The 54,725-nt window shown below is 66.5% G+C and carries 55 protein-coding genes and 1 riboswitch (1 of these 56 running past the window's edge); of the genes, 31 read left to right on the plus strand and 24 right to left on the minus strand.

From position 1 onward, the window contains the following. The first annotated feature begins 10 nt into the window (after positions 1–10). On the plus strand, positions 11–1,648 hold the full coding sequence (gene groL, locus JNJ68_RS06575; protein WP_294980677.1) for a chaperonin GroEL: 1,638 nt from the start codon (positions 11–13) through the stop codon (positions 1,646–1,648). Between the two features lie 106 nt (positions 1,649–1,754). After that, on the plus strand, positions 1,755–3,032 hold the full coding sequence (locus tag JNJ68_RS06580; RefSeq protein ID WP_294980449.1) for a glycosyltransferase: 1,278 nt from the start codon (positions 1,755–1,757) through the stop codon (positions 3,030–3,032). On the opposite strand, the gene JNJ68_RS06585 is transcribed toward JNJ68_RS06580, so the two are convergent. From JNJ68_RS06585 to JNJ68_RS06600, 4 genes are read right to left on the minus strand one after another with little or no spacing between them, the layout of a single operon-like run. Beyond that, positions 3,029–3,511: a GNAT family N-acetyltransferase gene (locus JNJ68_RS06585; protein WP_294980450.1), complete on the minus strand. Its 483-nt coding sequence runs from the start codon at positions 3,509–3,511 to the stop codon at positions 3,029–3,031. The two genes, JNJ68_RS06580 and JNJ68_RS06585, sit on opposite strands and share 4 nt — an antisense overlap. Then, positions 3,498–3,998: a GreA/GreB family elongation factor gene (locus tag JNJ68_RS06590; protein ID WP_294980453.1), complete on the minus strand. Its 501-nt coding sequence runs from the start codon at positions 3,996–3,998 to the stop codon at positions 3,498–3,500. The genes JNJ68_RS06585 and JNJ68_RS06590 overlap by 14 nt, the downstream gene beginning before the upstream one ends. Next, complete coding sequence (locus tag JNJ68_RS06595) at positions 3,995–4,450, minus strand: NUDIX domain-containing protein (RefSeq protein WP_294980455.1); 456 nt, start codon at positions 4,448–4,450, stop codon at positions 3,995–3,997. Before JNJ68_RS06595 ends, JNJ68_RS06590 begins: the two co-directional genes overlap by 4 nt. 40 nt (positions 4,451–4,490) lie before the next feature. Beyond that, a complete protein-coding gene (locus JNJ68_RS06600) occupies positions 4,491–5,381 on the minus strand; it encodes a DMT family transporter (protein WP_294980458.1) in 891 nt (296 codons plus the stop codon). A gap of 63 nt (positions 5,382–5,444) precedes the next feature. Further along, positions 5,445–5,573: riboswitch (FMN riboswitch) on the minus strand. A gap of 166 nt (positions 5,574–5,739) precedes the next feature. On the opposite strand from JNJ68_RS06600, the gene JNJ68_RS06605 reads away from it, so the two are divergent. After that, the gene (locus JNJ68_RS06605; RefSeq protein WP_294980460.1) at positions 5,740–6,492 is read left to right on the plus strand and encodes an alpha/beta fold hydrolase; all 753 of its coding nucleotides are present in this window, start codon (positions 5,740–5,742) and stop codon (positions 6,490–6,492) included. Here JNJ68_RS06605 and JNJ68_RS06610 read toward each other — a convergent pair. The 5 genes from JNJ68_RS06610 to JNJ68_RS06630 all read right to left on the minus strand — a co-directional run bounded on the left by JNJ68_RS06610 (position 6,404) and on the right by JNJ68_RS06630 (position 9,643). After that, a complete protein-coding gene (locus JNJ68_RS06610) occupies positions 6,404–6,904 on the minus strand; it encodes a low affinity iron permease family protein (protein ID WP_294980463.1) in 501 nt (166 codons plus the stop codon). The genes JNJ68_RS06605 and JNJ68_RS06610 overlap by 89 nt on opposite strands. 162 nt (positions 6,905–7,066) lie before the next feature. After that, complete coding sequence (locus JNJ68_RS06615) at positions 7,067–8,131, minus strand: 5-(carboxyamino)imidazole ribonucleotide synthase (protein WP_294980466.1); 1,065 nt, start codon at positions 8,129–8,131, stop codon at positions 7,067–7,069. After that, positions 8,124–8,603 (minus strand): 5-(carboxyamino)imidazole ribonucleotide mutase, encoded by a 480-nt coding sequence (gene purE / locus JNJ68_RS06620; RefSeq protein ID WP_294980469.1) that lies wholly within the window; start codon positions 8,601–8,603, stop codon positions 8,124–8,126. The genes JNJ68_RS06615 and purE overlap by 8 nt, the downstream gene beginning before the upstream one ends. Positions 8,604–8,689: 86 nt before the next feature. Next, the gene (locus tag JNJ68_RS06625; protein WP_294980472.1) at positions 8,690–9,292 is read right to left on the minus strand and encodes an OmpW family outer membrane protein; all 603 of its coding nucleotides are present in this window, start codon (positions 9,290–9,292) and stop codon (positions 8,690–8,692) included. A 132-nt stretch (positions 9,293–9,424) separates the two neighbouring features. Further along, positions 9,425–9,643 (minus strand): DUF465 domain-containing protein, encoded by a 219-nt coding sequence (locus JNJ68_RS06630; protein WP_294980475.1) that lies wholly within the window; start codon positions 9,641–9,643, stop codon positions 9,425–9,427. Between the two features lie 211 nt (positions 9,644–9,854). On the opposite strand from JNJ68_RS06630, the gene JNJ68_RS06635 reads away from it, so the two are divergent. The 3 genes from JNJ68_RS06635 to JNJ68_RS06645 all read left to right on the plus strand — a co-directional run bounded on the left by JNJ68_RS06635 (position 9,855) and on the right by JNJ68_RS06645 (position 11,085). Continuing rightward, positions 9,855–10,295, plus strand: a complete 441-nt coding sequence (locus tag JNJ68_RS06635) for an Hsp20 family protein (protein ID WP_294980477.1) — start codon at positions 9,855–9,857, stop codon at positions 10,293–10,295. Further along, positions 10,292–10,519, plus strand: a complete 228-nt coding sequence (locus tag JNJ68_RS06640; protein WP_294980479.1) for a DUF1150 family protein — start codon at positions 10,292–10,294, stop codon at positions 10,517–10,519. Before JNJ68_RS06635 ends, JNJ68_RS06640 begins: the two co-directional genes overlap by 4 nt. Before the next feature lie 92 nt (positions 10,520–10,611). Continuing rightward, a complete protein-coding gene (locus JNJ68_RS06645) occupies positions 10,612–11,085 on the plus strand; it encodes a cytochrome b (protein ID WP_294980481.1) in 474 nt (157 codons plus the stop codon). 52 nt (positions 11,086–11,137) lie between these two features. Here the strand turns inward: JNJ68_RS06645 and JNJ68_RS06650 are convergent, their stop codons facing one another. Then, positions 11,138–12,844 (minus strand): bifunctional sulfate adenylyltransferase/adenylylsulfate kinase, encoded by a 1,707-nt coding sequence (locus tag JNJ68_RS06650; protein WP_294980483.1) that lies wholly within the window; start codon positions 12,842–12,844, stop codon positions 11,138–11,140. A gap of 268 nt (positions 12,845–13,112) precedes the next feature. Between JNJ68_RS06650 and JNJ68_RS06655 the strand changes: the two genes are divergently transcribed. Then, positions 13,113–13,499: a GFA family protein gene (locus JNJ68_RS06655; RefSeq protein ID WP_294980486.1), complete on the plus strand. Its 387-nt coding sequence runs from the start codon at positions 13,113–13,115 to the stop codon at positions 13,497–13,499. Positions 13,500–13,506: 7 nt separating this feature from the next. Here the strand turns inward: JNJ68_RS06655 and JNJ68_RS06660 are convergent, their stop codons facing one another. From JNJ68_RS06660 to JNJ68_RS06685, 6 genes are read right to left on the minus strand one after another with little or no spacing between them, the layout of a single operon-like run. Next, the gene (locus JNJ68_RS06660; RefSeq protein WP_294980488.1) at positions 13,507–13,992 is read right to left on the minus strand and encodes an RNA pyrophosphohydrolase; all 486 of its coding nucleotides are present in this window, start codon (positions 13,990–13,992) and stop codon (positions 13,507–13,509) included. Continuing rightward, entirely contained in the window at positions 13,989–15,338 is a 1,350-nt protein-coding gene (locus JNJ68_RS06665; RefSeq protein ID WP_294980491.1) for a S41 family peptidase, read from the minus strand. The genes JNJ68_RS06660 and JNJ68_RS06665 overlap by 4 nt, the downstream gene beginning before the upstream one ends. 5 nt (positions 15,339–15,343) lie before the next feature. Next, positions 15,344–16,459 (minus strand): peptidoglycan DD-metalloendopeptidase family protein, encoded by a 1,116-nt coding sequence (locus tag JNJ68_RS06670; protein WP_294980494.1) that lies wholly within the window; start codon positions 16,457–16,459, stop codon positions 15,344–15,346. Further along, positions 16,456–17,976, minus strand: a complete 1,521-nt coding sequence (gene gpmI, locus JNJ68_RS06675; protein WP_294980497.1) for a 2,3-bisphosphoglycerate-independent phosphoglycerate mutase — start codon at positions 17,974–17,976, stop codon at positions 16,456–16,458. The genes JNJ68_RS06670 and gpmI overlap by 4 nt, the downstream gene beginning before the upstream one ends. 60 nt (positions 17,977–18,036) lie before the next feature. Next, positions 18,037–18,924 carry a DMT family transporter gene (locus JNJ68_RS06680; protein ID WP_294980500.1) on the minus strand — a complete coding sequence of 296 codons (888 nt, stop codon included), beginning with the start codon at positions 18,922–18,924 and terminating at the stop codon, positions 18,037–18,039. Beyond that, positions 18,921–19,790, minus strand: a complete 870-nt coding sequence (locus tag JNJ68_RS06685) for a DMT family transporter (protein ID WP_294980503.1) — start codon at positions 19,788–19,790, stop codon at positions 18,921–18,923. Before JNJ68_RS06685 ends, JNJ68_RS06680 begins: the two co-directional genes overlap by 4 nt. Positions 19,791–19,929: 139 nt before the next feature. Between JNJ68_RS06685 and JNJ68_RS06690 the strand changes: the two genes are divergently transcribed. The 9 genes from JNJ68_RS06690 to JNJ68_RS06730 all read left to right on the plus strand — a co-directional run bounded on the left by JNJ68_RS06690 (position 19,930) and on the right by JNJ68_RS06730 (position 28,683). Then, positions 19,930–21,276 carry a mechanosensitive ion channel domain-containing protein gene (locus JNJ68_RS06690; RefSeq protein WP_294980506.1) on the plus strand — a complete coding sequence of 449 codons (1,347 nt, stop codon included), beginning with the start codon at positions 19,930–19,932 and terminating at the stop codon, positions 21,274–21,276. A 213-nt stretch (positions 21,277–21,489) separates the two neighbouring features. Further along, the gene (gene leuC, locus JNJ68_RS06695) at positions 21,490–22,908 is read left to right on the plus strand and encodes a 3-isopropylmalate dehydratase large subunit (protein WP_294980509.1); all 1,419 of its coding nucleotides are present in this window, start codon (positions 21,490–21,492) and stop codon (positions 22,906–22,908) included. A gap of 3 nt (positions 22,909–22,911) precedes the next feature. After that, entirely contained in the window at positions 22,912–24,249 is a 1,338-nt protein-coding gene (locus tag JNJ68_RS06700) for a glycosyltransferase family 4 protein (protein WP_294980512.1), read from the plus strand. Between the two features lie 14 nt (positions 24,250–24,263). Further along, positions 24,264–24,869 carry a 3-isopropylmalate dehydratase small subunit gene (gene leuD / locus JNJ68_RS06705; RefSeq protein WP_294980514.1) on the plus strand — a complete coding sequence of 202 codons (606 nt, stop codon included), beginning with the start codon at positions 24,264–24,266 and terminating at the stop codon, positions 24,867–24,869. Between the two features lie 318 nt (positions 24,870–25,187). Then, positions 25,188–25,649, plus strand: a complete 462-nt coding sequence (locus JNJ68_RS06710) for a RidA family protein (protein ID WP_294980516.1) — start codon at positions 25,188–25,190, stop codon at positions 25,647–25,649. Between the two features lie 10 nt (positions 25,650–25,659). After that, positions 25,660–26,433 carry a glycerophosphodiester phosphodiesterase family protein gene (locus tag JNJ68_RS06715; RefSeq protein WP_294980519.1) on the plus strand — a complete coding sequence of 258 codons (774 nt, stop codon included), beginning with the start codon at positions 25,660–25,662 and terminating at the stop codon, positions 26,431–26,433. Positions 26,434–26,479: 46 nt separating this feature from the next. Further along, positions 26,480–27,637, plus strand: a complete 1,158-nt coding sequence (locus tag JNJ68_RS06720) for a GNAT family N-acetyltransferase (RefSeq protein ID WP_294980521.1) — start codon at positions 26,480–26,482, stop codon at positions 27,635–27,637. 72 nt (positions 27,638–27,709) lie between these two features. Next, complete coding sequence (locus JNJ68_RS06725) at positions 27,710–28,321, plus strand: glutathione S-transferase family protein (protein WP_294980523.1); 612 nt, start codon at positions 27,710–27,712, stop codon at positions 28,319–28,321. Further along, positions 28,318–28,683 carry a 4a-hydroxytetrahydrobiopterin dehydratase gene (locus JNJ68_RS06730; protein WP_294980525.1) on the plus strand — a complete coding sequence of 122 codons (366 nt, stop codon included), beginning with the start codon at positions 28,318–28,320 and terminating at the stop codon, positions 28,681–28,683. Before JNJ68_RS06725 ends, JNJ68_RS06730 begins: the two co-directional genes overlap by 4 nt. A 19-nt stretch (positions 28,684–28,702) precedes the next feature. Here the strand turns inward: JNJ68_RS06730 and JNJ68_RS06735 are convergent, their stop codons facing one another. Beyond that, positions 28,703–29,329, minus strand: a complete 627-nt coding sequence (locus JNJ68_RS06735) for an HAD family phosphatase (RefSeq protein WP_294980527.1) — start codon at positions 29,327–29,329, stop codon at positions 28,703–28,705. Between the two features lie 28 nt (positions 29,330–29,357). Continuing rightward, entirely contained in the window at positions 29,358–31,313 is a 1,956-nt protein-coding gene (locus JNJ68_RS06740; RefSeq protein WP_363165523.1) for a bifunctional 2',3'-cyclic-nucleotide 2'-phosphodiesterase/3'-nucleotidase, read from the minus strand. A gap of 222 nt (positions 31,314–31,535) precedes the next feature. On the opposite strand from JNJ68_RS06740, the gene nudC reads away from it, so the two are divergent. Both nudC and JNJ68_RS06750 read left to right on the plus strand, forming a co-directional pair. After that, on the plus strand, positions 31,536–32,483 hold the full coding sequence (nudC, locus tag JNJ68_RS06745) for an NAD(+) diphosphatase (RefSeq protein ID WP_294980529.1): 948 nt from the start codon (positions 31,536–31,538) through the stop codon (positions 32,481–32,483). Between the two features lie 56 nt (positions 32,484–32,539). Further along, the gene (locus tag JNJ68_RS06750; RefSeq protein ID WP_294980531.1) at positions 32,540–33,007 is read left to right on the plus strand and encodes an SRPBCC family protein; all 468 of its coding nucleotides are present in this window, start codon (positions 32,540–32,542) and stop codon (positions 33,005–33,007) included. On the opposite strand, the gene JNJ68_RS06755 is transcribed toward JNJ68_RS06750, so the two are convergent. Further along, positions 32,998–33,843, minus strand: a complete 846-nt coding sequence (locus tag JNJ68_RS06755) for a prephenate dehydratase (RefSeq protein WP_294980532.1) — start codon at positions 33,841–33,843, stop codon at positions 32,998–33,000. The two genes, JNJ68_RS06750 and JNJ68_RS06755, sit on opposite strands and share 10 nt — an antisense overlap. A 121-nt stretch (positions 33,844–33,964) precedes the next feature. Here JNJ68_RS06755 and JNJ68_RS06760 point away from each other — a divergent pair, with 121 nt between their 5' ends. From JNJ68_RS06760 to JNJ68_RS06785, 6 genes are all read left to right on the plus strand, one after another. After that, entirely contained in the window at positions 33,965–34,495 is a 531-nt protein-coding gene (locus tag JNJ68_RS06760; protein ID WP_294980535.1) for a cytochrome c family protein, read from the plus strand. Between the two features lie 149 nt (positions 34,496–34,644). Next, positions 34,645–36,561: an extracellular solute-binding protein gene (locus tag JNJ68_RS06765; RefSeq protein ID WP_294980538.1), complete on the plus strand. Its 1,917-nt coding sequence runs from the start codon at positions 34,645–34,647 to the stop codon at positions 36,559–36,561. Between the two features lie 19 nt (positions 36,562–36,580). Next, on the plus strand, positions 36,581–37,723 hold the full coding sequence (locus JNJ68_RS06770; protein WP_294980541.1) for a microcin C ABC transporter permease YejB: 1,143 nt from the start codon (positions 36,581–36,583) through the stop codon (positions 37,721–37,723). Continuing rightward, the gene (locus tag JNJ68_RS06775) at positions 37,723–38,832 is read left to right on the plus strand and encodes an ABC transporter permease (RefSeq protein ID WP_294980543.1); all 1,110 of its coding nucleotides are present in this window, start codon (positions 37,723–37,725) and stop codon (positions 38,830–38,832) included. Before JNJ68_RS06770 ends, JNJ68_RS06775 begins: the two co-directional genes overlap by 1 nt. Positions 38,833–38,842: 10 nt before the next feature. Next, the gene (locus JNJ68_RS06780; RefSeq protein WP_294980545.1) at positions 38,843–40,426 is read left to right on the plus strand and encodes an ABC transporter ATP-binding protein; all 1,584 of its coding nucleotides are present in this window, start codon (positions 38,843–38,845) and stop codon (positions 40,424–40,426) included. A gap of 3 nt (positions 40,427–40,429) precedes the next feature. Next, on the plus strand, positions 40,430–41,653 hold the full coding sequence (locus JNJ68_RS06785; RefSeq protein WP_294980548.1) for a glycosyltransferase: 1,224 nt from the start codon (positions 40,430–40,432) through the stop codon (positions 41,651–41,653). A 12-nt stretch (positions 41,654–41,665) separates the two neighbouring features. Here the strand turns inward: JNJ68_RS06785 and hemN are convergent, their stop codons facing one another. Continuing rightward, on the minus strand, positions 41,666–43,021 hold the full coding sequence (gene hemN / locus JNJ68_RS06790) for an oxygen-independent coproporphyrinogen III oxidase (RefSeq protein WP_294980552.1): 1,356 nt from the start codon (positions 43,019–43,021) through the stop codon (positions 41,666–41,668). Positions 43,022–43,084: 63 nt separating this feature from the next. Between hemN and fnrL the strand changes: the two genes are divergently transcribed. The 6 genes from fnrL (at position 43,085) to JNJ68_RS06820 (ending at position 49,788) form a co-directional block, all read left to right on the plus strand. Next, entirely contained in the window at positions 43,085–43,822 is a 738-nt protein-coding gene (gene fnrL / locus JNJ68_RS06795) for a transcriptional regulator FnrL (protein ID WP_294980553.1), read from the plus strand. An 83-nt stretch (positions 43,823–43,905) separates the two neighbouring features. Continuing rightward, positions 43,906–44,907 carry a LacI family DNA-binding transcriptional regulator gene (locus JNJ68_RS06800; protein WP_294980555.1) on the plus strand — a complete coding sequence of 334 codons (1,002 nt, stop codon included), beginning with the start codon at positions 43,906–43,908 and terminating at the stop codon, positions 44,905–44,907. A gap of 220 nt (positions 44,908–45,127) precedes the next feature. Next, positions 45,128–46,135 carry a sterol desaturase family protein gene (locus JNJ68_RS06805; RefSeq protein ID WP_294980558.1) on the plus strand — a complete coding sequence of 336 codons (1,008 nt, stop codon included), beginning with the start codon at positions 45,128–45,130 and terminating at the stop codon, positions 46,133–46,135. A 102-nt stretch (positions 46,136–46,237) separates the two neighbouring features. Next, complete coding sequence (locus JNJ68_RS06810; protein WP_294980560.1) at positions 46,238–47,761, plus strand: sugar ABC transporter ATP-binding protein; 1,524 nt, start codon at positions 46,238–46,240, stop codon at positions 47,759–47,761. A gap of 12 nt (positions 47,762–47,773) precedes the next feature. Further along, positions 47,774–48,778 carry an ABC transporter permease gene (locus JNJ68_RS06815; protein ID WP_294980562.1) on the plus strand — a complete coding sequence of 335 codons (1,005 nt, stop codon included), beginning with the start codon at positions 47,774–47,776 and terminating at the stop codon, positions 48,776–48,778. An 80-nt stretch (positions 48,779–48,858) separates the two neighbouring features. After that, positions 48,859–49,788, plus strand: a complete 930-nt coding sequence (locus JNJ68_RS06820) for an ABC transporter substrate-binding protein (RefSeq protein ID WP_294980564.1) — start codon at positions 48,859–48,861, stop codon at positions 49,786–49,788. 46 nt (positions 49,789–49,834) lie between these two features. Here the strand turns inward: JNJ68_RS06820 and JNJ68_RS06825 are convergent, their stop codons facing one another. The 4 genes from JNJ68_RS06825 to JNJ68_RS06840 form a co-directional block, all read right to left on the minus strand. Beyond that, positions 49,835–50,785 carry a GlxA family transcriptional regulator gene (locus JNJ68_RS06825; protein ID WP_294980567.1) on the minus strand — a complete coding sequence of 317 codons (951 nt, stop codon included), beginning with the start codon at positions 50,783–50,785 and terminating at the stop codon, positions 49,835–49,837. A 65-nt stretch (positions 50,786–50,850) separates the two neighbouring features. Next, entirely contained in the window at positions 50,851–51,840 is a 990-nt protein-coding gene (proX, locus tag JNJ68_RS06830; protein WP_294980570.1) for a glycine betaine/L-proline ABC transporter substrate-binding protein ProX, read from the minus strand. Between the two features lie 21 nt (positions 51,841–51,861). Next, positions 51,862–52,800 (minus strand): ABC transporter permease subunit, encoded by a 939-nt coding sequence (locus tag JNJ68_RS06835; protein ID WP_294980573.1) that lies wholly within the window; start codon positions 52,798–52,800, stop codon positions 51,862–51,864. After that, positions 52,800–53,870, minus strand: coding sequence for a glycine betaine/L-proline ABC transporter ATP-binding protein (locus JNJ68_RS06840; RefSeq protein WP_294980577.1), 1,071 nt, complete (start codon positions 53,868–53,870; stop codon positions 52,800–52,802). Before JNJ68_RS06840 ends, JNJ68_RS06835 begins: the two co-directional genes overlap by 1 nt. A gap of 136 nt (positions 53,871–54,006) precedes the next feature. Between JNJ68_RS06840 and JNJ68_RS06845 the strand changes: the two genes are divergently transcribed. After that, positions 54,007–54,725 carry the 5' portion of a GntR family transcriptional regulator gene (locus JNJ68_RS06845; RefSeq protein ID WP_294980580.1) on the plus strand. Its footprint extends 4 nt past the window's final position, so the window shows 719 of its 723 coding nt (coding positions 1–719); the start codon lies at positions 54,007–54,009; the stop codon falls past the right edge of the window.

Here is a 54,725-nt window from a genome sequence, read left to right on the forward strand (position 1 = left end):
GTTTACGACAATGGCTGCGAAAGAAATCCGTTTCAGTGAAGACGCGCGCGCGCGCATGCTGCGCGGCGTCAACATCCTGGCCAACGCCGTCAAGGCGACGCTGGGCCCGAAGGGCCGCAACGTGGTGCTCGAGAAGAGCTATGGCGCGCCGACGATCACCAAGGACGGCGTGTCCGTCGCCAAGGAGATCGAGCTGGCCGACAAGTTCGAGAACATGGGCGCGCAGATGGTGAAGGAAGTCGCTTCCCGCACCAACGACGAAGCCGGTGACGGCACCACCACCGCGACCGTGCTGGCGCAAGCCATCATCAAGGAAGGCATGAAATCGGTCGCCGCCGGCCTGAACCCGATGGACCTGAAGCGCGGCATCGACCTCGCGACCACCAATGTCGTGGCGGCGATCAAGGCGATGGCCCGTCCGGTGAAGGACAGCGCCGAAGTTGCGCAGGTCGGCACCATCTCGGCCAACGGCGAGGCCGAAATCGGCCGCCAGATCGCGGAAGCGATGCAGAAGGTCGGCAACGAGGGCGTGATCACCGTCGAAGAGAACAAGGGCCTTGAGACGGAAACCACCGTCGTCGAAGGCATGCAGTTCGACCGCGGCTACCTGTCGCCCTACTTCGTCACCAACGCCGACAAGATGATTGCCGAGCTGGAAGACGCCTACATCCTGCTGCACGAGAAGAAACTGTCGTCGCTGCAGCCGATGGTTCCGCTGCTGGAGGCTGTCATCCAGTCGCAGCGTCCGCTGATCATCGTGGCCGAAGACGTGGAAGGCGAAGCGCTTGCCACCCTCGTCGTCAACAAGCTGCGTGGCGGCCTGAAGATCGCTGCCGTCAAGGCCCCCGGCTTCGGCGACCGTCGCAAGGCCATGCTGCAGGACATCGCGATCCTGACCGGCGGCCAGGTGATCTCTGACGACCTCGGCATGAAGCTGGAAAACGTCGGGCTGGACATGCTGGGCCGCGCCAAGAAGGTCATCATCAAGAAGGATGACACCACCGTCATCGACGGCGCTGGCGACAAGGCGGAAATCGAAGCCCGCGTCGGCCAGATCCGGGCGCAGATCGAGGAAACCACCTCGGACTACGACCGCGAGAAGCTGCAGGAGCGTGTGGCCAAGCTTGCGGGCGGCGTTGCCGTCATCCGCGTTGGCGGCATGACCGAAGTCGAAGTGAAAGAGCGCAAGGACCGCGTTGACGACGCCCTGAACGCGACCCGCGCGGCCGTGCAGGAAGGCGTGATCGTCGGTGGCGGCGTGGCGCTGGTTCAGGCGGCCAAGGGTCTCGACAAGGTCAAGGGCGCGAACAGCGACCAGGAAGCCGGGATCGCGATCGTCAAGCGCGCGCTGGAAGCTCCGCTGCGCCAGATCGCCGAGAATGCCGGTGTCGACGGCGCCGTCGTCGCGGGCAAGATCCGCGAATCGAAGGATGCGACCTTCGGCTTCAACGCGCAGACCGAAGAATATGGCGACATGTTCAAGTTCGGCGTGATCGACCCGGCCAAGGTGGCGCGCACCGCGCTGGAAGATGCGGCCTCGGTCGCCTCGCTGCTGATCACCACCGAAGCGATGATCGCCGACCGTCCCGAGCCGAAAGCGGCCCCGGCGATGCCGGGCGGCGGCGGCATGGGCGGGATGGACTTCTGATCCGACGCTTCAGTCACCGGAAAGGGCGCCTTCGGGCGCCCTTTTTCTTTGCGCGCATCGGGGCGGGCAGGTAGCGTTCGACCCGTATCTGGCAAATGGATGAAACATGCAGGATGGAAGCGCCGGTCCGGTGCCGGACGCGGCAGAGCCGGGGCTGCCTGGGTTTGACGCCTGTGCGGCGGCTCTGGCCGATTGCCGCTATCTTCTGGTCATGCCGGTGCCGTGGCACCAGGCGCGGGACGGATCGGTCTGGCTGGATGAGTTGTGGCATCGCGACCTGATGCGCCACCTTGACTATCTGGGCGACCTGACGGTGCTCGCCCCCCGCCTGCCGCTGGGCGACAGGGCGGGCATGGTTCAGGTTCAGGCTGGACCCGGCCTGAAGTTTCGCGCGCTGCCCTGGGGGCAGAGCACGGCTGCGGGCCTCCTCAGCGCGCCCGCGACCTGGCTGGCCTCGCTGCGGGCGGTGCGCGGCGCGGACATCGTGCACAGCGGCGTGGCGGGCTGGCCCTTCCCTCCGGGACTCTTCGTCAATCCCCTGGCCGTGCTGCTGCGCAAGCCGATGGTGATCGTGGTGGAAAGCGCGTTCTGGCGGCTGTCGGGTCCCGGCCCGCACAGCCGCAAGGCAAGGCTGCGGGCGGGGGTGGTGGAACGCTTCGCCCGCTGGTCGGTACGGAAGGCGGCACTGGCGGTCTTCACCCATGAGGGCTATCGCAGCAGCCTGGGCCGGGGCAGCGAGGCGCAGTCGATCGTGACTCCGGCCAGCTGGATCGACGCGGAGGATGTGCTGAAACCGACGGTGGCCGAGGCGGCCTGGGCGGCGAAGCCCGCGCAGGTGCGGGTGCTGCTTGCGGCGCGGCTGACCGAGGGCAAGGGTGTGGCCGTGCTGCTGGACGCCCTGTCGGGTGCAGCGGCGCAGGGCTTGCCGGTGGCGGTGGACGTGATCGGCGATGGCCCGCTGCGCCCCGCCGTGGCCAAGGCTGCGGCCCAGCTCGGCCCCGACCGCCTGAACCTTCTGGACCCGGTGCCCTATGGCCCGCCGTTCCTGGGCCTTCTCGGGCGCTATCACGCGGCGCTGGTGCCCTCGATCACCGACGAACAGCCGCGCATCCTGTTCGATGCCGCTGCCCGGGCGGTGCCGGTCCTGGCCTCGGACACCGAGGGCCATCGCGGCCTGGTCGAGCCGGGCGTCAATGGCTGGCTGTTCGCGCCGGGCGATCCGGCGGCGCTGCTGGCCGCCTTGCAGCGCGCCGCCGGGGCACCAGAGGCGTTGCGGCAGATGGGCCTGACCGCGCGGACCTGGGCCGAGGGGCGGACGCATCAGGCGATGCATCTGGCGCGGGCGCGGCGGCTGGCAAAGCTGTGGCGCGCAGTGCGAGGCTAGAGGGGCTTGACCAGCCGTTCGATCCAGTGCCCGGTCTCGGCGTCCTGGCGACGGATGCCGGTGGGACGGAAGCCTTCACGCTCCCAGAACGCCCGTCCGCGAAGGTTTGCGTCCAGCACGGCAAGGTAGAGACGCGGGGCATGGCGCCCCCGCGCCAGCTTTTCGAGATGGGCGAGAAAGCTCCGGCCATGGCCCCGCCCCTGGGCCCAGGGACCAAGGATCATCAGGCCGAGATAGGCATCGTTCCTTTCCGGGAATCCGTAGGACAACTCCGCCACGCCCGAGAGCCGGTGATCGACGAACAGGCCCAGCCGGTCGCTTTCGGCGGGGTTGCAGTTCGGCGGGGCGTCGGTGAAGAAATCCGAGGCCTGGTTCTCGGGGTCGCAACGCCCCTTGGCCAGCAGCCAGTAATCCGGCGCCTCGCGGTAGAATTGCGCGACGAGGGCAGTCTCGGACGGGAACAACTCACGGATCCGCATGGGCGATCCTGACGATCTCCAGGTCGAGGCTGCCGGCGGGGCGCTTCCATGTCACCACATCGCCGACCTGCGCGCCCATGAGCGCGCGCGCCAGCGGCGAGTTCGGGGCGATGCGGTGGCGGGTGGCGTCGGCCTCGTCCTCGCCGGTGATCTCGTAGGTGGTCTGCCGCCCGTCCTCGTCGGCTACGGTGACTGACAAGCCGAAGGCAACTTCGGTCAGGTCGTGGCCTGCCGGGTCGATCACCACGGCGGCCTTGAGCCGGGCCTCCAGCCAGCGCAGGTCGCGTTCGGCTGCGGCTTCAGGCAGCTTGTCCAGCCGGTCAGGGCGGGCCTTCAGCGCGGCGAGGTCGGCCTGGCGTCCAGCGATCCGGTCGTGCAGCGCGGCCAGCCCCCGCGGGGTGACGATGTTCGGGCCGGGGGGCACCGGAAGCTCGGGCAGGTCGGGGCGGTCGTTCCCGGCATCTTCGTTGACGAAAGCGCGGCTCATTTCAGGATCACTTCCAAGGGGTCGTAATGGGCAGCCCCGGCCCCCCAGGCGGCGTCGGGCAGGCTGTCGGGCTTGAAGCGGATCTGACCGGCAGCAAGCTCCACGCGCGAGAAGAAACGGCGCTCGGTGACGACGCCCTCGGGGTCGGTCCAGCTGTTGTCCAGGTCCCCGTCCTCAAGCGTGCAGCGGAAGAAGAGGTCGATCTGGTGGAAGCCGGTCTCGGGGTCGTGGAATTCGTTGACCAGCACCGGCGGGCCGACCGCGACGGTCAGGCCGGTTTCCTCATGCACCTCGCGGGCGAGGTTCTGCGGCAGCGACTGCCCGGCCTCGCAACCGCCGCCGGGGGCGCACCAGAGGCCGAGCCGCGCGCCGGGGTAGGCGTTGACGAGGAGAAGCCGATCCTCATGCAGGATCAGCGCGCGAGTGGCGAGGCGGGGTTTCATGCGAGCCATGCGAAAGGCTTGCGTGGCGCGGGGCGGTTTGTCCAGTGGCTCAGGCGGCGAGAGGTTTCGCCGCCGCCCCCGACCGTTCCGACCAGAGAAGCCAGCTTGAGGCCGCAAGGATCATCGCCACGCCCAGCCAGAGCTGTCCCTCGGGCAGGTAGCCGAAGATGGCCCAGCCGACCACGACGTTCGAGATCAGCTTGATGTCGTCGAAGGGCTGGACGAAGGCCGCATCCGCCGCAGCATAGGCCAGCGTCAGCAGGTGCTGCGCGAGGAAGACCAGCGCGCCACCCGCCAGCAGCCAGACCAGCACCCAGCCAGCGGGCCATTCGAACCCGGCATGCAGCGAGATCGCGCCGTTGATCGGGGTCAGCAGCACCAGCAACCAGAGCGTCACCGTCTCGGGCCGTTCGGTCATCGTCAGGCGCTTGGTCATCAGCGAGGCGGCGGCCCAGAGGATCGCGGCGCCCACGGGGTAGAGCGCCGTCAGGGTGAACCCGGTTTCCCAGGGGCGCAAGAGCACCATCGCGCCGGCAAAGCCCAGGGCAGCGGCGCCCCAGCGGGTGAGGTCGACCCGCTCGCCCAGGAACAGCGCCGCGCCGAGGAGGACGAAGAAGGGCGAGGTCATCACCAGCGCGATCACCTGCCAGATCGGCGTACCGTGTGACAGCGCCATGACGAAGGCCTGCACGCCAAGGGCCGAGACGAGCACCCGGATCAGATGCAGCCCGGGACGGGCGGTCTTCAGCCCGGCCAGTCCGTGCCGGCGCAGGAAGGGCAGGGCCAGGACCAGCGCGATGGCATATTGCCAGAAACTGTCGGATTGCGGGCGAAAGCCAAGCTGGCTGGTGATGATCTGCGTCAGCGCATTGGCCAGCGCGAAGCAGAGACCCGCGCCGACCATGAAGGCCGCACCGCGGAGAGGGAACGACCGACTCATGGCGTCTCCTTTCACGACCCGATCAGTCAGGGGAAAACGCGCCCGCCCGCCGGGGCGGGTGGGGATCGCTCTCTTCCATCCGGCCTGTCACCGTCGGCCCCGGAGTTCCACCGGATCTGCTGACCCCCGTTGCCGGGGCGCTCGCGGGCTGTCACCGCCGGTGGGGACTTGCACCCCGCCCTGAGAACACCGGAAAAGCCCGGCCAGACAGGGCTAGCAGGGTGCGGCCGGTGGGGCAAGCACCGCTGGCGCAGGCGGGACGTGCGACAGCGCAGCCCTGCATGACGCTGCGTCGGCTTTGGCCGACGGGTGGAAATCCGGGCTTGATCGCCGCGCCCGCGCGCAGGACAGTCGGGCCATGTGGCTGACCGGACCCCTTGCCCGCTTCCTGCCCGCCGCCCCCGCGACCGAGGAAGGCGCAGGCGTGGCAGATGCCGTGATCCTGCTGCATGGCCTTGCGCGCACCGATGCCTCGTTGGCGCCCATGGCCTTGGCGCTGAAGGCGGCGGGGTTCCGGGTGTTGAACTGGTCCTACCCCTCGACCAAGGCGGCGCCCGAGGCTCTGGCCGAGGAGGTGGGGCAGGCGGTCTCGAGGGCCGGTCCGGGGCGGGTGCATTTCGTGACGCATTCGATGGGTGGCATCCTGTTGCGCGACTGGCTGGCGCGGCACCGCCCGGCACAGATGGGCCGCGTGGTGATGCTCGCTCCGCCGAACCACGGGTCGGAGCTGGTGGACAAGCTGGGCGACAATCCGGTCTTCCACATGGTCAACGGCAAGGCGGGCAAGACGCTGGGCACCGGGCCCGACAGCTGGCCGAACAGCCTGCCGCCTGCGGACTATCCGCTGGGGGTCATCGCTGGCACGCGGTCGCTCAATCCAGTCTGGAACGCCATGCTGCCGGGGCCGAACGACGGCAAGGTGACGGTGGAAAGCACCAAGCTTGACGGCATGGCCGAGCATCTGGTGCTGCCCGTCACCCATACCTTCATGATGGTCAACCCGGTGGTGATCCGGCAGGTTCTCAGCTTCCTGCGCGAGGGACGCTTCGACCCTTCGCTGACGCTGACTTCCGTTGTGAAAGAGACTTTTCAGGCGGTGCAGTCCGGCTGACGACCTCGGGCGTGCCGGTGTCGGACTTGCCCTTGTCCAGCTGGGCGCGACCGATGGCGGCCAGCTCTTCATACTGGCGGACGAAGGCGGCAAGCTCCTTTTCCTCCAGCTCCTCCAGGTCGAGCAGCGACAGATGCGCGCCCTTGGTGGCGCGGATCAGCTCGTCCAGCTTCAGCTGCATGGCGACGGTGTCGCGGTTCTGGGTGTTCTGGATCAGGAAGACCATCAGGAAGGTGATGATGGTGGTGCCGGTGTTGATCACCAGCTGCCAGGTGTCGGAGAAGGCGAAGACCGGGCCGGATACCATCCAGACGACGATGGTTGCGACAGCAAGCAGGAAGGTGATCGGTCGTCCCGACAGCTGGGCGATCCAGCGGGCGGTGCGGGTGTAGACAGAGGATTTGTCGGTCATGGCGGTCCTCGGGCAGGGCGGCAGCCCGAGCATAACGCAGATTGCGGGGATCGGTGCCCTGATCTGGGTCAGACCGGGCCGGGCTCGTCGGGAACTTCGTTCCCCCCGTGCCCCTAGCGACGAGAAGACGAAGTCGCACGACACGAAGTCGCACGACAAGGATCAGGCCCGGATCACCCGGTTGACATGCCCCATCTTGCGGCCCGGTCGCGGGCTCCCCTTGCCGTAGAGATGCACCGCCGTATCACGGGCCTTAAGCAGCTCCGGCACCTTCAGCACATCGTCGCCGATCAGGTTCTCCATCACCACATCGGCATAGCGGTTGCCATCGCCCAGTGGCAGCCCTGCGACCGCGCGGATGTGCTGCTCGAACTGGTCCACCGTGCAGCCAGCTTGCGTCCAGTGGCCGGAGTTGTGGACGCGTGGCGCGATCTCGTTCACCAGCAGGCCCTTCGCCGTGACGAACAGCTCCACCCCCATCACGCCCACATAGTCGAGTGCATTCAGGATGCGGGCGGCGATCAGCACCGCATCGGCACGCTGGCCGGGCGACAGGCGGGCGGGAACCGTGGTCGTGCGCAGGATGCCGTCGCGGTGGATGTTCTCGCCGGGGTCGAAACAGGCGACCGAGCCGTCAAGGCCGCGGGCGGCGATGACGCTGACCTCGCGGTCGAAGGTGACGAAGCCTTCCAGCACCGAAGGCGCGTTGTTCATCGCGGCCCAGGCGGCGGGAATTTCGGCCTCGCCGTCCAGCTTCACCTGCCCCTTGCCGTCATAGCCCAGCCGCGTGGTCTTCAGGATCGCGGGCAGGCCAAGCCTGTCGGCAGCGGCCCGGAGATCGGCTTCGGAATTGACGGCGGCCCAGGGGGCGGTCTGCAAGCCGAGGTCGTTCAGGAAGCCCTTCTCGCTGATCCGGTCCTGGCTGACCGCCAGCGCCCGGCGGTTCGGGCGGATTGGCTTCAACGATTCCAGCAGGTCAAGCGCCGAGGTGGGCACGTTCTCGAATTCATAGGTGATGACGTCGACGCTGGCGGCAAAGGCGCGCAGCGCCGACTCGTCCTCATAGGGCGCGGTGGTGACGCTATGGGCCACGTCACCCGCCGGGGCAGCGCCGGGTTCATAGATGTGGCAGCGATAGCCGAGGCGGCTGGCCGCGACTGACAGCATCCGGCCCAGTTGCCCGCCACCAAGGATGCCGATCACCGCGCCCTGCGGAAGCTCAGTCATCCTGCGGCTCCTCGGGGATCGAGGCCGACAGGGCATCGCGCCAGGCGTCCAGCCGCCTGGCAACGCCTTCGTCCGACACCGCAAGGATCGCCGCCGCCATCAGTCCGGCATTTGCCGCCCCGCCGATGGCCATCGTGGCGACCGGATAGCCCTTGGGCATCTGCAGGATCGAGTAGAGCGAATCGACGCCGGCGAGCGCCCTGGTCTGCACCGGCACGCCGATCACCGGCACCCGGGTCTTCGACGCCATCATGCCCGGCAGATGGGCCGCGCCCCCTGCTCCCGCGATGATCACCTTCAGGCCGCGGGACACGGCGGTCTTGCCATAGTCCCACAGCCGGTCCGGCGTGCGGTGGGCGCTGACGATCTTCGTCTCATAGGCCACCCCAAGCTCGTCCAGGATTTCGGCGGCTGCCTTCATCGTCGGCCAGTCGCTTTGCGACCCCATGATGATGCCGACCGAAACGCCCATGCCAATGGCCCCCGCTGCCTGTCAGGGGCGCGCATATACCGCCCTGCCGGATACGGCAAGGCGGCACGTGTCCTGGGTCGGGACGGTCAGAACTTCATCACATAGGAGACCCCGGCCACCAGCGGGTCGATCTCGACCGTGCCGATGGGGGCGCCGTCGAGCGTCACGTCGGAATCGATGTCGACATAGCGCAACTCCATCCGCAGCGCGCCCTTGTCGCTGATTGCATAGTCTGCACCGAGGGTGGCTGCGAGGCCCCAGCTGTCCTTGATCTTCAAATCACCCAGGGCCGAGGATTCCTCGAAGAAGGCGGTGTAGTTCAGCCCGACGCCGACGAAGGGGGTAAATTTGCCGCCCGTCGGGATGTGGTAGTTCAGCGAGACGGTCGGCGGCAGTTGCTTGGTCGTGCCCGCGAAGGCGCCGCCCAGGTAGATGTCATGCTTGAAGGGCAGGGCGCCCAGAACCTCGACCCCCAGGTTGTCGCGGATGAAGTATTCGAAGGTGATCGACGGCCGGACGTTGTTGCCCACATCCGCCGCCGCCCCGGCGAGGGTGCCGTTGCCGTCCTTGGGCATGACGCTGGCCAGTCCGAAGCCAAGGGTCATGTCCCCGGCCGATTGCGCCAGGGCGGGAAAAGCCAGCGCGGCCGAGGCGAGGAGGGTGAACACGGAAATCTTGATTCTGGTCATCTTGCGACTCACTGCTTGTTGCCAAGCCAGTTTCTGCCGCGCAGCGATGGAAAAGATTGAGGTGGATCAAATGGCTGCGATCTGGCCTGCGGCATTGCGCCGCGAAGCAGCATGATGTCGCAGGCGCAGATGTCAGGCGATGATGTCGGGGATCAGCATGTCCTCGATCTTCACGATCTGGTCCTTCAGCGCCAGCTTCTGCTTCTTCAGCCGCCGAAGGGTCAGCGCGTCGGGGCGACCGGTTTGCTCAAGCGCATGGATGGCCTGGTCAAGGTCGCGGTGTTCGCGGCGCAGGACTTCGAGCCTGATGCCAAGCATCTCGACATGGTTGAGTTCGGTCGGGGCGTTCATGATGGGACGAATCGGTTCCTGCCTTTCCGCAAGAATATAGGAAAGCGACCCTCATGGGGGAAGGTTTCTGCGCGAAATCGCGGCAAACGGCTGCGGATCCCTCAGCTGCCGGACCTTGCGGGGCCGGGCGCCGGGCCCCATATTCACCCCACGCGGTGCCCAAGTGCGGGGCCGCAAAGACCGAACCGTCGCTTATGCCAAGGACTGTCCGATGACGAAACTGAGCTTTGGGGCCCATCCCTATCTTCTGGGGTTCGAGCAGCTGGAACGGCTGGTCGAACGCACCGCGAAATCCGGGGCCGAGGGCTATCCTCCGTTCAACATCGAGGCGGTGGCGGACAACGCCTACCGGATCACGCTGGCCGTCGCGGGCTTCCGCGAGGAGGACCTGTCGATCACGGTCGAGGACCGGCAGCTGGTGGTCAGGGGCCGTCAGGCCGAGGATTCGGGGGACCGGGTGTTCCTGCATCGCGGCATCGCGGCCCGGGCCTTCCAGCGCAGCTTCGTGCTGGCCGACGGAGTCGAGGTGGCCGGGGCCACGATGGAACATGGGCTTCTCCACGTCGACCTGCGCCGCCATGTGCCGGAGACCGTGGTGCAGACGATCCGGATCGGTCGCAAGGATGCCAGCCAGAAAGGGGGCAACAAATGAACACGCCATTCAACGGCCTGCCGCAAGGGGCCGACCGCATCGTCTATGTCCGCGAGATCGCGGTGGGCGACCTGCCGGACGAGGTACGCGAGCAGGTGGGCGATGCGCAGGTGATCTGGTCTGTGCATGGGGCCGATGGCCGCCAGCTGGCGCTGGTCGCCGACCGCAAGCTCGCCTTCCATCTTGCGCGGGAACACGACTTCACGCCCGTAAGCGTGCACTGATTTCCAGCGGCGTCAGCCGTTCGCGGCTGGCCTTGTGCGACGGAACCGCTAGGCTTCGGCGTACTGGGTTTGTTGCGTCAATGGAGGTCGCGTTGAAAACCACTACCGGATACTCGGGCATTCAGATTTCGTTGCACTGGCTGGTCGCCATCCTGATCGTCGTCGCCTGGTTCACCGGCGAGGGCGGGAAAGAGGCGATGGAGGTGGTGGAGAAGGGCGGCACGGCAGGTTTCGTCCCGCATGTGGCGATCGGTCTGGCGATCCTGGCCCTGGTCGTGACCCGGCTGCTGATCCGGCTGGGCCGCGGAACACCCGCCGCGCCAGGAGAGCCGGGCAGCCTGGTGGTGCTGGCCTCGGACTGGGGACACCGGCTGATCTATCTCCTGATGCTCGCGGTGCCGCTGGGCGGGGTGTGCACCTACTTCCTCGGGCTGGACGTCGGCGATCTTCATGAGCTTGGGGCGAATGTGCTGATGATCGTGGTGCTGGGCCATGCGCTGATGGCGATCTATCACCAGTATGTGCTGAAGGACGGTGTCCTGAGCCGGATGATGCGGGCGGAGTGAACGACGAAGGCCGCGCCCTGAAGCGCGGCCTTTCTTTTCCAGGGCGCCGACATCAGGCCCGGATCAGCCCCATCTGCTCCAGCTTCAAGAGCACCTGATGCGCGCAATGGTCGACATCGACATTCTCGGTGTCCACCATCAGTTCGGCCTTGGTCGGGGCCTCGTAGGGGTCGGAGATCCCGGTGAATTCCTTGATCTTGCCCTCGCGTGCCAGCTTGTACAGACCCTTGCGGTCGCGGCGTTCGCATTCCTCGATCGAGGTCGCGACATGCACCTCGACGAAGGCGCCGAAGGCCTCGACCATCTCGCGCACCGCGCGGCGGGTGGCGGTATAGGGCGCGATGGGGGCGCAGATCGCGATGCCGCCGTTCTTGGTGATCTCGCTCGCGACATAGCCGATGCGCTTGATGTTCAGGTCGCGGTGTTCCTTCGAGAAGCCCAGTTCCGACGACAGGTGCTTGCGCACCACGTCGCCGTCCAGCAGCGTGACCGGACGCCCGCCCATCTCCATCAGCTTGACCATCAGCGCGTTGGCGATGGTGGACTTGCCGCTGCCCGAAAGCCCGGTGAAGAACACCGTGAAGCCCTGTTTCGACCGCGCGGGGCTGGTCTTGCGCAACTCGTTCACCACTTCCGGGAACGAGAACCACTCCGGGATGTCCAGCCCCTCGCGGAGACGGCGGCGCAGTTCGGTGCCGGAAATGTCCAGGACGGTGGAACCCTCGGGGATTTCGTTTGCCGGGAAATACTGGGCCTTTTCCTGCACATAGACCATGTGCTTGAAATCGACCATCTGGACGCCGATCTCGGCCGCATGCTTGCCGAACAACTCCTGCGCGGCATAGGGGTCGTAGAAATCCTTGCCCTGACTGTTCTTCCCCGGCCCGGCGTGGTCGCGCCCGACGATCATGTGGGTGCAGCCGTGGTTCTTGCGGATCAGCCCGTGCCAGACCGCCTCGCGCGGGCCGGCCATGCGCATCGCAAGGTTCAGGAGGGAAAGCGCCGTGGTCTGCGCCGGATACTTGTCCAGCACCGCCTCATAGCAGCGGACGCGGGTGAAGTGGTCCACGTCGCCCGGCTTGGTCATGCCGACGACCGGATGGATCAGGAGGTTCGCCTCGGCCTCGCGGGCGGCACGGAAGGTCAGCTCCTGATGCGCGCGGTGCAAGGGGTTGCGGGTCTGGAAGGCCACGATCTTGCGCCAGCCCAGCTTGCGGAACAGGGCGCGCAACTCGTTCGGGGTGTCGCGGCGGGCCTTGAAGTCGTAATGCACCGGCTGCTGGATGCCGGTGATCGGGCCGCCCAGATAAACCGGACCGGCCACGTTGTGCAGGTAGTTGACTGCCGGATGGGCAATGTCGTCGGCGCCGAAGACGCCCGCCGCCTCCACCGCCTTGTTCGGCACCCATTTGTCGGTGATCGACAGGATGGCGAGGATCACGCCCTCCTGATCCCGCAGCGCGATGTCCTGGCCCGGCTCGACCTTCCCGGCAAAGGCTTCCGACACGTCCAGCGTGATCGGCATCGGCCAGAGCGAACCATCCGCCAGCCGCATGTCGGCGACGACGCCATCGTAATCCGCCTGCCCCATGAAGCCCTTCAGCGGGTTGAAGCCGCCGTTCATCAGGAGTTCCAGGTCGCAGATCTGGCGCGGGGTCAGGTCCCAGGACGGCAGCTGCGCGGCCTCGACCTTCAGCTTCTGGGCCGAGTCGGAAGAGACATAAAGCTCGGGGATCGGGGCGTGGTTCGGAAGCGACATGGGGATAACCTTTCAGCGCGGACAAGGCCGCATTTGCGCGGGTCCGTATCCCGACCGGGGGGGCGGATTCAAGCGGATGCGGGGCATTTGCCGCAGATAAGGCGGAAATGTCGCGCGGTTTCACCCGCGCGGACCGGCGTTCTGCATTGCAGCGCGATTGGCGGAGGGAATTCCGGCCAGCCCACGTCCGGCCGGTCAGGGCGGGAAGCCATTCCGCTTGCCAATCCGGCGCCCTGGGCTCCAAATGCGCCGGAACCGGGAGGGACCGATGATCGCACCTTTCACCGGCCGCTGCCTGTGCGGCGCCGTGACTTACCGCTGCGAGGCCTTGCCGCTCTGGCAGGGTCATTGCCATTGCGAAAGCTGCCGCCGGGCGACCGCCTCGCCCCTCACCTCGTTCCTCGGCGTGCGCAACGGGACCTGGTCATGGACCGGAGAGACGCCTGCCGCCTACAATTCCTCGCCCGGCACCTGGCGCGACTTCTGCCCGCATTGCGGGACGCAGATGGCCTATCGCAGCGCCCGCTGGCCGGAGGAGATGCATTTCTACGCGGCAACGCTGGACGATCCCGTCGCCTACCAGCCCACGGCACATTTCCATTCGGACGAAAGGCTGCCCTGGATGCACCTGTCAGACGGCTTGCCGCTCAAGTGACCCTTCGTCAGGCCAGATAGGCGCGGAAGCTGCGGATGACTTCCTCGTAGACCGCGCGCTTGAAGGGGACGATGCTTGCCACCATCTCGTCGGCGAGGATCCAGCGCCAGGTGGAAAACTCCGGATGCTCCGTGGCGATCTTCACGTCGGCGTCCTGCCCCTTGAAGCGGAACAGGAACCACTTCTGCCGCTGGCCCCGGTATTTCCCGCCCCAGACGCGGCCCAGCAACTCGGGCGGCAGGTCGTATGTCACCCAGCCGTGGGTCTTGCCGACGAACTCCACCTTGTCGCGGGTGACGCCGGTTTCCTCCCACAGCTCGCGATAGGCGGCCTCGCGCGGTTTCTCGCCCTCGTCGATGCCGCCCTGCGGCATCTGCCAGGCGGGCGAGGGATTGTCGATCCGCTGGCCCGCGAAGACCATGCCGCGGGCGTCGATCAGCACGACGCCCACGCAGGGCCGGTACGTCAGGGTTTCGGGGTCGATCAGGCTCACTTCTCTTCCGGTGCGATGGCGGTGAGGCCCTTGATGATGTCGACGGCATAGGCGAGCTGGTAGTCCTCGTCGCGCAGCTTGGCCGATTCCTCGGCGTGCTGCTGCTCTTCCAGATACAGCCGCTTTTCCTCGTCCGTCATCGAATCGTTGGTGATCGCCCCGCGCAGGTCGGCTTCGGAGCGCTCGCGCATCGCCGCCGATTTCTCGGTTTCGGACGCGTTCGGATCGACCGGCGCGACCTCGGGTTGCTGCACCACGATGTCGGGCGAGATGCCAAGCGCCTGGATCGACCGGCCCGAGGGCGTGTAGTAGCGCGCCGTCGTCAGCCGCATCGCCCCGTCGCCGCGCAAGGGGATCAGCGTCTGGACCGAGCCCTTGCCGAAGCTTTTCGTCCCGACCACGATGGCGCGGCGATGGTCCTGCAAGGCCCCCGCCACGATTTCCGAGGCCGAGGCCGAGCCGCCGTTGATCAGAAGCACGATGGGCTTGCCGCCGATCAGGTCGCCCGGCTGGGCGTTGTAGCGCTCGCCGCTGCCCGCCGCCCGGCCCCGGGTCGACACGATCTCGCCCTTGTCGAGGAAGGCATCCGACACGCTGATCGCCTCGTTCAGAAGGCCGCCGGGGTTGTTGCGCAGGTCGATGACCACGCCTTCCAGGTTGTCGATCCCGCCCAGTTCCTTGAGGCCCTTGTCCAGTTCTTCCTTCACGCCGCTGGTGGTCTGGTCGTTGAACGTGGTGATCCGCAGCACGACGGTCTTGCCCACCACGCGGCCTTTCACGGCGGTCAGCTTGATCGTGTCGCGGATGATCGACACGTCGAAAGGCTCTGCCGTGCCTTGGCGGACCACGGTGATGATGATCTCAGACCCGATCGGGCCGCGCATCTTTTCCACCGCCTCGTCCAGCATCAGGCCCGAGACCGGCTCGCCGTCGACATGGGTGATGAAGTCGCCCGCCTGGATGCCCGCCTTGGCGGCCGGGGTGCCGTCCATCGGCGAGATGACCTTGATGAAGCCTTCCTCTTGCGTGACCTCGATCCCGAGACCGCCAAATTCGCCCCGGGTCTGGACCTGCATGTCCTCGAAGTCCTTGGCCGAGAGATAGCTGGAATGGGGGTCGAGCGAGGTGAGCATGCCGTTGATCGCGGCCGTCACCAGCTTGTCGGTCGGGACCTCCTCGACATACTGGCTGCGGACCCGCTCGAAGATGTCGCCGAACAGGTCGAGCTGTTCATAGACCGAGCTGCCGGTCACGGCTTCCTGCGCGACGAGGGGACCGGCGATCTGCGTGGTCGCGATGACCCCGGCGACGGTTCCGGCCAGGGCGGCCATCACATGCTTCTTCATCCGAGTCAGTCTCCTGTCCGGGCGAGGCCAGCGAACCACGGGATCGGGTCCACGGGCAAGGCGCCCTGTCTGAGTTCCATATAAAGCGTTTCCGTGCCGCGCCCGCCAGAGCCATCTGGCGACCCCGCCGCGAATTCCGCCGTCGCTTGCCGGGACCCGCCCATCAGGCCCAGGGGTGCTTCGGCGGCGACCACTTCTCCCACCTCGCCATACAGCGTTTCCATCCCCGCAAGCACCATCAGATAGCCGTCCCCGGGCTCAAGGATCATCACATTTCCGTAGTCGAGCAGCGGCCCGCGGTAGCGGATCGTGGCGGGCCAGGGCGCCGTGACCAGCGCTCGCGGCTGGGTGGCAAGCGTCACGCCGGGGCGGCGCACCCCGGCGGCATCGGCCTCTTCCGGCAGGCGCAGGACGGTGCCCAGCGCCGGCAGCGGCAGGCGGCCCTTCTCGGTGGCGAAGCTGGTGCCGCTTGTCTCGTCCGGCGACAGTCCCGCGGCGAAGGCATCCAGCGTGTCGGCGCTGTCGAGAAGGCCCTTCAGCACCTCCGGGTCCTCGGTGAAGCGCGTCGGCAGGTCGGTGCGGTCCGAGATCGCCTTCGACAGTTCCGTCCGCGCGGTTTGCGCGGTGGCAAGGCCGGTCTCCAGCACCGCGCCCGCCGAAAGCTGCAAGGTGCGCAGGTCGGCCAGTTCCTGCAGCTGCGCCTTCAGCGCCAAGGCCTCGCCCTGCAAGGCGGGGGTCACATCGGCCAGGATCATCCCCGACCGCGCCGATCCCACCGCGCCCTCGGGGTGCAACAGCAGCAGCGGCCCCGGATTCGCCTCCATCGTCGCCAGCACGCCCAGCAGCCGCCCGATCCCGTCGCGCTTGGCGTCGAAGGCGCGGGTCAGCGTGGCCTCGCGCAGGGCCGCCTCGCGCAGCGCGCCGCGCAGGGCGGCAAGGCCCGCCTCATAGGCGCGGATGGTCCTGGAAAGCGCCGTCACCCGGTCGCGCGCCTCGGTCGCGGCCTCCAGCTCTGCCACCGCCGCTTGCAGGTCGGTCGAGGCTTTGGCGGCCTGCTCCGCCACGGTCTCGGCGCGCAGGGGCAAGGCCAGCAGGCACAGAAGGACGGCGGCGCGGATCATGCGATCAGGGTCTTGCCGGTCATCTCGGGTGGCTGGGGCAGGCCCATCAGGTGCAAAAGCGTCGGCGCAAGATCGGCCAGCCGCCCGTTGCGCAAGGTGGCGCCGGCCGGGCCGCCGACCAGGATCACCGGCACCGGATTGATGGTGTGCGCCGTATGGGGCTCGCCGGTGACGGGATCGACCATCACCTCGCAGTTGCCGTGGTCCGCCGTCACGATCATCGCCCCGCCCTTCGCCGTCAGCGCCGCCAGCGCGCGGCCAAGCCCTCGGTCCACCGCCTCGCAGGCCTTGATCGCGGCGGGCAGCGACCCGGTATGGCCCACCATGTCGGGGTTGGCGTAGTTCACCACGATCAGGTCATAGCCCTTCTCGATGGCCGCGACGAGATGGTCCGACACCTGATCCGCGCTCATCTCCGGTTGCAGGTCATAGGTCGCGACCTTGGGCGAGGGTGGCATGGCGCGGTCCTCGCCGGGGTAGGGGGCTTCGCGACCCCCGTTCAGGAAGAAGGTGACATGGGGGTATTTCTCGGTCTCCGCCAGCCGGAACTGGGTCAGCCCGTGGGACGAAACCCATTCCCCCAGCGTGTTGACGATCTCGCGCTTGGGAAAGACCGAGGTCATGTAGGTGTTGTGGGTGTCCGAGTAGTCCACCATCCCCAGCCGCGCCACAAGTTTGGGGCGGGGACCGGTGTCGAAGGCGGCAAAGCCCGGATCGCCGATGGCGGCCAGGATTTCCCGCGCCCGGTCGGCGCGGAAGTTCAGGAAGAACAGCCCGTCGCCGTCCTTCATGCCCGCATAGCCGTCGATGACAGTGGCGGGCAGGAATTCATCGGTCTTGCCTGTGGCATAGCCCGCCGCGATGGCATCGTCAGCCGAGGCCGCCTGCGCCACGCCCTTGCCCTGAACGATGGCGCGATAGGCCTCTGCCACCCGCTCCCAACGATTGTCCCGGTCCATCGCGTAGTAACGCCCGGTGACGGTGGCGATGCGGGCCGTATCGGGCAGCGCGGCCTCGAAGGCGCGCACCTGTTCGGCGGCGGATTTCGGCGCGACGTCCCTGCCGTCGGTGATGACATGGATCGCGACCTTCACGCCCTCGGCGGCGATCTCGCGCGCGGCCTCGATCATGTGCGCGCTGTGGGCATGGACCCCGCCGGGCGAGACCAGCCCCGCCAGATGCGCCGTCCCGCCCGAGGTCTGCAAGGCCGCGATGAAGGCGCGCAGCGCGGGTTCGGTGGCGAAGGTGCCCTGTTCGATCGCCAGGTCGATCTGGCCCAGGTCCATCGCCACGACGCGCCCCGCGCCGATGTTGGTATGCCCGACCTCCGAGTTCCCCATCTGCCCGGTTGGCAGCCCCACGTCCGGCCCGAAGGTGGTCAGCGTGGCATGGGGGCAAGAAGCCCAGAGGTGATTGAACGTCGACACCCGCGCCTGTGCGGGCGCGCTGGTTGCCGGGTTAGGCCCGATGCCCCAGCCGTCGAGGATGCAGAGGACGACGGGTTTCGGGGCGGGCATCGGCACTCTCCGGTCTGGTTCCGCCGGGGTTTTACGCCTTGGCCGGGGCCGGGGCAACCGTCACGCCCGCGCCGCCGCCTTCTCGCGCACCCTTTGCCGCCAAAGCGTGAAGATCCCCGCCGCCACCACGATCCCCGCGCCGATGGCGACGTTGACCCGCAAGGTCTCGCCAAAGACGAACAATCCGATGGCTGCGGCCCAGACGATCTGGAGATAGGCGAAGGGCTGGACGTCAGAAGCCTCGGCGACCGCCAGCGACTTGATCAAGAGCCAGTGGCTGAGGGCGGCTGTGCAGCAGAGAAGCCCCATCCAGCCCCAGTCTGCCGGCGTCATCCAGCTCCAGTGCATCAGGCCGAAGGGAGTCATCACAACCGCGCCCACGACCCCGGTGTAGAAGAAGCTGACGCTCGCGCTGTCTTTCCGCGCCACATAGCGGGTGAGAAGCCCGTAAACCGCGAACATCGTGGCCGACAGCAAGGGCACCAGCGCCCAGGGGCTGAACACCCCGAACCCCGGCTCCAGGATGATCACCACGCCGACGAAGCCCACCAGGATCGCCGACCAGCGTCGCCAGCCGACCTTCTCGCCCAGGATCGGACCGGACAGTGCGGCCACCAGCAGCGGATAGCAGGTGAAGACCGCATGGGCTTCGATCAGGCCCAGCTTGACGAAGGCCACCAGCATGACCGCGATCTCGGCCACGAGCACGATTCCACGCGCGACCTGCACCAGCGGCAATGCCGATTGCGTCGCCGCCTTGATGCCGCCCTGCGCGCGCGCCGCCATGACGATGGCAAACAGCGCGAAAAACCAGAACCGCACCATCACCACCATGGTGACGTGATAATGCGACCCCAGATGCCGCGAGATCCCGTCCTGCACCGCGAAGACCAAGGTCGTCACGATCATCAGCCAGATGCCGAGCGTCGTATTCTGCGGCGTGGTCATGCGGGCTTGCGCTCCAGCGACAGCGAGTAGAGCCCCGCCGCGACCACGATCAGGCTGCCGATGGCGACGGGAAGCTCCAGCACCTCGCCATAGACCAGTATCCCGACGATCGAGGTGAAGACCAGTTGCAGGTAGGAAAACGGCTGCACCCGCACCGCCTCGATCTGTTCGTAGCTTTTCAGCACCAGCCAGTGCGACAGGATCGACAGCGCGCAGTAGCAGACCAGATATCCGATGTCGGCGGGCAGCATCGCCGTCAGATGCGGCAGGCCAAGACCGGTCATCAGCACCGCCCCGATTACCCCGGGCCAGAAGAAGGCGGGAAAGGTCGGCTCGTCCCGCGTGGTCAGCCGGGTCAGGACGGAATAGAGCGCAAACAGGAAGGCCGAGGCCAGCGGCAAGAGCGCGGGCCAGGAGAATACCCCCATCCCCGGCCGCAGGATGACAAGCACGCCGACCAGTCCCGCCCCCACGGCGGCCCAGCGTTGCCAGCTGATCGCCTCGCCCAGCACCGGGCCGGACAGGGCAACGACCAGCAGGGGACAGACCGAAAAGACGGCCAGCGAGTTGATCAGCCCGATCTGGGTATAGCCCCAGACGATCAGGCAGATTTCCGCGACCAGCAGCACCGAGCGGACAAGATGCGCGGGCAGGCGGCTGGACCGGATCGCGGCGCGCGGGCCCTCGGGGCGGCGCAGCGCCAGGAGGATCACGAAGCCCGCGAAGACCCAGTAGCGGATCATGATGATCATCTGGGTCGAATAGGCCGCAGCCAGATGCTTGGAAAACCCGTCCTGCGCCGCAAAGGCGGCAACGGCGGTAACCATCAGCCAGATGCCCAAAGTCGGATTGCGCGAAGCGGTCATGACCGGGGCTGGCTATCACCGGCGCCGGGCGGGCGAAAGGGCAGTTTCGGCCCGAACGCCATGCTCCCAGAGCGCCGATTTGCGTCGAGCGGGGATATATGTGACCCTTGCCCTCCCCCGGCGGAGGCAAGCGCAGCGAATGGAATTCATCGACCCGCAATTCCTGGCCAGCATCCAGGGCGTGCTGCGGCAGATACAGGGCTTTGCCTTGTCACTTCTGCAGCCCTATCGACTGTGGCAGGTGCTGGTGGTCCTGATCGCCTTCGCGGCAGCGCATGTCATGGCGCGCATGTTCGCGCAAAGGGTCGATGCCTGGGCGCGCAGCCGCCCCAACCTCAAGCGCTGGCAGGCGCGGCTTATCGTCACCGTGCGGAACCGGCTTCGCGGCATCCTGTTCGTGCTGCTGGCCTGGGGCGCAGTCCTGGTGATCGCGCAGGTCAACCCGTTTCCGTCCCGGCGTTACATCGTGGCGCTGGCGGCGACCATCGGCACCGCATGGGTGGTCATCGGTCTGCTGACCCGCATGATCCGCAACCGGTTCCTGCGCCGCATCGTCACCTGGGGGGCGTGGATCTATGTCACCCTGCTCTATCTGGGATTCCTCGATAGCTTCACCGAGTTCCTCGACAGCCTGGCCGTGACCTTCGGAAGCTTCCGCCTGTCGGCGCTGACGGTCATCAAGGCGCTTATCGTCACCGGGGTCTTGTTGACAGCGGCCAGGCTGCTCACGACCGGCATCGGCAACCGCATCCGGCGGAACGAAGACATCAGCCCCTCGGTGCAGGTGCTGGTCGTCAAGCTGATGCAGGTCATTGCCTATGGCACGGCCTTCTTCGTCGGGCTCAAGGCCGTGGGCTTTGACCTGACCGGCCTTGCCGTCCTGTCCGGCGCCATCGGTGTAGGCCTGGGCTTTGGCTTGCAGAAAGTGGTTTCGAACCTCGTCTCGGGCGTGATCATCCTTCTGGACAAGTCGATCAAGCCCGGTGACGTGATCAGCCTGGGCGACACCTTCGGCTGGATCGAGGCGTTGGGAGCACGCTATGTCAGCGTCGTCACCCGCGACGGCAAGGAATACCTGATCCCGAACGAGGACCTGATCACGGGGCAGGTGGTGAACTGGTCGCACTCCAACGAATTTGTCCGCATCGACCTCAAGTTCGGGACCTCTTACGACGACGATCCCCACAAGGTGCGCCAGCTTGCCATCGATGCCGCCCTGTCCACCGGCCGTGTTCTGAAGGACCGCCCCGCCGTCTGCCACATCACCGGCTTCGGCGACAGCTCGGTCGACTATGTCCTGCGGTTCTGGATCACCGATCCGTCGCAGGGTCTGACCAACGTGCGCGGCAACGTCTATCTGGCGCTCTGGGACACGTTCAAGGCCAACGGCATCACCATCCCCTTCCCCCAGCGCGAGGTGCGGGTTCTGAAAGATCGCGCCACGGACGACCCCACGCCAGAAACGCTGCCCGCGTCGCTTGCCTGAACCGGGATTCGGGCGTATATGCGCCACATGCACGGGTTCATCTACTTCAACATCACCGATCATGCGCGGCTGCCCGCCCGCTTCTTCGGCATGACCCGCACCATCCTGGCCCGCCTTTAGGCTCCGGGCCATCGCCCGCGCGGGCGTCCCTGCCGCGCATCCCCATTCCAAGCCCCAAGGCCGCCCGCCCGGCCACAGCCAAGGAACCGAGCCATGACCGCTCTGCGTACCCTCTACGACAAGATCTGGGATGACCATGTCGTCCACCAGGCCGAAGACGGCACCTGCCTCCTCTACATCGACCGCCATCTCGTTCACGAAGTGACCAGCCCCCAGGCCTTCGAGGGCCTCAGAATGACCGGCCGCAAGGTGCGTGCGCCCGAAAAGACCATCGCGGTGCCCGATCACAACGTGCCCACCACGCTCGACCGCGCCGATGCCGCGACGATGACGGAAGACAGCCGCATCCAGGTGGCAGCACTCGACAAGAACGCGCGCGACTTCGGGATCAACTACTATCCGGTGTCCGACGTGCGGCAGGGCATCGTGCATATCGTCGGCCCCGAACAGGGCTGGACCCTGCCGGGCATGACCGTGGTCTGCGGCGACAGCCACACCGCCACCCACGGCGCCTTCGGCTCGCTCGCCCACGGGATCGGCACCTCCGAGGTGGAACATGTCCTCGCCACCCAGACGCTGATCCAGCGCAAGGGCAAGAACATGAAGGTCGAGATCACCGGGTCCCTGCGCCCCGGCGTCACCGCCAAGGACATCACCCTCAGCGTCATCGGCGCCACCGGCACGGCGGGCGGCACCGGCTATGTCATCGAATACTGCGGCCAGGCGATCCGCGAGCTTTCCATGGAAGGCCGGATGACCGTCTGCAACATGGCGATCGAGGGCGGCGCCCGCGCGGGCCTCATCGCCCCGGACGAGAAGACCTTCGCCTATGTCATGGGCCGCCCCCACGCGCCGAAAGGCGCGAAATGGGAGGCCGCGCTTGCCTACTGGAAGACCCTCTTCACCGACGAAGGCGCCCATTTCGACAAGGTCGTGACCATCAAGGGTGAGGACATTGCCCCCGTCGTCACCTGGGGCACCTCGCCCGAGGACGTGCTGCCGATCACCGGCAGCGTCCCCGCGCCCGAGAGCTTCTCGGGCGGCAAGGTCGACGCGGCGAAGCGGTCGATCGACTACATGGGCCTGACGGCCGGGCAGAAGCTCACCGATATAGCCATCGACACGGTGTTCATCGGTTCCTGCACCAACGGCCGGATCGAGGACCTGCGCGCGGCGGCGGCCATCCTGAAGGGCAGGAAGATCGCCGTGAAACGGGCGATGGTCGTCCCCGGCTCGGGCCTCGTCCGGGCGCAAGCGGAAGAAGAGGGTCTGGCGCAGATATTCATCGACGCGGGTTTCGAATGGCGGCTCGCGGGCTGCTCCATGTGTCTGGCGATGAACCCCGACCAGCTCGCCCCCGGCGAACGCTGTGCGGCGACCTCGAACCGCAACTTCGAGGGGCGGCAGGGCCGTGGCGGCCGCACCCATCTCATGTCGCCCGCGATGGCGGCGGCGGCGGCGATCACCGGCCACCTGACCGATGTCCGGGAACTGATGGGCGAGATGGTCTGACCCATGGCCGATCCGGCCGACACCCCTGACGGCCCCGTCGCCTCCCGGCGGCGGGTGCTGGTCATTGCGGAAGCCGCGAACCCGGAATGGGTTTCGGTGCCGCTGGTCGGCTGGTCCATCGCCACCGCGCTCCGCGCGCATCACGACGTCCATATCGTCACCCAGATCCGAAACCGCGACGCCTTCCTGCGCGCGAGCCTGATCGAAGGGCAGGATTTCACCGCCATCGACAGCGAGGCGGTGGCCCGCCCGATCTGGAAACTGGCCGAGGTCCTGCGCATGGGCAAGGGCAAGGGCTGGACTATGGTCACGGCGTTGTCGTCGAAACTCGCCTACCCCTATTTTGAACGCAAGCTGTGGGCGCAGTTCGGCCCCCGCATCGCCGCCGGTGAGTTCGACATCGTCCACCGCGTCACGCCCCTGACCCCCACCGCCAACAGCCTGATCGCGCCGCGTTGCCGCAAGGCGGGCGTGCCATTCGTCATCGGGCCGCTCAACGGCGGCGTGCCCTGGCCGAAAGGCTTCGACGCCGAACGCCGCCGCGAACGCGAGTGGCTGTCCTATGTCCGGGGTGCCTACCGCCTGTCGCCCTCCCGCAGCCGGATGATCCGCGCCGCTGCTGCCATCATTGCGGGCAGCCGCCACACCGCCTCCGAGTTCGCCGGGGCCCGCGACCGCCTGACCCTGATCCCGGAAAACGGCATCGACCCCGCGCGCTTCTCGCTCCGCGCCGCGCAGCCCGGCACGCTGCCGCTGCGCTGCGCCTTCCTTGGCCGACTGGTGCCCTACAAGGGCCCCGACATGCTGATCGAGGCCGCCGAGCCCTTCCTGCGCGACGGCACCATGGTCCTCGACATTCTTGGCGACGGCCCGCTGATGCCTGCCTTGCGAGAGATGCTGGCCGCGAAGGGCCTGACCCAAGCCGTCACCCTGCACGGCTGGATCGACCACAAGGAGGTGCAGTCCCTCCTCTCGCAATCCCAGCTTCTCACCTTCCCCTCGGTCCGCGAATTCGGCGGCGGCGTGGTGCTGGAGGCGATGGCGCTGGGCGTCGTCCCGGTGATCGCCGACTATGCCGGGCCGGGCGAGCTGGTCACGCCCGAGACCGGGGTCAAGGTGCCGATGGGCAGCCGCGATCAGGTCGTCGCGGGGTTCCGCGCGGCCCTCGTCCGCCTGATCGCCGCCCCCGAGCAAATTCCGGCCCTCTCCGTCGCCGCCCTTCGCCGGGTGGAGGAGCATTTCACCTGGGACAGGAAAGCGCGCCAGATCGGCGCGATCTACGACTGGGTCCTCGACGCGAAGGGTCCCATCCCGCAACCCGTGCCCCTTTCGGGCGCCTAGACAGGACGCAAGACATGGACAAGTTCACCACCCTCACCGGCGTCGCGGCCCCGATGCCGCTGGTCAACATCGACACCGACATGATCATCCCCAAGCAGTTCCTGAAGACCATCCAGCGGTCGGGCCTTGGCAAGAACCTGTTCGACGAGATGCGCTACACCCAGGACGGTCAGGAAATCCCGGATTTCGTGCTGAACCAGCCCGCCTACCGCAAGGCTCAGATCATCGTCGCCGGTGACAACTTCGGCTGCGGCTCCTCGCGCGAGCACGCCCCCTGGGCGCTGCTCGACTTCGGCATCCGCTGCGTGATCTCGACCAGCTTCGCCGACATCTTCTTCAACAACTGCTTCAAGAACGGCATCTTGCCGGTCGTCCTGCCTCAGGAGGCGGTCGATCAGCTGATGGACGACGCCCGCAAAGGCGCCAATGCCCGGATCACCGTCGATCTGGAAGCCCAGACCGTGACCAGCTCGGACGGCAAGACCTTCGCCTTCGAGGTCGACGCCTTCAAGAAGCATTGCCTGATGAACGGCCTCGACGATATCGGCCTGACGATGGAAAAGGCTTCGGCCATCGACGCCTTCGAGAAGAAGAACGCCACGCTCCATCCCTGGGCGTGAGCCTCGCGGCACAGGCTTCGATCTGGTCCGCGCGCGCCTCTGCTTTCACATTTGCCCAAATATCCTCCGGGGGTTTGGGGGTGGAAAACCCCCAGGTCCCGAGGAGGAGGCGCAGCCCGACGACGAGACAAAGAGTCTTCGCGCGAAGCGCTCAATATAAAACCGCACCCACCCGCAAGATATTGCGAAACCGTAAACGAAAACTGACAACCACTTGAAAGTACGTATTAATCCAGGAATGCCCACCGTGGACAGTCCCGCCCTTGCCGCTCCGCCCTCGCCGCGCTACCCTCCCCGCGACCCATCCCGGAGAACCCCATGCACGGAATCGAGAAACGCCTCGCCGACCTCGGCGTCACCCTCCCCGACGCCCCCGCCCCGGCGGCGAACTACGTCCCCTTCGTGCAGGTCGGCAACCTCGTCCACATCTCGGGCCAGATCAGCCAGAACGAGGCGGGCCTGATCAAGGGCAAGCTGGGCGAGGACCTCAGCTTCGAACAGGGTGCCGAGGCCGCGAAACGTTGCGCGATCTCTCTGCTGGCCCAGCTCAAGAAGGCCGTCGGCGGCGACTGGTCGCGGCTGGACCGGGCGGTGAAGCTCACCGGCTTCGTCAACTCCACCCCCGATTTCACCGACCAGCCCAAGGTGATCAACGGCGCCTCCGACTTCCTGGTCGCGGTCCTCGGCGATGCCGGCCGCCACGCCCGCTCCGCCGTCTCCGCCGCCTCGTTGCCCCTTGGGGTGGCCGTGGAAATCGAGGCGATCTTCGCCCTGAAATGACCCGCCGATAATGACCCGCGTCCCGCTGCCCGACAGCTTCCTGCGCCGGCCGATCACCCACCGCGCCCTGCATGATCGGGCGCGGGGCGTGATCGAGAACTCCCCCGCGGCCATCAGGGCCGCCATCGCCGCAGGCTACGGGATCGAGGTGGACCTGCAACTCTCCTCGGACGGCGTGCCGATGGTCTTCCACGACGAGACCCTCGACCGCCTGACCGCCGAGACCGGCCCGGTCAACGCCCGCACTTCTGCCGCTTTGGGCCGTATCCGGCTGACCGGCTCGACCGACACGATTCCGACGCTGCCCGAGGTGCTGGCCCTGATCGGCGGCCGGGTTCCCCTGCTGATCGAGATCAAGGACCAGAGCCTTGTCATGGGCCCGACCGACGGCAGGCTGGAGGCGGCGACGGCGAAGGCATTGCAGGGCTACACCGGCGACGTCGCGCTGATGTCCTTCAACCCCGCCTCTGTCGCCCATCTGGCGCGCCTGGCCCCCGACCTGCCGCGCGGGATCACCACCTCGGCCTATGATCCCGAGGACTGGAAGCCGATGCCGCCCGACGTCTGCGCCCATTTCCGCGCCATCCCCGATTATGACGCCACCCTCTCCAGCTTCATCAGCCACGAGGCCCCAGACCTGTCGCGGGACCGGGTGGCCGAGCTGAAGGCGCAGGGCGCCAGGGTGCTGTGCTGGACGATCCGCTCGCCCGAGGCCGAGGCAGAGGCGCGGCGGGTTGCCGACAATGTGACCTTCGAGGGCTATCGGGCCGCGCTTCCCGCTTGACCTTCCCGCCCATGCCGCCACCTTTCCCCCGACCTCGAGGGTGCGAATGGCCGACCTGACCCTGCACGACAGCCTGTCCGAGATTCCCGCCGCCGACTGGGATGCCGTCGCCGCGCCGGAACAGGCCAATGGGCGTCCCATCGACCCGTTCACCACCCACCGCTTCCTGACCGCGCTGGATGCCTCCGGCTCGACCGGCAAGGGTACCGGCTGGCAACCCCGCCCGCTGGCCCTGCGCGAGGGCGGCTGGCTGCTGGCGGCAATGCCCCTCTATGTGAAGGGCCACAGCCAGGGCGAATACATCTTCGATCACGGCTGGGCCGACGCACTGGAGCGGGCAGGGGGCCGCTATTACCCCAAGCTTCAGATTGCCGTCCCCTTCACCCCCGCCACCGGAAGACGCTTTCTGGGGCCAGAAGCCCACCGGGAAACCCTGTGGCAGGCCGCCATCGGGATCGCGGCGCAGAACCGGCTGTCCTCTGTGCACGCCACCTTCTGCACTGCAGAGGAGGCCGAAACACTGGCCGGGGTCGAGGGGACGCTCCACCGCATCACCCAGCAGTTCCATTGGGAAAACCGGGGCTACCGGACCTTCGTCGACTTCCTCTCAGACCTGTCCAGCCGCAAGCGCAAGATGATCCGCAAGGAACGCGAGACGGCGCGGGCCAGCGGGCTGGCGATCCGCGCGCTGACCGGGGACCAGATCGAACCCGCGCATTGGGATGCGTTCTGGGCCTTCTACCAGGACACCGGCAGCCGCAAATGGGGCCATCCATACCTGACGCGCGCGGCCTTTACCCTGTTCCACCAGACGATGCGCGACGACATCCTGCTGGTCCTGGCCTTCGACGGCAGCCGCCCGGTGGCCGGGGCGCTGAACTTCATCGGGCGCGACACGCTTTACGGGCGCTACTGGGGCTGCGTTCAGGACCATCCCTGCCTGCATTTCGAGCTGTGCTACTATCAGGCGATCGACTGGGCGATCACCCAGGGTCTGCAACGGGTCGAGGCCGGGGCGCAGGGCGAACACAAGCTCGCGCGCGGCTATCTGCCGGTCGAGACGCATTCGCTGCACTGGATCGCGGAACCCGCGTTCCGCACGGCGGTTGACCGCTATCTTGAGGCCGAACGCCGCGCTATAGGGGAAGAGATCGAGGTGCTGACCGCCTATGGTCCGTTCCGGCGCGTCAGTGCCGAAGCGTAGGACCGGGGGTTTCACACCCCCGGACCCCCGTGGGATACTTTCGCAAAGATGAAAGGCGGGAGTGAGTCGTCCATGCTGACCTTCTACACCAACCCGATGTCGCGCGGCCGGATCGCGCGCTGGATGCTGGAGGAGGCCGGCCAGCCCTACGAGACGGTGGCGCTGGACTATTACACCACGATGAAGGCGCCGGAGTATCTGGCGGTGAATCCGATGGGCAAGGTGCCCGCCTTGGTCCACGACGGCAAGGTCGTGACCGAGGTGGCGGCGATCTGCACCTACCTCGCGCTGACCTTCCCCGAGGCGGGCCTTATGGCCGAGGACAAGGCGGCCTTCTTCCGCTGGATGTTCTTTGCGGCGGGGCCGCTGGAGCAGGCGGTGGTCAACACCGGCTTTGGCTGGAAGACCAGCGGCCCGCAGGAAAAGCGGCGGGCGGGATATGGTGACCTGGCAGACGTGCTGTCGGCGCTGACCGAGCATCTGGAAAAGAACGACTACATCGCTGATGGCCGGTTCACCGCCGCCGATGTCTATGTCGGAAGCCAGGTCGGCTGGGGGATGCAGTTCGGCGGCATCCCCGCAAGCGACACGCTTTCCGCCTACTGGGCGCGGCTCAAGGACCGGCCCGCGCTGCTGGCGGCGAATGCCAAGGACAATGCGCTGATCCCGGAGGCCAAGCCATGACCGCTCTTCTGCCCGAAGCCGACCGCAAGGCTGGACTGCCGCCGCTTGCCGAAACCGGCTGGGCCGCCGTGCCCGGCAAGGACGCGATCCGCAAGGTCTGGAAATTCCGCAACTTCTCCGAGGCCTGGGGCTTCATGTCCCGCGCCGCGCTGGTGGCGGACAAGGCCAACCACCACCCGGACTGGACCAACCGCTACAATGTCGTCGACGTGACGCTGACCACCCATTCCGCCAAGGGGCTCACGCAGCTGGATCTGGATCTGGCAAAGGCGATGGACAAGCTGGCCCCGGAGGCCGAGATCGAGCGCAATCATGGCGAGCCGGTGAGCTGCCTGTGCGAGCTGCATGCGCGCAAGGCCTGACGGGTCGCGACCGAACGGGTCAGAGCAGCCCCGCCATCCGTGCTCCGGTCAGGAGGTCGGGAGCCAGATGATGCGCCCATCGGCCCTCGCTTGGCACCATGTCGGGCACCTGCACCACCACGCAGCCGGCGCGATGGGCGGCTTCGGCACCGGTTTCGCTGTCCTCGAACACCAGGCAGCGCGCGGGGGCCACGCCGAAGAGGGTCGCGGCCAGAAGATAGGGTTCGGGATCGGGCTTCGGCGCACGCACATCGTCCAGCGTAACGACATGGGTGAAGGCCTCGGCGATCCCGGCCAGCCCGAGCTTGCGATGCGCGCCCGCACGCCCGGTCGAGGTGACGATGGCGAGCGGAGCATCCAGCGCGGGCAAGAGGCGAGCCGCGCCGGGCTTGAGCGCAAGGCCCGCGTCGACCCCGTCGTTGAAGCCCTTGCGCCAGTGCAGGTTGACGGCGTGCAGATCGACCCCCGGCAGCGCCGCCCGGATGATCTGCGCGGCAGTGGGCTCGTCCTTGCCGACCAGCCCGTGCATGAAGGCCTCGTCCACCGGGTGACCATGCGCGGCGAAGGCGGCCATGCCGGTGACAAGCGCGATGCTTTCCGTGTCGATCAGCGTGCCGTCCAGGTCGAAGAGGATTGCGTCGTACATCTGGGCCTCCGGGCGGAGGCATAGCCGATCACAGGTGCAGCCGGTAGTGGGTAAAGCCCTCTTCGTCGCGGACCAGAGGTTCCGGGCGGTAGCTGGCGATGTCGGCCAGATAGGGGGCGGCGCCCGGTCCGACGGGGAAAGTCGCCATGGTTCCGGGCATCGGCAGGAAATGCCAGTTGCGTTCGGGTGGCGCGCCGACGATGCCTTTGCGCTGCACATGGGCGGAAAACACCGATTGCACCCGGGCACCGTCGGTGAAGACGACCTTCTGCCGGGCGGCCGGGTCTTGCAGCCGCGCCCGCCCGGCGCGGTGGTTGTTGGTGACGAGGAGGAACCTGTCGGTCGCGGCGAGGGGATGGCCACCATGGCAAAGCCCGGTGATCCGCCGCGCCTCGGGGTTGACCAGGCTGCCCTGGCCATCGAAGCGCGGCGGCTGGCTGAGGTCGATGGCGTAGGAAAGCTGGGGGATGGTTTCGAAGACGAAGGAGGGCACGGCATCGTCGCGAAGGGGCGCATCGACCGATCCCGGCGCGATCTGGTGGAAGACGGCAGTCGCGCGCTCCAGCCAGTCGGCCACCTCGGCCCCGGTCAGGAGAAGCGTCACCAGCGTGTTCGGGAAGGGATAGAGATCCGACAGGTTGCGCATCCGGAGCGGCCCGGCGGGAACTTCTGTGAAGTTCTCGGGTCCACCGCGACCGCCGGCGCGGAACGGCGAGGCCGAGGACAGGAGCGGGAGTCCGGCCCAGCGGGTTCCGGCAAGCGCGACGCGAATGTGGTCGATCTTGGCCTCGGCGATCAGCGACAACGCGGCCGAGGGCGCGATGGTGGCGAAATGGCTGTGCAGCGCGACGGCGGTCTCGCCCAGCTGGCGGCGCGACCAGGCAAGCGTCGCCCGGTGGTCGGGCGCGAGCGCCTGGTGCAAGGCCGGGGTCGACAGTGCGCGGTCTGCACTGCGCTGGCCGATCCGCGCCGACGCATCGACCACGCGCCAGCGTCGGGGTCCGCAGGTGAAGCGCTCGATCTGGAGGTCGATGATGCCCACATGGTTCGCCGAATGCCCCGGCATGACCGCAGGCTTTCCCGCCAGTCGGCCGCGAACCGGGTCGATGGCGGGCGAAGCGGGAAAGTCGGTGCCGGGGAAGACCCGGTGGCTGTGCCCGGCGACCAGGGCGTCGATCTCGGGCAGCGCGGCCAGGGCGGTGGCGGCGTTCTCCGATCCCTCCTCCGGGTCGGTCTCGCCGATGCCGCTGTGGGCCAGTGCCACGATGATGTCGGCCCCGCATGCGCGCAGCCGGGGCAGCCAGGCACGGGCCGCGGCAAGGATGTCGCGTGTCTGTATCGATCCCTCTGGCGTATTCCGGTCCCACTCGGCGATCTGCGGTGGGGCGAAGCCGATCACCCCGATCCGCAGAAGATGGGCATGGCCGTCGTGGTCGATGATCTGGCGGCGCAGGATGGCAAAGGGCGGCACCAGCGTTTCGTCGCGCGAGGCGCTCTTGCCAAGCCGGGTGGCGACATTCGCCGAGACGACCGGAAAGCTGGCGTCGGCAAGCACGCCGGAGAGGAAGCGCAGCCCATAGTCGAATTCGTGGTTCCCCAGCGTCGCGGCGTCATAGCCCAGGGTGTTGAAGGCGGTGATGACCGGATGCGCCCGCCTTCGGCGGGTCGTGGCGGCATAGTCGGCCAGCGGATTGCCTTGCAGGAAATCGCCATTGTCGAACAATAGGCAGTTGCGCGCCTCGCCACGGGCCTCGGCAATTTGCAGCGCAATTGCACCCAGGCCTAGATTGGCATTCGGGCGATCCGCACGATAATCGTAGGGCATCAGGCTTGCGTGCAGGTCGCTGGTAGCGATCAGCCGCAGAGACGCGCGGGGACGAGGGGATGTCGCAGGGAGAATCTCATGGGCGGCAGGCATTCTGTCCGCTTCGGAATCCTTTCGGGTCAGCGACTTGGCGACCGATGCGACGGGTACTTGATACATCGAACCCCCAGTGGCTTGCCAGGGCTCGGAACCGCCTGAAACCACGAACCGCTTTCCACACTTTATGCGTGAGCGATCTATCGTTCCGGTTGTGTCAATGTTGTGGCGAATTGTCGTTATTCGCGCGAAGCCCTGTATTCGCCGCAAGTTGACAATTGAAATTGCAAGCGAAGCGGTGGATTCTAGGAGAGACAGGAACAATCAGCGGGATGTATATCTTGAATGCGGATTGCTGAAACAGTTACTTTCGGCGGGTCGGCGCTTGACCGGCGGGCGGGTCTGCGGCGCGATGCCGCAGGATTGGCGGCGGCGCTGGCTTCGGGCGCGGTGCTGCCACTTTGGCGCGGCAAACCGCTCATGGACGGCGAGCGTCCGGTGTGGGTTCCGGCGGGGCATCCGGCCCTGGCGCCGGCAAGCGAGCCGGTCTTCCTCGGGATCGACGATGGCGTCGCACGCTTTGCCGCCGACCTGTCGGACTGGTCGCCCGAAGCCGGGGCCCAGGGCATCGAGGCGGGGTTCTTCGACACTTCGGTGCAGCAGCATCCGGCAGTGACAAAGGGCGGGTTCACCGAACTGCGCGGCGTCATGACCCTGCTGACCCCGCGCGAGGCGGAACTGGTTGCCACCGCCAAGGCGCTTCTGCAATGGCATCGCAGCCACGGCTTCTGTTCCACCTGCGGCGCGAAATCCGGGATGGCGCAAGGCGGGTGGCAACGGACCTGCCCCGCCTGCGCCGCCCAGCACTTCCCGCGTACCGACCCGGTGGTGATCATGCTGGTGACGCGGGGCAATTCCGTCCTCCTGGGCCGTAGCCCCGGCTGGCCCGAGGGGATGTTCTCGCTGCTGGCGGGCTTCGTCGAACCGGGCGAGACGCTGGAAGCCGCCGTGCGCCGCGAGGTGCAGGAGGAGACGGGCGTGACCTGCGGAGCGGTGTCCTACCTTGCCAGCCAGCCGTGGCCCTTCCCCGCTTCGCTGATGATCGGCGCGCGGACCGAGGCCACGAGCCATGACATCCGCATCGACCCGGAGGAGCTGGAGCAGGCGCTATGGGTCACGCGGGAAGACCTGGTGCAGGTCTTTGCAGGCAGCCATCCGCTGATCCGGCCCAGCCGCAAGGGGGCGATCGCCCATTTCATTCTGCGCGCCTGGCTTGCGGATCGGCTTGATTGACCCGATCTTCCTGCTATCCGGGTGTCGTGACCTGATGTGCAACCTGTGGAGCGGCGATGAAGCTGGCGGCGAAGACCGATCTTGAAGTTCCTGCCGCCGCCGTCTTTGCCGCGCTGATCGACACCCCGACCTGGGAGCGCGAGGCGATCCGCAACGGGGTCGAGGTGGAGCGTCCTGCGGGGACGCCGGACAGCGGCGTCGGGGCCGAATGGCGCATCCGCGGTCATTTCCGGGGCAAGGCGCGCAAGGTGACGGTCCGCATCGCAGAGATGACGCCGGGCCAGCGCCTGGCGATGGGGATGGACAGCCCCTCCGTCGAGGGCACGGTCCAGATCGAGGTCATGGTCCTGTCGCCCCGCCGCAGCCGGCTGCGCGCCGATCTGGAGATCAAGCCGAAGACGCTGGCGGCGCGGCTTTTCATCAACACGATGCGGCTGGCCAAGGGCCGGGTGCAGGCCCGGTTCGAGAAGGGGCTGATCCAGCTTGGCGCCCGGATCAAGGACCGCTACGACCGTCAGGCCTGAACCGGACCGCGCTCGCGGTCGGCGGGGTAGACCCCCAGGATGCGCACTTCCGAGGTGAAGTAGCGCAATTCCTCCAGCGCCAGCGCGACATTGGCGTCTTCTGGATGGCCCTCGATGTCGGCGTAGAATTCCGTCGCAGTGAAGGTGCCGCCGACCATGTAGCTTTCCAGCTTGGTCATGTTGATGCCATTGGTGGCGAACCCGCCAAGCGCCTTGTAAAGCGCAGCCGGAATGTTGCGGACGCGGAAGGTGAAGGTGGTGATCATCTTTCCGGCGCCGCGACGTGTCAGGTCCGTGTCGCGCGACATCACAAGAAAACGGGTGGTGTTGTTCGCGTGATCCTCGATATGCCGGGCCAGCACGTTCAGCCCGTAGATTTCGGCCGCCAGTTCGCTGGCCAGGGCGGCGCGGGACTTGTCCCCGGCCTCGGCCACCTCGCGCGCGGCGCGGGCGTTGTCAGAGCTGACCTTGCCACGAATGCCGTGCGCCTTCAGGAAGCCCGCGCATTGCGGCAGGATCACCACATGGCCATGCGCTTCCTTCACGTCCTCGACCTTCGCGCCCGGGACGCCCAGAAGATTCACATGCACGCGAACGAAGGCCTCGTCGATGATGTGCAGGCCGGATTTCGGCAGCAGGGAATGCACGTCGGCGACCCGGCCGTAGGTGGAGTTCTCGACGGCAAGCATCCCCAGGTCGACATCGCCGCGCGCGACGCGGTCGACGACCTCTTCGAAAGTGGTGCTGGGGACCGCCTCGAAATCCGGGCGCGACTGCTGGCAGGCCTGGTGCGAATAAGCCCCGAGTTCCCCCTGAAAAGCGATGCGTCCGGCCATTGCGCGCGTCCCCCGTGTCGAAAACCTGCCCCGAGGGCGTTTCGCCGCGCGTCTACACCTTGAAACATGCCGGTGGAAGCGGATAGATACCCCGCGAACGCAGACCCCAGATAGGTGAACCATGTTCGACACGATGACGATGACCAAGACGGTGGGCGCGGTGTGCGGTTCGCTTCTGGTCCTGATGCTGGTGGGCTGGGCGGGCAACTCGCTTTACACCGTGGGCGGCGGCGAACATGGCGAACATGCGGAAGGCGAACTGACGCAGGCCTACACCATCGACACCGGCGATGCGGCGGCCCCGGCCGAAGGTGGCGAGACGGTGGATGTTGCCGCGCTCCTGGCGGCGGGCGATGCGGCAGCCGGTGAGGCCGTGTTCAAGAAATGCGGCTCGTGCCACAAGCTCGACGGGTCGAATGCCGTGGGTCCGCACCTGAACGGCGTTGTGGGCCGCAACCACGCCTCGGTCCCGGACTTCGCCTATTCCGAAGCCATGGCCGCCAAATCGGGTGAGCCCTGGACGCCGGAAGCGCTCTTCGCCTTCCTTGAGAACCCCAAGCAGGTGATCCCCGGCACCAAGATGGCCTTCGCCGGCCTGCCGAAGCCGGAAGATCGCGCAAACGTCGTGGCGTTCCTCGCCTCGAAGCCCTGAACCGGCCCCATGGCGTGATTGCAAAGCCGCCCCCTGCGGGCGGCTTTTTCATGCTCACGCAAAAGCGCGCGCCAATCGCGGCTTGTTGGCTCGACAATCGCCGGATTAGCATGAATGGTCGGAAGCGGAACCGAAGGGGAGGCTGGCGGATGCGGACAGAAAAGCGCGGGACGGCACGGGTTGACGCAGCACGGGTGAAACCCGGCCCGGTCTTCGCAGCCGGGGCTCTGATCCTGGGTCTCGCCGCGCTGGCCCTGCCTGCCCGGGCGGAAGCCGTGATCAAGTCGCACGGCATCTCCACCTTCGGCGACCTCGCCCTTCCCGCCGACTTCACGCATCTGCCCTATGCGAATCCGGACGCCCCCAAGGGCGGCGAGATCAGCGAATGGTCGCCGGGCAGCTTCGACAGCTTCAACCCTTACGCCATCGCCGGCAACGCCGCCGCGCTGTCGTCGATCTTCTATGAATCGATCCTGACCGGGACGCTCGACGACGTCAGCGCCGTCTACTGCCTGCTCTGCGAGACGATGGAATATCCCGTGGACCGATCCTGGGTGATCTTCAACCTGCGCAAGGACGTGACCTTCTCGGATGGCAGCCCCTTCACCGCCGATGACGTGCTTTTCAGCTACGAGCTGTTCCGCGACAAGGGCATCCCGGAATACCGCAGCGTCGCGAACGGCAAGTTCCAGTCGGTCGAGGTGCTGGATCCCTACCGCATCAAGTTCACCTTCACCCCCGGCACCTCGTTCCGCGACATGCCCGCCCAGGCCGGAAGCTCGCCGATTTTCTCGCGCAAGGATTACGAGGAGAACAAACGCGACCTTGAAAAATCCAGCCTCCAGCCCTTCCTCGGCACCGCGGCCTATGTGCTGGACAGCTTCAAGCCCGGCCAGCAGGTGATCTACAAGCGGAACCCGGATTACTGGGGCGAGAAGCACCCACTGAACGTGGGCCAGAACAACTTCGACCGCATCCGCATCGAGTATTTCGGCGACGACAATGCCGCGATGGAGGCGTTCAAGGCCGGCGTCTACACGTTCCGGACCGAAGGCGACTCGAAGCGCTGGGCGACCAACTACGATTTCCCGGCGATCCAGGCGGGGGATATCGTCAAGGCCGTGATCCCCTCGGGCGATATAGCTGGCGGCCAGTCGATCATCTTCAACCTGCGCCGCGCGCAGTTCCAGGACCCGCGCGTGCGCGAGGCTCTGGGTCTGGTCTTCAACTTCGAATGGTCGAACAAGGCGCTGTTCTACGGGCTTTTGTCGCGGATCAACTCGATCTGGGAAAACTCCGACATGGCCGCGACCGGGGTGGCGACGCCCGAGGAGGTGGCGATCCTGAAGCCCCTGGTCGATGAGGGCCTGCTTCCCGCCAGCATCCTGACCGACGAGGTGCCGATGGGATCGGTCTCGTCGGACAGCAACAATCTCGACCGCAAGAATTTGCGCAAGGCCTCGGCGCTTCTGGATGAGGCTGGGTGGACGGTGGGCGACGACGGCATCCGCCGCAACGCCAAGGGCGAGAAGCTGCGGATGGAGATGGTCCATGTCCGCACCGACCTGTTGCCGGTGATGAACGCCTATGTCGAGAACCTGCGCGCCCTGGGCGTGGACGCCAGCTTCGACATCATCGACGACCCGCAGTTGCAGCAGCGCGCCAGCCCGCCGGTCTTCGATTTCGACGCGCTGCCCACGACGGTGGTCAACGGCGGGCTGGAGCCGGGGGGGGTGCTGAAACAGGCCTGGGCCTCGGTCGCCAAGGATAATTCCAGCCGCAACCGCATGGGCTATGCCAATCCGGCGGTGGACAAGCTCCTGGACATGGTCGAGGCCGCGAAAAGCCGCGAGGAGTTGACGACAGTGGTCAGGGCGCTGGACCGGGTGCTGCGGTCGGAATTCGTCATCGTCCCGCGCTATTACAAGAAGGACAACTGGGTCGCCTACTACAACATGTACGAACACCCGGCGAACCTGCCCCCATATGGACTGGGCGAACTGTCGATCTGGTGGTACAACGCCGAAAAAGCCGACGCGCTGAAGGCCAAGGGCGCGTTGAAGTAACCAGGAACGGGCAGGGACCTTGGGCGCCTATATCCTTCGCCGCTTGCTTCTGGTGATCCCGACGCTGTTCGGCGTGATGGTGATCAACTTCGCGCTGACCCAGTTCGTCCCCGGCGGGCCGATCGAACAGATCAAGGCCCGGTTCGAGGGTGAGGGGGATTCGATCCAGAACCTCTCGGGCACCGAGGGCGCCGGGGTTCAGGACGACGACGGCGGCTATGTCGGCGCCCGCGGCCTGCCGCCCGAATTCCTGGCCAAGCTCGAGGTCCAGTTCGGCTTTTCCCGCGTGGTCTGCGACGAGGGCTTCACCGGCGAACCCTCGCTGAAGGCGCCAGAATGCCACAAGGAGGCGATCCCCGCCGTGGAACGCTTCCTGATCATGATGGGTAAATACCTCACCTTCGACTTCGGCGAGAGCTACTTCCGGTCGATCTCGGTGGTGGATCTGGTGATCGAGAAGATGCCGGTGTCGATCACCCTTGGCCTCTGGTCCACCCTCATCGCCTACCTCGTCTCGATCCCCCTCGGCATCCGCAAGGCGGTGCGCGACGGTTCAAGCTTCGACACCTGGACCTCGGGCATCATCATCGCGGCCTATGCGATCCCGGGCTTCCTCTTCGCGATCATGCTGATGGTCGTCTTCGCGGGCGGCTCCTATTACCAGTGGTTCCCCCTGCGCGGCCTGACCAGCGACAACTGGTCCCAGCTTTCGCTCTGGGGCAAGATCACTGATTACCTCTGGCACATCACGCTCCCGGTGACGGCGCAGCTGATCTCCTCTTTCGCGGTGCTGACGCTTCTGACCAAGAACAGCTTCCTGGAAGAGATCAAGAAGCAATACGTCATGACCGCCCGCGCCAAGGGTCTGTCGGAGAGCCGCGTCCTCTACGGCCACGTCTTCCGCAACGCGATGCTGATCGTCATCGCGGGCTTTCCAGGGCTGTTCCTCGCGGTGTTCTTCGGGTCGAGCCTCCTGATCGAGGTGATCTTCTCGCTGGACGGACTTGGCCAACTCGGCTTCCGGTCAGCGGTCGAACGTGACTATCCGGTGATCTTCGGCACGCTCTTCGCCTTCGGGCTGATCGGGCTGGTGGTCGGTATCCTGTCCGACCTGATGTATGTCCTCGTCGATCCCCGGATCGACTTCGAAAGGCGCGCGTGATGGCGCTTTCGGCCCTCAACCAGCGGCGCTGGCGCAACTTCAAGGCCAACCGCCGCGCCTTCTGGTCGCTGTGGCTGCTCCTCCTCCTTTACGGCCTCTCGCTCTTTGCCGAGTTGATCGCCAATGATCGGCCCGTCCTGGTGCAGTATAACGGCGGCTATTACATGCCGGTGTTCAAGTTCTACCCCGAAACCACCTTCGGCGGCGACCTCAGGACCGAGGCCGACTACACCACCCCCGAGGTGAAATGCCTCATCGTCTCCGCCGGATCGCTGGATTGCTGGGATGACCCCGACGGCATCCGGGCCGAGGTGGAAAGCGAGGGCACCGCCGCCGGACAAGCCGTCAACAAGGGCTGGATGCTCTGGCCGCCGATCCCCTACCGTTATAACACCATCGTCGACACCGGCGGCGTCGCGCCCGGCCCGCCAAGCGCCCAGAACTGGCTTGGCACCGACGACACGAGCCGCGACGTGCTGGCGCGGGTGATCTACGGCTTCCGGCTTTCCGTCACCTTCGCTCTGATCGTCACCGTCCTCACCTCGGTCATCGGCATCGCCGCCGGGGCGGTGCAGGGCTATTTCGGCGGCCTCACCGACCTTCTCTTCCAGCGCTTCATCGAGCTTTGGTCCTCGGTCCCCACGCTCTACGTCATCATCATCCTGACCGCCGTCTGGGCCAAAAGCTTCTGGCTGCTGGTGGGCTTGCTGGTCGCCTTCGGCTGGACCGGCCTTGTCGGCGTGGTCCGGGCCGAGTTCCTGCGGGCGCGAAACTTCGAATACGTCCGCGCCGCCAAGGCGCTGGGTGTCTCCGACTGGCAGATCATGTTCCGCCACGTCCTGCCGAACGCGATGGTCGCGACGCTGACCCTCCTCCCCTTCGCGGTGACCGGGGTGATCGGCACGCTGGCCTCGCTCGACTACCTCGGCTTCGGCCTGCCCGCCGACCTGCCCTCGCTCGGCCAGCTCACCCGCCAGGCGCAGCAGAACCTTCAGGCCCCGCACCTCGCCTTCGTCGCCTTCTTCACCTTCGCGATCATGCTTTCGCTCCTCGTTTTCATCTTCGAGGGCATCCGCGACGCCTTCGACCCGCGGAAGACGTTCAGATGAGGCGGGGTCGATGAGCGTTCTCCAGGTCGACAACCTCTCCGTCACGTTCCGCCAGGACGGCCGGATCATCCCGGCGGTGCACGGTGTCTCCTTCGCCATCGACAAGGGCGAAACCGTCGCGCTGGTCGGCGAAAGCGGTTCGGGCAAGTCGGTCACGGCGCTTTCCACCGTCGGCCTCCTCTCAGACAACGCGCAGGTGACAGGTTCCATCACCTATCGGGGCACGCAGATGGTCGGCGCGCCCGAACGCGACCTCCGAAAGGTCCGCGGCAACGACATCAGCTTCATCTTCCAGGAGCCGATGACCAGCCTGAACCCGCTCCACACCATCGAGAAGCAGCTGGCCGAAAGCCTTGCCCTGCACCAGGGCCTGACCGGCGACAAGGCCCGCGCAAGGATCATCGAGCTTCTCGGCAAGGTCGGCATCCGCGACGCCGAAACCCGCCTCGGCGCCTATCCGCACCAGCTGTCGGGCGGGCAGCGCCAGCGGGTGATGATCGCGATGGCGCTGGCGAACGGCCCCGAACTCCTCGTCGCCGACGAACCCACCACCGCGCTGGACGTAACGATCCAGGCCCAGATCCTCGACCTCCTCGCCGACCTCAAGCGCACCGAAGGCCTCAGCCTCCTCTTCATCACCCATGACCTCGGCATCGTCCGCCGCATCGCCGACCGGGTCTGCGTCATGCAGGGCGGCGAGATCGTGGAGCAGGGGCCCGCCACGCAAATCTTCGCCGACCCAAGGCATCCCTATACCCGCAAGCTCCTCGCCGCCGAACAGAAGGGCGGCCCCCCGCCGGTCCCCGAGGGCGCGAAGGAAGTGGTCCGCACCGAAAACCTCCGTGTCTGGTTCCCGATCCAGAAGGGTTTCCTGCGCAAGACCGTGGGCCATGTGAAGGCGGTCAACGACGCCACGCTCTCGGTCCGCGCCGGGGAAACGCTGGGCATCGTCGGCGAAAGCGGGTCCGGCAAGACCACGCTGGCGCTTGCCATCCTGCGGTTGATCGACAGCACGGGCGCGGTGGCCTTCCTGGGCGAGGATCTGCGGGACCGCAGCCGGTCCGCCCTGCGGGGCCTCCGGCGCGAAATGCAGGTGGTCTTCCAGGACCCCTACGGCAGCCTCTCGCCCCGGATGACGGTGGAAGAGATCATTGCCGAGGGCCTGGGCGTCCATGGCGTCGATCCCGGCCAGAACCGGACCGAGATGGTCGCGGGCATCATGCGCGAAGTCGGCCTCGACCCCGCGACCATGCAGCGCTACCCGCATGAATTCTCCGGCGGCCAGCGCCAGCGCATCGCCATCGCCCGCGCCATGATCCTGCGCCCGAAACTGGTGGTGCTGGACGAGCCGACCTCCGCGCTCGACATGACCGTGCAGGTCCAGATCGCCGACCTTCTGCGCGAGTTGCAGCGGAAATGGGGCCTCGCCTTCATCTTCATCAGCCACGACCTGCGGGTGATCCGCGCCATGGCGCACAAGGTCATGGTGATGCAGGCTGGCGATGTGGTGGAAACGGGCGATGTCGAGGCCGTGTTTACCAACCCGCAATCCCCCTATACCAAAGCTCTGATGGCCGCCGCCTTCGGAGCGTGACGCTTGAAGCTTCTCTTCGTCCACCAGAACTTCCCCGGCCAGTTCCTGCACCTCGCGCCCGAGATGCAGCGGCGCGGCCATGACGTTCGGGCGCTGACCGCAGCGACCAACAAGACGACCTCGGATGTGCCGCTGCTGCGCTACGCCCACACCGCGCCCGAGGTCGATGCCAAGGCCACCCGCCTCGGGCGCAACTTCACCACGATGAGCGACCGGGGTGTCAGCGTGGCCCGGTTCTGCCAGCGCCTGCGCGCCCAAGGTTATGTCCCCGACGTGATCTACGGCCATTCCGGCTGGGGCGAGACGCTGTTTCTGAAAGAGGTCTGGCCCGAGGCCAAGCTCCTGGTCTTCGCCGAATTCTACTATCGGGGCCACGGCGCCGACACCGGCTTCGACCCGGAATTCCAGGTTTCGGGCTTCGACCAGGTGATGATCGCCCAGTCGCGCGCCGCCTATATGGCGCAGGCGCTGGCCCATGCCGACCGGGGGGTCAGCCCGACCGAATGGCAGGCCAGCACGCACCCGCCGCTCCTGCGCCGGCACCTGGAGGTGATCTTCGACGGGGTGGATTGCGACCGGCTGGCGCCGAACCCCGATGCGACCTTCACCCTGCCGGACGGCCGCATACTGCATCGGGGCGATGAGGTCCTGACTTTCGTCAACCGCAACCTCGAACCCTATCGCGGCTACCACATCTTCATGCGCGCCCTGCCGGATATCCTTGCCGCGCGACCGGAAGCCCAGGTCGTGATCGTCGGCGGGAACGAGGTCAGCTACGGCGCGAAGCCCAGGGACGGCGCCTCGTGGAAAGAGGTGATCCTGGCCGAGGTGAGGGACCGGCTGGACCTGTCACGGGTGCATTTCACGGGCAAGCTGCCCTATGACCGGCTGGTCGACCTGATCCATGTCGCCCGCGTCCATGCCTATCTGACCTATCCCTTCGTCCTGTCCTGGTCGATGGTCGAGACGCTGGCCGCCGGGACCCTGGTCGTGGGCTCGAACACCGCCCCGGTGGCCGAGGTGATCAAGGACGGCGTGAACGGGCGGCTGGTGGATTTCTTCGACGTTAAGGGGTGGTCGGCGGCATTGACCGATGCCCTCGCCCGGCCCAAGGCCTATGACGCGATACGCGACGCGGCCCGCCGCATGGTGCAGGACCGCTACGACCTGCGCTCGGTCTGCCTGCCGAGGCAGGTGGAACTTCTGACCCGGCTGGAGCGCGGCTGAGGCCGCCTTGCCTCAGATCGCCGAGGAATGCTTGGCCTTGGCGCTGTCATAGGCATCGAAGGCCCGCGCGATCATCCGGGTCAGGGGCCGCGCGCGTTCCGGGATCGCGAAGCCCTCGTCGCTGACCCGCACCATGTCGCCGAACTCCCCCGCCGCGCGCTGGAACAACGCCTCGACCCGTGCGGGCGTAACGTCAAAGGTCCGCAGCACCTCGGCGCGCGAGACGAAGAAATCGCACATCAGCGCCTCGATGATCCGCGCGCGCAAGAGGTCCTCGCCGGCAAAGCGGTGGCCCTTGTGGACCGAGAACCGGCCCTCACGGATCGCCTTGGTATGCGCCGCCGTGGCCGAGGCGTTCTGCGCGAAGCCCTGCGGGAAACGGCTGATCGACGAGGCGCCGATGCCGATCAGCGCAGGCGCGGTGTCGTCGGTATAGCCCTGGAAGTTCCGCCGCAGCGTCCCCGCCTTCAGCGCCCTGGCCATCCCGTCCCCGGGCTTGGCGAAATGGTCGATGCCGACCTCGACATAGCCGTCCCACAGGAACAGCTCCCGCGCCGTTTCGAACAGCGACAGGCGTTCTTCCGGCGTCGGCATCTTGTCCGAGGGAATCATCTGCTGCCGCCGGCTCATCCATGGCACATGCGCATAGCCGTAAAGCGCCACCCGGTCGGGCGACAGGGTCAGCAGCTTCTGCACCGAATCGGAAATCCGCGGCCCGGTCTGGAACGGCAGGCCATAGAGGATATCGGCGTTCAGGCTGGCCACGCCGCGCGCGCGGATGCGCTCGGCCACGTCGCGGGTGAGCTGGTAACTCTGTTCGCGTCCGATCGCCTTCTGGATCAGCGGGTCGAAATCCTGCACCCCGATCGAGGCGCGGTTCATCCCCGCCACCGCCAGCGCATCCAGCCGGGCATCGTCGATCTCGTTCGGGTCGATCTCGACCGAGAACTCGCCGTCCGGGGCCATGGGCGCCACCTCGAAGACCGCATCCGCCAGGCCGCGCATCAGGTCGGGCGACAGAAGCGTCGGCGTGCCACCGCCCCAATGCAGCCGAGACAGCGTGACCCCCTTCGGCAGGTGGCGCCGCAACAGCTGAAGCTCGGTCTTCAGCGTTTCGACATAGGCGATGACCGGATCGTCCGATGTGGTGCCCTGCGTCCGGCAGGCGCAGAACCAGCACAACCGACGGCAGAAAGGGACGTGAATGTACAGCGAAACTGCGCTAGACTCGGGCAGCGCTTCAATCCATTGGATGAAGTCGCCGGGTCCGATATCGGTTCCGAAATGCGGTGCCGTCGGGTAAGAGGTGTACCGGGGTACGCGTGCGTCGAAAAGCCCGAGGCGGGCGAGTTGCGGGTCGTGTGTCATCAGTTTACCTTAGGGACCGAGCCACCGTCGCTCCTTGATGCAGATCAACAGACAGGCAGCCTGATGCATGACCATTCCGTCCACGTTCAGTGCGGCGATTGCCCGATCCGCCATCGGGCCGTCTGCGCGCGCTGCGATACGGACGAACTGGGGCAGCTGGAGCAGATCAAATATTACCGCAGCTTCCAGGCCGGGCAGACGGTCATCTGGTCGGGCGACCGGATGGAATTCGTGGGCTCGGTCGTCTCCGGCATCGCCTCGCTGACGCAGACGATGGAGGATGGCCGCCGCCAGATGGTCGGGCTTCTGTTGCCATCCGATTTCGTGGGCCGACCGGGCAGGTCGACCGCCGCCTTCGACGTGACGGCGACGACCGACCTGGTGATGTGCTGCTTCCGCAAGAAGCCGTTCGAGGAGATGATGGCCACCACGCCGCACATCGCCCAGCGGCTTCTGGAGATGACGCTGGACGAGTTGGATGCAGCGCGGGAATGGATGCTGCTTCTGGGCCGCAAGACCGCGCGAGAGAAGATCGCCTCGCTGATTTCCATCATCGCCCGGCGCGATGCGGCGCTGCACTTGCGCAAGAAGTCCGGCACGCTGGCCGTCGACCTGCCGCTCACGCGAGAAGAGATGGCGGACTACCTGGGGCTCACCCTGGAAACCGTGAGCCGCCAGATAAGTGCGCTGAAGAAGGACGGGGTGATCAGCCTGGAGGGCAATCGCCACGTCTCGATCCCCAGCATGGACCGACTGCTGGAAGAGGCTGGCGACGACAGCGACGGCGGAATGCTGGTCTAGGCCAGCTTGGCCGCTGCTGCTTGCCAGCCGGGGTGCCTTCAGGCACGGTGACGCAGAATGCCTCACGCCGCGAGGGATGCATCATGCGTCGCGTCACCATTGCCGACATCATGCGCGAGACCGGCCTGTCGCGGGCGACGGTGGACCGGGCGCTGAACGGGCGGGGCAGGGTGCATGACCGCACCCGGCTGGTGGTCGACGAGACCTTGCGCAAACTGTCCTCGCCGGGGGCCGATCCGGTGCCAAGGCCGGTCCAGGCCGATATCGCGCTGCGCATTGGCAAGGGCATGATGGGCCAGCTGCGCGCGGCCTGGGCGGCCAGCGGTGCGAAGGGGGCGTTCCACGACCTGCACATGGCTGACGACACCAGTGTCCTGCGCACGGTCGAGGGCCTGTGCAAGGACGCCTCGCGCCCGCTCGTCGTGACGATCAAATCCTCCGAGCGGATCACCGCGCTCCTCTCGGCGGCACGGGCGCGCGGCAAGCGGGTGATCGCCGTCATCTCCGACCTCCTGCCCTCTGCCCGCGACGCCTTTGTGGGGCTTGACGACCGCGCCGTCGGCCAGACCGCCGCCTTCCTGATCGGGCGGATGCTGGGCGACCGACCCACCACTGTCGGCGTCGTGCTGGGCAGCCCTGCCTTCCGCTGCCACGAAGACCGCGAAATCGGCTTCCGCACCGGGCTCCGCGCCAATTTCCCCAAGGTCGTCATCTCGGGCGAGGCGCAGGGCGAGGACAGCGCCGAGCTGACCCGCCTTGCCGTCGCCCGCCTTCTGCGCGACCAGCCGGCGCTGGGGGCGCTCTACAATGTCGGCGGCGGCAACCTTGGCCTGGTCGAGGCGCTGCGGGCTACGGGCCGGGCGCAGGACATGCTGGTCGTGGGCCACGAGGTGAACCCGGTGACGGCCCCGCTCCTCCGCGCCGGAGAGATCGACTTCGCGCTGGCGGGCGACCCGCGCGAGCTGCTGTCGACCGCCCTGGCATTGGCCGGCGGCGGCGAACCTGCGAAACAGGGGGCCGAGCGGCTGCTGGATTTCGGCGTCTATACCCGCTTCAACCTGCCTGCCTTCCAGGTCCCGGCCTGACCCCTCCCGCGAATCGACCGGCCGGCGAGGGTTGCGGCGCCATGACGCAATCAGTTTGTCTCACGGGCGTCGCCGTTCAGGCGGCGAGCTTGGGCGGACTGTCAGAGAATGATGCGTTATGATGCAATTTCTGACGCGAAATGGACAAACCAGTTGCCCGGACACGACCCGCCGCGTCACCTTGCCGCTCACCCCCGACCAGCACCCAGCGAGGGCAGCGATGGACGACACGAAGTACGGCACCCACAACAAGCGCGGCGACTATACCCCGAACGAGCCCGCCCAGGTGGCGCCGATCTGGAGCTTCCCGCCGCAGCCCCTGGCGATCCTGAAATGGCTGCCCGGCTATTTCCTGCCCTGGAACCTCCTCTGGACCGCCAGCGCCTTTGCCTGGTGGGCCTGGGTCGTCCCCGAGAAAGAGGTCATGACCACGCTGGCCTGGGGTTGGGTCCTGTGGCTTTTCGCCGTCAACGCCATCGCCGTCTTCCTGTTCTACGGCGCGCTGGAATTGCGCCTCTACATCCTTCGCGCGCAAGGCACCCGCTTCAAGTACAACGCGAAATGGCCGTCGGAGCATAAATCCACCGCCTTCCTGTTCCAAAGCCAGACCATCGACAGCATCATCCGCGCCTTCGGCACCGGCGTCCCGATCTGGACCGCCTGGGAGGTGCTGGTGCTCTGGGCCTGGGCCAACGACATCGGCCCCTGGGTCAGCCTGATGGACAACGGCTGGTATCTCTTCGCCGTCTGGCTGTTCCTGCCAGTGCTGCACGAGGTCCACTTCTTCCTGATCCACCGACTGATCCACACGCCCTTCCTCTACAAGTGGGTCCACTCGGTCCATCACAACTCGGTCAACCCCTCGCCCTGGTCGTCCTTGTCGATGCACCCGGTCGAACACCTCCTCTATTTCGCGACCGCCGCCTACCACTTCATCATCCCCTCGCATCCGCTTCTGGCGATCTACCAGTTGAACTTCGCGGGCTTCGGGGCGGTGGTGGGCCATATCGGCTTCGACAAGATGGAAGTGACCGAGGACAGCGCCGTGGAGAGCCACGCCTTCATCCACTACCTCCACCACAAGTATTTCGAGGTGAACTACGGCGACGGGCTCATTCCGCTCGACAAGTGGTTCGGGACTTTCCACGACGGCACCAAAAAGGGCGATGCGCTGATGAACGCCCGTTACCAGCGCCGCAAGGCCAGGGCCAACGCCAAGGCCACCTGACCCGCATCCCGATTGAAATCTGAATCCGCCTGACGCAAGGTCAGCGCTAACAGCCCGGGAGGAACGGTCGTTCAAAGACCGGCGGGCAGGGGAGGGAAGACCGTGACGGACGAGCCATCCGCTGTGCCCCTGGTCGAGATGCGGGGGGTGGAGAAATCCTTCCCCGGCGTCCGCGCCCTGCAAGGCGTCCGCTTCGACCTCCGCTCCGGCGAGGTCCATGCCCTGATGGGCGAGAATGGCGCGGGCAAGTCCACGCTGATGAAGATCCTGACCGGAGTCTACCAGCCCGACGGCGGCGAAATCCGCATCGACGGCCAGCCCGTCACCCTGCCCACCCCGCACGCGGCGCAGGCGCTGGGGATCAGCATCATCCATCAGGAACTTTTCCTGATGAACCACCTGACCGCCGCGCAGAACATCTTCATCGGCCGCGAGCCCCGCAAGGGCCTTGGCATCTTCGTCGACGAGGCGAAGTTGAAGCGCGACGCCGCCGCCATCTTCAAGCGAATGAAGGTCGACATCGATCCCGGCGCCGAAGTCGGCCACATGACCGTCGCCCGCCAGCAGCTGGTCGAGATCGCCAAGGCGCTTTCCTACAACGCCCGCGTGCTGGTGATGGACGAACCGACCTCGGCCCTGAACGAGACCGAGGTCGAGCATCTCTTCGCCGTCATCGAGGACCTGAAGGCGAACGGTGTCGGCGTGGTCTACATCACGCACAAGATGGACGAAGTGAAGCGCATCGCCGACCGCGTGACCGTCATGCGCGACGGGCAATACATCGACACCCTGCCCGCCGCCCAGACGGCGATGTCCACCATCATTCAGCTGATGGTGGGGCGAGAGTTGGCCGACCAGCACCGCGCCACCGGCACCGGCACGGCGGAAGAGGTGCTGCGCGTCGAAGGGTTGAACCGGGGCGCCATGATCCGCAACGTCAGCTTCGCGCTGAACCGCGGCGAAATCCTGGGCTTCGCGGGCCTGATGGGCGCGGGCCGGACCGAGGTCGCCCGCGCGATCTTCGGCGCCGACCCGCTGGACAGCGGCACCATCCATATCCATGGCCGCGAGCAGAAGATCGCCACCCCCGCCGATGCGGTGGCGAACGGGATCGCCTATCTCAGCGAAGACCGCAAGCACTTCGGCCTCGTCACCGGCATGTCGGTGCGCGACAACGTGACCATGGCCTCCTGGCGGCGTTTCCTCTCCAGCGGGCTTTTCATGCAGGATGACGCGCTGGGGAAGGTCGCCGAGGAATATGTCCGCAAGCTCAAGGTCAAGACCCCGCATATCCATCAGGAGACCCGGCTGTTGTCGGGCGGCAACCAGCAGAAGGTCGTCATCGCCAAATGGCTTCTGCGCGACTGCGACATCCTGATCTTCGACGAACCGACGCGCGGCATCGACGTCGGCGCCAAGGCGGAAATCTACCGGCTGCTCGAAGACCTCGCGGCGCAAGGCAAGGCGATCATCGTGATCTCCTCGGAACTGCCCGAGGTGCTGCGCCTGTCGCACCGCATCGCCGTGATGTGCGAAGGCCGGATCACCGGCGAACTCGACGGCCGCATGGCCAGCCAGGAAGACATCATGACGCTGGCGACGCAACGCTCCAGCGCGGCAGCCTGAACAGGGGGAACCATGACCGACACCGCCGTCCAGCCCGCCGCCAGCGGCAAGCCCGGCTTCTTCACCACCCAGACGATGCAGAAGGCGGTGGCCTTCGTGGTGCTGGTTGCACTTCTGGCCTTCTTCAGCGCCTTCGCCTCGAATTTCGCCACCGGCGCCAACATGGTCGGCATCATGCAGGCGACTGCCGTCAACGGTGTGCTTGGGGTCGCCGTCACCTTCGTCATCATCTCGGGCGGGATCGACCTGTCGGTCGGCACGATGATGACGCTGACCGCCGTCATGGCCGGGATCATCCTGACCAACCTCGGGATGCCCTTGCCCATCGGCATCCTCGGCGCCATCGCCTCGGGCGCCTTCATGGGGGCGATCTCGGGCGCGGTCATCGCCAAGCTGAAGATCCCGCCCTTCATCGCCACGCTGGGGATGATGCAGATCGCGCGGGGGCTGGCGCTGGTCTTTTCCGGCGCGAAGCCGATCTACTTCAACGACACGCCGAACTACGGCCTCTTGTCGCCGGAAAGCAGCATCTCCAAGCTGATCCCCGGCGTGGAGATTCCGAACGGCGTGATGATCATGTTCATCGTCGCCATCATCGCCTCCATCGTCCTCAACCGCACCATCATCGGCCGGATGATCTTTGCGCTGGGATCGAACGAAGAGGCCGCGCGCCTTTCGGGCATCAACGTCGACCGCTGGAAGATCCTGACCTACGCGATCTGCGGCGGCATCTGCGGCATCGCCGGGCTGATCGTGTCGTCGCGGCTGAACTCGGCGCAGCCCGCGCTGGGCCTCGGCTACGAGCTGGACGCCATTGCCGCCGCTGTCATCGGCGGGACTTCCCTGGCCGGCGGGCGCGGCACGGTGATCGGCACGATCATCGGCGCCTTCATCATGTCGGTCCTGACCAACGGCCTTCGGGTGATGGGCGTGCTGGAAGAATGGAAGATCGTCGTCACCGGCGTGATCATCATCGTCGCCGTCTTCATCGACATCGTGCTGCGCAAGAAAGCCTGAAGGGAGAGAGACGACAGAACCAAAGACCAGACCACCCGGACGCGAAGCATCGCGCCGGTTCCAACCCAGGGAGTTGAACCATGAAGAAGACCATCCTGACCTCGGCGCTGGCCCTCGGCCTCGCCATCGGCGCGCCCGTCTTCGCGCAGGAGACCTATTTCCCCATCATCGCCAAGGGCTTCAGCCACCAGTTCTGGCAGGCGGTGAAGGCGGGGGCCGAGGAAGCCGCCGCGCGCAATGGCGTGACGATCACCTTCGAGGGCCCGAACACCGAAGCCGAGATCGACAAGCAGACCGACATCCTGAACGCCGCCATTGCCAAGGCGCCGCAGGGCCTGGGCTTTGCCGCTCTGGACAGCCAGGCGCAGGTTCCGGCGCTCCAGAAGGCCGCCGACGCGGGCATCCCCATCGTCGCCTTCGACTCGGGCGTGGAAAGCGATCTGCCGCTGACCACCTGCACCACCGACAACATGGCGGCGGCGGCGGCGGCGGCGGACGGGCTGGCCAAGGCCATCGGCGAGGAAGGCAAGATCGCCGCGGTGATCCATGACCAGACCTCGGCCACCGGTATCGGGCGTCGCGACGGGTTCCTGAACCGGATCAAGGAGGCCTACCCGAACATCGAAGTGGTGGACGTCCAGTATGCCAACGACGCGCTGAAGGCGACCGACAACGTCAAGGCGATGCTTCAGGCCAACCCCGACATCAAGGGCATCTTCGCCTCGAACGAAGGTGCGGCCATCGGTCTGGCGGTCGCGATCAAGGAATCCGGAGCGCAGATCGTCGGCGTGGGCTTCGACTCCGGGAAAACCCAGAAGGATGCCATCATGGACGGCACCCTGATCGGCTCTGTCACGCAGAATCCGGTCGGCATCGGCCAATGCGTCGTGGATAGCCTGGCGAAGGCGATCAAGGGCGAGGAACTGCCCAAGGTCATCGACACCGGCTTCTACTGGTACGACAAGACCAACATGGCCGACGAGAAGATTGCCGCCGTTCTCTACGATTGATCCTGGTGCCTGCCCCTCCTCCGGCCCGTCCGGGGGAGGGAACCCCTCAGCCGATCTTCGCGCGCTGAACCAAAGGCGAGCGACCGAAATGGCTGCGATAGACTTTCGAGAAATGCGAGGTCGACTGGAACCCGCAGGCCATGGCGATTTCGGTCACCGACTGCTCGGTCTGCACCAGCAGGTTCTGCGCCCGGTTCAGCCGCATCTCCATGAAATAGTGCTTGGGCGTCGAGTTCAGATAGCGCGCGAACAGCCGTTCCAGCTGTCGCGTCGAAATGCCCAGCTCATCCGCGATCAGGCTGGGAGAGTCCGGCGCCTCGATGCTGCTCTCCATGATCGCGATGGCGCGCTTCAGATGCTCGTTGCGCATCCCGTGCCGTGACTGGATCGACACCCGTTGCGCCGCCGACCCCTCGCGCACGGCATTGTAGACCATCTGGTCGGCGACTTCGGTCGCCAGACCCGCGCCATGCGCCTTGCCGATCAGATGCAGCATCAGGTCGGCCGCCGCCGTCCCCCCGGAGGCGGTGATGATCTTTTCCCGCGCGACGAAGACATTGCGGACCAGGCGGACCTCCGGGAATTCTTCCTGGAACAGGTCGTGCCAGGCCCAGTGCACCGCCGTCTCCACCCCGTCCAGAAACCCGGCCTTCGCCAGCACATAGGCGCCGGAACAGATCGCGCCCAAGGGCGTGCCCGACGCCCGCTCGCGCCGCAGCCAGTTCAGTACCGGCGCCGTGGTGTGCGACTGCACATCGACGCCCGAGATCACGAACAGCCGGTCGGCGTGGCGGGTCGGCTCCAGCCCCGCCCCGGTCAGCGTGACCGATCCGTTGGAGCAGGTTGCGGTCTTGCCGTTCTCGCTGGCGAGCGTCCAGCGGTAAAGCGGCTTGCCCGAGACCAGGTTGGCGATCCTGAGCGGTTCGAGCGCGCAGGAAAAGGCGATATGGGTGAATTCCGGCAGCAGGAAGAAGCTGAAGTGCTGGGTCTCGATCATGACGCTTATCCTACAGGCGAAAGGGCCGCCCCGGAAGGCGGCCCCTTGCGCTCATCTGTCAGGCGTCACTTCGCTGCGGCGCGGGCCGCAGCCAGCCAGGAATCGTAGTCGGCCTGGTGCGCGGCGATCCATTCGTCGGCGTGGCGTTGCAGGTCTTCGGGCTTGTCCTCGCCCTTGGAAATGCGCAGTGCCTCGGCCGAGACGTCGTTGATGTCGATCTTGGCCGCTTCGAACAGCGCCTTGGCAGCCGGGTTGGCTTCCAGGAAGTCGTTGCGCGCCACGACGCGGATCGAGTCGACGGCGAAGCCCAGGTTCTTGCCGTTGAACTCGGTGTTCGCGGTCGCGCCATCGGGCAGCGGGGTGCCTTCCGGAACCGACAGCCATTCGGCATCCTTGCCCGGGACCAGCTCACCGGCGACCCAGTAGGGAACCCAGGTGTAATAGAGGATCGACCCGCCGTTATCCTTGCGTGCCATCGCGTCGCCGATCATCGCCGGATAGGCGCCCTGGTTGTGCGAGACGGTGTCGCGCAAGCCAAGCGCATCGAGATGCGTCTCGATCACCCGCTCGCAGCCCCAGCCGGGGATACAGCCCGCAAGGTCGGCCTTGCCGTCGCCATCGGCGTCGAAGCGCTTGGCGATTTCCGGGTCCTTCAGCATCGACAGGTCGGTGACGCCCGCCTGGTAGCTGGCTTCATCAACCATGTAACCCTGGATCGCGCCGTCGATGTAGGTGCCGACCTTCGACATCACCGCATCGCCGCCGGCCTCCTGGAAGAAGGCGTCATGCAGCACGTCCCAGCTGACGGCCATGAAGTCCGCATCGCCCGCGCCGACCGCCAGGTGCATGGTCTGGTATTCGGCCTCGTTCGGGGTGGCGATGGTATAGCCCAGGTCTTCCAGCGCCTTGAACAGGATCAGGTGCTGCATGTGCTCCTCGATCTGCGTCGGCATGATCGGGCGCACGGTCACGCCCTCGCCGGGCTTGTCGGCGTCCTGCGCGAAGGCGGGGACCGCAAGGGCCAGCGCCAAAGCCGTGGTCATGAACAGTTTCATTCGGTGTCTCCCGGTTGGTTTTCAGGTGGTCTTCTTGAACATGGCGGTGATCAGGCCCACCGGCCCGGTCTCCCACCAATGGCGATGCCCGCGGTCCCGGCCCGACCGGCCAAGCCCCTGGGTGATCCGGTCCAGCACGATGGCCAGCATGACGATGCCGAGGCCGCCAACGATGGCCTTGCCCGCATCCAGCCGCCCCATCGCCCGCAGCACTTCGTTGCCGAGCCCCTTGACGGAAATCATCGAGGCGATGACCACCATCGACAGGCTCAGCATGATTGTCTGGTTCAACCCGGCCAGAATGGTCGGCGTCGCCAGCGGCAGCTCGACCTTGCGCAGGATCTGCCCCGGCGAGGCCCCGAACGCCCGCGCCGCCTCCACCACGCTGGGGTTCACCCCCCGGATGCCAAGGCTGGTCAGCCGCACCAGCGGCGGCAGCGCGAAGATGATCGTCACGATCACGCCCGAGACGTTGCCGATCCCGATCATCATCACGACCGGGACCAGATAGACGAAGGCCGGGATGGTCTGCATCGTATCCAGCACCGGCCGGATGAAGCCCTCGAACCGGTCGCTCTTGCCCGCCAGCACGCCCAAAGGTAGCCCGATCAGCACGCAGAGGATGACCGAGGCCACCACGATCGCCAGCGTCGTCATGGCGAGCCCCCAGGCCTCGGGTGCGAGCAGGCCGAGGATCACCAGACAGGCGCCCACCACGATGGCCCCACGCCGCCCGGCGGCCTGCCAGGCGATCAGCACCAGCACGACCAGCATCGCCATCGGCGGCGTCGCCTGCAAAGCGCTCTCGATCCCGACGATCACCGTTTCGAAGAACCGCTTGATCGGCTGGATCATCTCGCGGTTCGAAATCGCCCATTGCTTGATGCCATCGGCCCAGGACGCGATGCCCAGGTCGATCGAAGCGAAGGGGTTCAGCCAGTTGAAACCTTCGTCCGCCATCACGCAGCCCTCTCTTCGTCACGTCCCTGGATGCCGCGTAGAAGCGCGCGCTTCGTCACCACGCCCACCGGCTGGCCTTCGGCCGCGATCAGGATCGGGTGATCCGTCCCCACCGCCAGGTCGACCAACTCGTTCAGGTTCATCTCGGGCTTGCCCACCGGCCAGCCGCCCGTCTCCTGCGGGCCCTGCGCCTGCACATAAGCGGCGAAGGGCTGCATGATCCGCGCCGCTGTCACCAGGTCCAGCTTGGAGATTCCGGCCACGAAATCAGCCACATAATCATCTGCAGGCTGGGTGACGATCTCCTCGGGAGTGCCGATCTGCACCAGCACCCCGTCCTTCATGATCGCGATCCGGTCGCCGATGCGGATCGCCTCGTCCAAGTCATGCGTGATGAAGATCGTGGTCTTGTGCAGTTCCGCCGACAGCTCCATGAACGTGCCCTGCAACTGCCGCCGGATCAGCGGGTCCAAGGCACTGAAGGGTTCGTCCATCAGCAGGATCGTCGGGTCCGCCGCCAGCGCCCGGGCCAGGCCCACCCGCTGCTGCATCCCGCCCGAAAGCTCGTCAGGGTATTTCCGGTCCCAGCCGGTCAGGTCCACCATGTCGATGGCCTTCGCCGCCACCTTGGCCCGCTCGGTCTCGGACACGCCGCGCACTTCCAGCGAGAAGGCTACATTGTCGCGCACTGTCCGGTGCGGCATCAGCGCCATCGCCTGAAACACCATGCCGATCTTTTCCGCGCGAAGTTTGCGCAGCGTTTCGGCATTCATCGCGTTAACGTTCTGCCCCTCGATGAACACCGTGCCCGAGGTCGGCTCGATCAGCCGGTTGATGTGGCGGATCAGCGTCGATTTCCCCGACCCCGACAGCCCCATGATGCAGAAGATCTCGCCCCGCCCCACGCTGAAGCTCGCGTCCTGCACCCCGACGACGCAATCGAACTCTTCACGGATATCCTTTTTTGACAGGCCCTTCGACCGCACGGCCTCCATCGCCTGACGCGACCTGTCACCGAAAATCTTCCAGATCCCCTCGCAGCGGATCACGTCCTCACGGGCATCAGCCATGCAGAATCTCTCCCCCCGGTTTCCAGACTTCAACCACAAAACTTTTCTGTAGACAATATGTATTTTATCCGACTACACAGACGGCAAGCTACCTGAGTCTCTGTGAAGACCGGCGAGATCAGGCAGGAGAGAACCCGTGGACAGCGATTCCCGCAGCAAGAAGACGCAATGCATCGAGGACCTGCGCCGCCGGGTCCTGACCGAGGCATTGCAGCCGGGCATTTACCTGGACGAGGTGGAACTCGCTGAAACCTACGGCATTTCCCGCCCGCCCCTGCGCGAGGTGCTGCGTCAGCTGGCGGGCGAAGGCTACCTCGTCCTGCACGAGAACCGCGGCGCGCAGGTCGCGCCGATGTCGCACAAGACGATGCGCAACTTCTTCGTCGCGGCGCCGATGATCTATGCGGCGACCACCCGCCTTGCGGCGGAGAACGCGACGCCCGCGCAGATCGTGAAGCTCAAGGAATGCCAATGGGCCTTTCGCCAGGCGATCAAGTCGGGCGATTCGGCGGAACGCGCGCTCGGGAACGAACGCTTCCATTCCATCATCGGCGAAATGGCCGACAACGAATTCCTGATGCCCTCGTTGCGCCGCCTGCTGATCGACCACACCCGCATCGGGATGACCTTCTACAACCCCCGCAAGCTGCACCTCGCGCCCCAGCGCGAGCTTGCCGCCGACCAGCACGACCAGTTCATCGACCTGATCGAGGCTGGCGATGCCGACGCTGCCGGCGACCTCGCAGTCGCCCATTGGGAGCTTTCGCGCCAGCAGATCGAAAGCTTCGTTACTCCCGAAAGCATGACCATTCCACTTGGCCGCGCGCCAGGGCAGTCCGAAACACGAGGAGCCTC

The sequence above is a fragment of the Tabrizicola sp. genome (genome assembly GCF_016793705.1).
Taxonomy (GTDB): domain Bacteria; phylum Pseudomonadota; class Alphaproteobacteria; order Rhodobacterales; family Rhodobacteraceae; genus Tabrizicola.

What these genes read in the sequence shown, in the direction of transcription:
- groL (WP_294980677.1), top strand. Translation starts at nt 11, where the DNA reads ATGGCTGCGAAAGAAATCCGTTTCAGTGAAGACGCGCGCGCGCGCATG.
- JNJ68_RS06580 (WP_294980449.1), top strand. Translation starts at nt 1,755, where the DNA reads ATGCAGGATGGAAGCGCCGGTCCGGTGCCGGACGCGGCAGAGCCGGGG.
- JNJ68_RS06585 (WP_294980450.1), bottom strand. Translation starts at nt 3,511, where the DNA reads ATGCGGATCCGTGAGTTGTTCCCGTCCGAGACTGCCCTCGTCGCGCAA.
- JNJ68_RS06590 (WP_294980453.1), bottom strand. Translation starts at nt 3,998, where the DNA reads ATGAGCCGCGCTTTCGTCAACGAAGATGCCGGGAACGACCGCCCCGAC.
- JNJ68_RS06595 (WP_294980455.1), bottom strand. Translation starts at nt 4,450, where the DNA reads ATGGCTCGCATGAAACCCCGCCTCGCCACTCGCGCGCTGATCCTGCAT.
- JNJ68_RS06600 (WP_294980458.1), bottom strand. Translation starts at nt 5,381, where the DNA reads ATGAGTCGGTCGTTCCCTCTCCGCGGTGCGGCCTTCATGGTCGGCGCG.
- JNJ68_RS06605 (WP_294980460.1), top strand. Translation starts at nt 5,740, where the DNA reads ATGTGGCTGACCGGACCCCTTGCCCGCTTCCTGCCCGCCGCCCCCGCG.
- JNJ68_RS06610 (WP_294980463.1), bottom strand. Translation starts at nt 6,904, where the DNA reads ATGACCGACAAATCCTCTGTCTACACCCGCACCGCCCGCTGGATCGCC.
- JNJ68_RS06615 (WP_294980466.1), bottom strand. Translation starts at nt 8,131, where the DNA reads ATGACTGAGCTTCCGCAGGGCGCGGTGATCGGCATCCTTGGTGGCGGG.
- purE (WP_294980469.1), bottom strand. Translation starts at nt 8,603, where the DNA reads ATGGGCGTTTCGGTCGGCATCATCATGGGGTCGCAAAGCGACTGGCCG.
- JNJ68_RS06625 (WP_294980472.1), bottom strand. Translation starts at nt 9,292, where the DNA reads ATGACCAGAATCAAGATTTCCGTGTTCACCCTCCTCGCCTCGGCCGCG.
- JNJ68_RS06630 (WP_294980475.1), bottom strand. Translation starts at nt 9,643, where the DNA reads ATGAACGCCCCGACCGAACTCAACCATGTCGAGATGCTTGGCATCAGG.
- JNJ68_RS06635 (WP_294980477.1), top strand. Translation starts at nt 9,855, where the DNA reads ATGACGAAACTGAGCTTTGGGGCCCATCCCTATCTTCTGGGGTTCGAG.
- JNJ68_RS06640 (WP_294980479.1), top strand. Translation starts at nt 10,292, where the DNA reads ATGAACACGCCATTCAACGGCCTGCCGCAAGGGGCCGACCGCATCGTC.
- JNJ68_RS06650 (WP_294980483.1), bottom strand. Translation starts at nt 12,844, where the DNA reads ATGTCGCTTCCGAACCACGCCCCGATCCCCGAGCTTTATGTCTCTTCC.
- JNJ68_RS06655 (WP_294980486.1), top strand. Translation starts at nt 13,113, where the DNA reads ATGATCGCACCTTTCACCGGCCGCTGCCTGTGCGGCGCCGTGACTTAC.
- JNJ68_RS06665 (WP_294980491.1), bottom strand. Translation starts at nt 15,338, where the DNA reads ATGAAGAAGCATGTGATGGCCGCCCTGGCCGGAACCGTCGCCGGGGTC.
- JNJ68_RS06670 (WP_294980494.1), bottom strand. Translation starts at nt 16,459, where the DNA reads ATGATCCGCGCCGCCGTCCTTCTGTGCCTGCTGGCCTTGCCCCTGCGC.
- gpmI (WP_294980497.1), bottom strand. Translation starts at nt 17,976, where the DNA reads ATGCCCGCCCCGAAACCCGTCGTCCTCTGCATCCTCGACGGCTGGGGC.
- JNJ68_RS06680 (WP_294980500.1), bottom strand. Translation starts at nt 18,924, where the DNA reads ATGACCACGCCGCAGAATACGACGCTCGGCATCTGGCTGATGATCGTG.
- JNJ68_RS06685 (WP_294980503.1), bottom strand. Translation starts at nt 19,790, where the DNA reads ATGACCGCTTCGCGCAATCCGACTTTGGGCATCTGGCTGATGGTTACC.
- JNJ68_RS06690 (WP_294980506.1), top strand. Translation starts at nt 19,930, where the DNA reads ATGGAATTCATCGACCCGCAATTCCTGGCCAGCATCCAGGGCGTGCTG.
- leuC (WP_294980509.1), top strand. Translation starts at nt 21,490, where the DNA reads ATGACCGCTCTGCGTACCCTCTACGACAAGATCTGGGATGACCATGTC.
- JNJ68_RS06700 (WP_294980512.1), top strand. Translation starts at nt 22,912, where the DNA reads ATGGCCGATCCGGCCGACACCCCTGACGGCCCCGTCGCCTCCCGGCGG.
- leuD (WP_294980514.1), top strand. Translation starts at nt 24,264, where the DNA reads ATGGACAAGTTCACCACCCTCACCGGCGTCGCGGCCCCGATGCCGCTG.
- JNJ68_RS06710 (WP_294980516.1), top strand. Translation starts at nt 25,188, where the DNA reads ATGCACGGAATCGAGAAACGCCTCGCCGACCTCGGCGTCACCCTCCCC.
- JNJ68_RS06715 (WP_294980519.1), top strand. Translation starts at nt 25,660, where the DNA reads ATGACCCGCGTCCCGCTGCCCGACAGCTTCCTGCGCCGGCCGATCACC.
- JNJ68_RS06720 (WP_294980521.1), top strand. Translation starts at nt 26,480, where the DNA reads ATGGCCGACCTGACCCTGCACGACAGCCTGTCCGAGATTCCCGCCGCC.
- JNJ68_RS06725 (WP_294980523.1), top strand. Translation starts at nt 27,710, where the DNA reads ATGCTGACCTTCTACACCAACCCGATGTCGCGCGGCCGGATCGCGCGC.
- JNJ68_RS06730 (WP_294980525.1), top strand. Translation starts at nt 28,318, where the DNA reads ATGACCGCTCTTCTGCCCGAAGCCGACCGCAAGGCTGGACTGCCGCCG.
- JNJ68_RS06735 (WP_294980527.1), bottom strand. Translation starts at nt 29,329, where the DNA reads ATGTACGACGCAATCCTCTTCGACCTGGACGGCACGCTGATCGACACG.
- JNJ68_RS06740 (WP_363165523.1), bottom strand. Translation starts at nt 31,313, where the DNA reads ATGTATCAAGTACCCGTCGCATCGGTCGCCAAGTCGCTGACCCGAAAG.
- nudC (WP_294980529.1), top strand. Translation starts at nt 31,536, where the DNA reads ATGCGGATTGCTGAAACAGTTACTTTCGGCGGGTCGGCGCTTGACCGG.
- JNJ68_RS06750 (WP_294980531.1), top strand. Translation starts at nt 32,540, where the DNA reads ATGAAGCTGGCGGCGAAGACCGATCTTGAAGTTCCTGCCGCCGCCGTC.
- JNJ68_RS06755 (WP_294980532.1), bottom strand. Translation starts at nt 33,843, where the DNA reads ATGGCCGGACGCATCGCTTTTCAGGGGGAACTCGGGGCTTATTCGCAC.
- JNJ68_RS06760 (WP_294980535.1), top strand. Translation starts at nt 33,965, where the DNA reads ATGTTCGACACGATGACGATGACCAAGACGGTGGGCGCGGTGTGCGGT.
- JNJ68_RS06765 (WP_294980538.1), top strand. Translation starts at nt 34,645, where the DNA reads ATGCGGACAGAAAAGCGCGGGACGGCACGGGTTGACGCAGCACGGGTG.
- JNJ68_RS06775 (WP_294980543.1), top strand. Translation starts at nt 37,723, where the DNA reads ATGGCGCTTTCGGCCCTCAACCAGCGGCGCTGGCGCAACTTCAAGGCC.
- JNJ68_RS06780 (WP_294980545.1), top strand. Translation starts at nt 38,843, where the DNA reads ATGAGCGTTCTCCAGGTCGACAACCTCTCCGTCACGTTCCGCCAGGAC.
- hemN (WP_294980552.1), bottom strand. Translation starts at nt 43,021, where the DNA reads ATGACACACGACCCGCAACTCGCCCGCCTCGGGCTTTTCGACGCACGC.
- fnrL (WP_294980553.1), top strand. Translation starts at nt 43,085, where the DNA reads ATGCATGACCATTCCGTCCACGTTCAGTGCGGCGATTGCCCGATCCGC.
- JNJ68_RS06800 (WP_294980555.1), top strand. Translation starts at nt 43,906, where the DNA reads ATGCGTCGCGTCACCATTGCCGACATCATGCGCGAGACCGGCCTGTCG.
- JNJ68_RS06805 (WP_294980558.1), top strand. Translation starts at nt 45,128, where the DNA reads ATGGACGACACGAAGTACGGCACCCACAACAAGCGCGGCGACTATACC.
- JNJ68_RS06815 (WP_294980562.1), top strand. Translation starts at nt 47,774, where the DNA reads ATGACCGACACCGCCGTCCAGCCCGCCGCCAGCGGCAAGCCCGGCTTC.
- JNJ68_RS06820 (WP_294980564.1), top strand. Translation starts at nt 48,859, where the DNA reads ATGAAGAAGACCATCCTGACCTCGGCGCTGGCCCTCGGCCTCGCCATC.
- JNJ68_RS06825 (WP_294980567.1), bottom strand. Translation starts at nt 50,785, where the DNA reads ATGATCGAGACCCAGCACTTCAGCTTCTTCCTGCTGCCGGAATTCACC.
- proX (WP_294980570.1), bottom strand. Translation starts at nt 51,840, where the DNA reads ATGAAACTGTTCATGACCACGGCTTTGGCGCTGGCCCTTGCGGTCCCC.
- JNJ68_RS06835 (WP_294980573.1), bottom strand. Translation starts at nt 52,800, where the DNA reads ATGGCGGACGAAGGTTTCAACTGGCTGAACCCCTTCGCTTCGATCGAC.
- JNJ68_RS06840 (WP_294980577.1), bottom strand. Translation starts at nt 53,870, where the DNA reads ATGGCTGATGCCCGTGAGGACGTGATCCGCTGCGAGGGGATCTGGAAG.